This is a genomic window from Blastomonas aquatica, assembly GCF_014639875.1.
In the GTDB taxonomy this organism is placed as follows: domain Bacteria; phylum Pseudomonadota; class Alphaproteobacteria; order Sphingomonadales; family Sphingomonadaceae; genus Blastomonas; species Blastomonas aquatica.
On record NZ_BMGD01000002.1, the window covers coordinates 1 to 56038 of the forward strand.

At 59.7% G+C, this 56038-nt stretch carries 57 protein-coding genes (1 of these 57 cut by a window edge); 38 read left to right on the top strand and 19 right to left on the bottom strand.

From position 1 onward, the window contains the following. Positions 1–158: 158 nt before the first annotated feature. A complete protein-coding gene (locus IEW00_RS04000; protein WP_188513116.1) occupies positions 159–2333 on the bottom strand; it encodes a CHAT domain-containing protein in 2175 nt (724 codons plus the stop codon). 511 nt (positions 2334–2844) lie between these two features. Here IEW00_RS04000 and IEW00_RS04005 point away from each other — a divergent pair. After that, positions 2845–3905 (top strand): IS630 family transposase gene (locus tag IEW00_RS04005; RefSeq protein ID WP_229736805.1). Its coding sequence is split into 2 segments (ribosomal slippage): positions 2845–3375 and positions 3378–3905, totalling 1059 coding nucleotides; the frame shifts between segments, so codons are not numbered across the junction. 421 nt (positions 3906–4326) lie between these two features. Here the strand turns inward: IEW00_RS04005 and IEW00_RS04010 are convergent. Then, a complete protein-coding gene (locus tag IEW00_RS04010; RefSeq protein ID WP_188513117.1) occupies positions 4327–6252 on the bottom strand; it encodes a PIN-like domain-containing protein in 1926 nt (641 codons plus the stop codon). Between the two features lie 598 nt (positions 6253–6850). Beyond that, positions 6851–7528, bottom strand: coding sequence for a KpnI family restriction enzyme N-terminal domain-containing protein (locus tag IEW00_RS04015; RefSeq protein WP_188513118.1), 678 nt, complete (start codon positions 7526–7528; stop codon positions 6851–6853). A 162-nt stretch (positions 7529–7690) separates the two neighbouring features. Here IEW00_RS04015 and IEW00_RS04020 point away from each other — a divergent pair, with 162 nt between their 5' ends. From IEW00_RS04020 to IEW00_RS04035, 4 genes are all read left to right on the top strand, one after another. Beyond that, positions 7691–9202: an ATP-binding protein gene (locus tag IEW00_RS04020; RefSeq protein ID WP_188513119.1), complete on the top strand. Its 1512-nt coding sequence runs from the start codon at positions 7691–7693 to the stop codon at positions 9200–9202. Beyond that, positions 9192–10205 (top strand): PD-(D/E)XK motif protein, encoded by a 1014-nt coding sequence (locus tag IEW00_RS04025; protein WP_188513120.1) that lies wholly within the window; start codon positions 9192–9194, stop codon positions 10203–10205. The genes IEW00_RS04020 and IEW00_RS04025 overlap by 11 nt, the downstream gene beginning before the upstream one ends. Continuing rightward, entirely contained in the window at positions 10205–13075 is a 2871-nt protein-coding gene (locus IEW00_RS04030) for a Z1 domain-containing protein (protein ID WP_188513121.1), read from the top strand. Before IEW00_RS04025 ends, IEW00_RS04030 begins: the two co-directional genes overlap by 1 nt. 163 nt (positions 13076–13238) lie before the next feature. Further along, positions 13239–14303 carry a DNA cytosine methyltransferase gene (locus IEW00_RS04035; RefSeq protein WP_188513122.1) on the top strand — a complete coding sequence of 355 codons (1065 nt, stop codon included), beginning with the start codon at positions 13239–13241 and terminating at the stop codon, positions 14301–14303. Positions 14304–14728: 425 nt separating this feature from the next. Here IEW00_RS04035 and IEW00_RS04040 read toward each other — a convergent pair whose 3' ends face one another. Then, on the bottom strand, positions 14729–15817 hold the full coding sequence (locus tag IEW00_RS04040) for an HNH endonuclease (protein WP_188513123.1): 1089 nt from the start codon (positions 15815–15817) through the stop codon (positions 14729–14731). Beyond that, positions 15795–16181, bottom strand: coding sequence for a hypothetical protein (locus tag IEW00_RS04045; RefSeq protein ID WP_188513124.1), 387 nt, complete (start codon positions 16179–16181; stop codon positions 15795–15797). The genes IEW00_RS04040 and IEW00_RS04045 overlap by 23 nt, the downstream gene beginning before the upstream one ends. Between IEW00_RS04045 and IEW00_RS04050 the strand changes: the two genes are divergently transcribed. Then, positions 16168–16380 carry a hypothetical protein gene (locus tag IEW00_RS04050; RefSeq protein WP_188513125.1) on the top strand — a complete coding sequence of 71 codons (213 nt, stop codon included), beginning with the start codon at positions 16168–16170 and terminating at the stop codon, positions 16378–16380. The two genes, IEW00_RS04045 and IEW00_RS04050, sit on opposite strands and share 14 nt — an antisense overlap. 174 nt (positions 16381–16554) lie before the next feature. On the opposite strand, the gene IEW00_RS04055 is transcribed toward IEW00_RS04050, so the two are convergent. Then, on the bottom strand, positions 16555–17214 hold the full coding sequence (locus tag IEW00_RS04055) for an SOS response-associated peptidase (protein WP_188513126.1): 660 nt from the start codon (positions 17212–17214) through the stop codon (positions 16555–16557). Positions 17215–17722: 508 nt separating this feature from the next. Beyond that, on the bottom strand, positions 17723–17917 hold the full coding sequence (locus IEW00_RS04060) for a DUF6771 family protein (RefSeq protein WP_188513127.1): 195 nt from the start codon (positions 17915–17917) through the stop codon (positions 17723–17725). A 653-nt stretch (positions 17918–18570) separates the two neighbouring features. Between IEW00_RS04060 and IEW00_RS17720 the strand changes: the two genes are divergently transcribed. The 7 genes from IEW00_RS17720 to IEW00_RS04105 all read left to right on the top strand — a co-directional run bounded on the left by IEW00_RS17720 (position 18571) and on the right by IEW00_RS04105 (position 23939). Beyond that, positions 18571–19170, top strand: coding sequence for an excalibur calcium-binding domain-containing protein (locus IEW00_RS17720; protein WP_505625244.1), 600 nt, complete (start codon positions 18571–18573; stop codon positions 19168–19170). Positions 19171–19373: 203 nt separating this feature from the next. Continuing rightward, positions 19374–19694 (top strand): DUF736 domain-containing protein, encoded by a 321-nt coding sequence (locus IEW00_RS04080; protein ID WP_188513128.1) that lies wholly within the window; start codon positions 19374–19376, stop codon positions 19692–19694. Positions 19695–19960: 266 nt separating this feature from the next. After that, entirely contained in the window at positions 19961–21415 is a 1455-nt protein-coding gene (locus tag IEW00_RS04085) for a hypothetical protein (protein WP_188513129.1), read from the top strand. Continuing rightward, positions 21412–21993, top strand: a complete 582-nt coding sequence (locus IEW00_RS04090; protein WP_188513130.1) for a papain-like cysteine protease family protein — start codon at positions 21412–21414, stop codon at positions 21991–21993. Before IEW00_RS04085 ends, IEW00_RS04090 begins: the two co-directional genes overlap by 4 nt. Continuing rightward, positions 21957–22538 carry a hypothetical protein gene (locus IEW00_RS04095; RefSeq protein WP_188513131.1) on the top strand — a complete coding sequence of 194 codons (582 nt, stop codon included), beginning with the start codon at positions 21957–21959 and terminating at the stop codon, positions 22536–22538. The genes IEW00_RS04090 and IEW00_RS04095 overlap by 37 nt, the downstream gene beginning before the upstream one ends. Continuing rightward, entirely contained in the window at positions 22535–23653 is a 1119-nt protein-coding gene (locus IEW00_RS04100) for an alpha/beta hydrolase (RefSeq protein ID WP_188513132.1), read from the top strand. The genes IEW00_RS04095 and IEW00_RS04100 overlap by 4 nt, the downstream gene beginning before the upstream one ends. 91 nt (positions 23654–23744) lie before the next feature. After that, complete coding sequence (locus IEW00_RS04105; RefSeq protein WP_188513133.1) at positions 23745–23939, top strand: hypothetical protein; 195 nt, start codon at positions 23745–23747, stop codon at positions 23937–23939. Here the strand turns inward: IEW00_RS04105 and IEW00_RS04110 are convergent. Next, positions 23916–24563: a hypothetical protein gene (locus IEW00_RS04110; RefSeq protein WP_188513134.1), complete on the bottom strand. Its 648-nt coding sequence runs from the start codon at positions 24561–24563 to the stop codon at positions 23916–23918. The two genes, IEW00_RS04105 and IEW00_RS04110, sit on opposite strands and share 24 nt — an antisense overlap. A gap of 597 nt (positions 24564–25160) precedes the next feature. Continuing rightward, complete coding sequence (locus tag IEW00_RS04115) at positions 25161–26069, bottom strand: IS1595 family transposase (RefSeq protein WP_188513135.1); 909 nt, start codon at positions 26067–26069, stop codon at positions 25161–25163. 228 nt (positions 26070–26297) lie between these two features. On the opposite strand from IEW00_RS04115, the gene IEW00_RS04120 reads away from it, so the two are divergent. From IEW00_RS04120 to mobF, 14 genes are all read left to right on the top strand, one after another. Next, complete coding sequence (locus IEW00_RS04120) at positions 26298–27416, top strand: hypothetical protein (RefSeq protein WP_188513136.1); 1119 nt, start codon at positions 26298–26300, stop codon at positions 27414–27416. A 15-nt stretch (positions 27417–27431) separates the two neighbouring features. Next, positions 27432–28760 carry a hypothetical protein gene (locus IEW00_RS04125; RefSeq protein ID WP_188513137.1) on the top strand — a complete coding sequence of 443 codons (1329 nt, stop codon included), beginning with the start codon at positions 27432–27434 and terminating at the stop codon, positions 28758–28760. A gap of 32 nt (positions 28761–28792) precedes the next feature. Then, positions 28793–29674, top strand: coding sequence for a pentapeptide repeat-containing protein (locus IEW00_RS04130; RefSeq protein ID WP_188513138.1), 882 nt, complete (start codon positions 28793–28795; stop codon positions 29672–29674). 520 nt (positions 29675–30194) lie between these two features. Continuing rightward, the gene (locus IEW00_RS17660) at positions 30195–30362 is read left to right on the top strand and encodes a hypothetical protein (protein ID WP_373282604.1); all 168 of its coding nucleotides are present in this window, start codon (positions 30195–30197) and stop codon (positions 30360–30362) included. A 134-nt stretch (positions 30363–30496) separates the two neighbouring features. Then, entirely contained in the window at positions 30497–30796 is a 300-nt protein-coding gene (locus tag IEW00_RS17470; protein ID WP_229736806.1) for a transcriptional regulator domain-containing protein, read from the top strand. Between the two features lie 109 nt (positions 30797–30905). After that, positions 30906–31292 (top strand): DNA -binding domain-containing protein, encoded by a 387-nt coding sequence (locus tag IEW00_RS04140; protein ID WP_229736885.1) that lies wholly within the window; start codon positions 30906–30908, stop codon positions 31290–31292. Between the two features lie 94 nt (positions 31293–31386). Beyond that, positions 31387–31629 (top strand): helix-turn-helix transcriptional regulator, encoded by a 243-nt coding sequence (locus IEW00_RS04145; protein ID WP_188513139.1) that lies wholly within the window; start codon positions 31387–31389, stop codon positions 31627–31629. Next, on the top strand, positions 31629–32249 hold the full coding sequence (locus IEW00_RS04150; protein ID WP_188513140.1) for a DUF2840 domain-containing protein: 621 nt from the start codon (positions 31629–31631) through the stop codon (positions 32247–32249). Before IEW00_RS04145 ends, IEW00_RS04150 begins: the two co-directional genes overlap by 1 nt. Next, positions 32246–32836 (top strand): S26 family signal peptidase, encoded by a 591-nt coding sequence (locus tag IEW00_RS04155; RefSeq protein WP_188513141.1) that lies wholly within the window; start codon positions 32246–32248, stop codon positions 32834–32836. Before IEW00_RS04150 ends, IEW00_RS04155 begins: the two co-directional genes overlap by 4 nt. Further along, positions 32833–33165, top strand: a complete 333-nt coding sequence (locus IEW00_RS04160; RefSeq protein WP_188513142.1) for a DUF736 domain-containing protein — start codon at positions 32833–32835, stop codon at positions 33163–33165. The genes IEW00_RS04155 and IEW00_RS04160 overlap by 4 nt, the downstream gene beginning before the upstream one ends. 120 nt (positions 33166–33285) lie before the next feature. Next, on the top strand, positions 33286–33942 hold the full coding sequence (locus tag IEW00_RS04165) for a lytic transglycosylase domain-containing protein (protein ID WP_188513834.1): 657 nt from the start codon (positions 33286–33288) through the stop codon (positions 33940–33942). A 483-nt stretch (positions 33943–34425) separates the two neighbouring features. Further along, a complete protein-coding gene (locus tag IEW00_RS04170) occupies positions 34426–34794 on the top strand; it encodes a hypothetical protein (protein WP_188513143.1) in 369 nt (122 codons plus the stop codon). Next, positions 34791–36686: a type IV secretion system DNA-binding domain-containing protein gene (locus IEW00_RS04175; protein ID WP_188513144.1), complete on the top strand. Its 1896-nt coding sequence runs from the start codon at positions 34791–34793 to the stop codon at positions 36684–36686. Before IEW00_RS04170 ends, IEW00_RS04175 begins: the two co-directional genes overlap by 4 nt. Beyond that, positions 36686–39469 (top strand): MobF family relaxase, encoded by a 2784-nt coding sequence (mobF, locus tag IEW00_RS04180; RefSeq protein ID WP_188513145.1) that lies wholly within the window; start codon positions 36686–36688, stop codon positions 39467–39469. The genes IEW00_RS04175 and mobF overlap by 1 nt, the downstream gene beginning before the upstream one ends. A 201-nt stretch (positions 39470–39670) precedes the next feature. Here the strand turns inward: mobF and IEW00_RS04185 are convergent, their stop codons facing one another. The 4 genes from IEW00_RS04185 to IEW00_RS04200 all read right to left on the bottom strand — a co-directional run bounded on the left by IEW00_RS04185 (position 39671) and on the right by IEW00_RS04200 (position 41960). Then, positions 39671–40516 carry a JAB domain-containing protein gene (locus IEW00_RS04185; protein ID WP_188513146.1) on the bottom strand — a complete coding sequence of 282 codons (846 nt, stop codon included), beginning with the start codon at positions 40514–40516 and terminating at the stop codon, positions 39671–39673. 58 nt (positions 40517–40574) lie between these two features. After that, entirely contained in the window at positions 40575–41021 is a 447-nt protein-coding gene (locus IEW00_RS04190; RefSeq protein ID WP_188513147.1) for a hypothetical protein, read from the bottom strand. Between the two features lie 41 nt (positions 41022–41062). Then, positions 41063–41392, bottom strand: a complete 330-nt coding sequence (locus IEW00_RS04195; RefSeq protein WP_188513148.1) for a hypothetical protein — start codon at positions 41390–41392, stop codon at positions 41063–41065. Between the two features lie 64 nt (positions 41393–41456). Next, complete coding sequence (locus IEW00_RS04200; RefSeq protein WP_188513149.1) at positions 41457–41960, bottom strand: helix-turn-helix domain-containing protein; 504 nt, start codon at positions 41958–41960, stop codon at positions 41457–41459. A gap of 218 nt (positions 41961–42178) precedes the next feature. Here IEW00_RS04200 and trbB point away from each other — a divergent pair, with 218 nt between their 5' ends. The 11 genes from trbB to IEW00_RS04255 are packed head-to-tail and all read left to right on the top strand — an operon-like array spanning position 42179 to position 51604. After that, on the top strand, positions 42179–43165 hold the full coding sequence (gene trbB / locus IEW00_RS04205; protein ID WP_188513150.1) for a P-type conjugative transfer ATPase TrbB: 987 nt from the start codon (positions 42179–42181) through the stop codon (positions 43163–43165). After that, entirely contained in the window at positions 43162–43509 is a 348-nt protein-coding gene (locus IEW00_RS04210; protein ID WP_188513151.1) for a TrbC/VirB2 family type IV secretion system protein, read from the top strand. Before trbB ends, IEW00_RS04210 begins: the two co-directional genes overlap by 4 nt. Further along, a complete protein-coding gene (locus IEW00_RS04215; RefSeq protein ID WP_188513152.1) occupies positions 43509–43793 on the top strand; it encodes a VirB3 family type IV secretion system protein in 285 nt (94 codons plus the stop codon). The genes IEW00_RS04210 and IEW00_RS04215 overlap by 1 nt, the downstream gene beginning before the upstream one ends. Continuing rightward, the gene (gene trbE, locus IEW00_RS04220) at positions 43790–46225 is read left to right on the top strand and encodes a conjugal transfer protein TrbE (RefSeq protein WP_188513153.1); all 2436 of its coding nucleotides are present in this window, start codon (positions 43790–43792) and stop codon (positions 46223–46225) included. Before IEW00_RS04215 ends, trbE begins: the two co-directional genes overlap by 4 nt. A 15-nt stretch (positions 46226–46240) precedes the next feature. Beyond that, positions 46241–46960 (top strand): P-type conjugative transfer protein TrbJ, encoded by a 720-nt coding sequence (gene trbJ / locus IEW00_RS04225; protein WP_188513154.1) that lies wholly within the window; start codon positions 46241–46243, stop codon positions 46958–46960. Positions 46961–47012: 52 nt separating this feature from the next. Continuing rightward, positions 47013–47216, top strand: coding sequence for a putative entry exclusion protein TrbK-alt (gene trbK-alt / locus IEW00_RS04230; protein WP_229736807.1), 204 nt, complete (start codon positions 47013–47015; stop codon positions 47214–47216). Next, positions 47213–48493 carry a P-type conjugative transfer protein TrbL gene (gene trbL, locus IEW00_RS04235; RefSeq protein WP_188513156.1) on the top strand — a complete coding sequence of 427 codons (1281 nt, stop codon included), beginning with the start codon at positions 47213–47215 and terminating at the stop codon, positions 48491–48493. Before trbK-alt ends, trbL begins: the two co-directional genes overlap by 4 nt. 21 nt (positions 48494–48514) lie before the next feature. Next, positions 48515–49198, top strand: a complete 684-nt coding sequence (trbF, locus tag IEW00_RS04240) for a conjugal transfer protein TrbF (RefSeq protein WP_188513157.1) — start codon at positions 48515–48517, stop codon at positions 49196–49198. After that, positions 49195–50106 carry a P-type conjugative transfer protein TrbG gene (gene trbG, locus IEW00_RS04245; RefSeq protein WP_188513158.1) on the top strand — a complete coding sequence of 304 codons (912 nt, stop codon included), beginning with the start codon at positions 49195–49197 and terminating at the stop codon, positions 50104–50106. The genes trbF and trbG overlap by 4 nt, the downstream gene beginning before the upstream one ends. Continuing rightward, a complete protein-coding gene (locus IEW00_RS04250) occupies positions 50103–51380 on the top strand; it encodes a TraB/TrbI/VirB10 family type IV secretion system protein (RefSeq protein ID WP_188513159.1) in 1278 nt (425 codons plus the stop codon). The genes trbG and IEW00_RS04250 overlap by 4 nt, the downstream gene beginning before the upstream one ends. Then, entirely contained in the window at positions 51377–51604 is a 228-nt protein-coding gene (locus tag IEW00_RS04255; protein ID WP_188513160.1) for a DUF2274 domain-containing protein, read from the top strand. The genes IEW00_RS04250 and IEW00_RS04255 overlap by 4 nt, the downstream gene beginning before the upstream one ends. Before the next feature lie 70 nt (positions 51605–51674). Here IEW00_RS04255 and IEW00_RS04260 read toward each other — a convergent pair whose 3' ends face one another. The 6 genes from IEW00_RS04260 to IEW00_RS04285 form a co-directional block, all read right to left on the bottom strand. Further along, positions 51675–52163 (bottom strand): helix-turn-helix domain-containing protein, encoded by a 489-nt coding sequence (locus tag IEW00_RS04260; protein WP_188513161.1) that lies wholly within the window; start codon positions 52161–52163, stop codon positions 51675–51677. After that, positions 52160–52585 carry a hypothetical protein gene (locus IEW00_RS04265; RefSeq protein WP_188513162.1) on the bottom strand — a complete coding sequence of 142 codons (426 nt, stop codon included), beginning with the start codon at positions 52583–52585 and terminating at the stop codon, positions 52160–52162. Before IEW00_RS04265 ends, IEW00_RS04260 begins: the two co-directional genes overlap by 4 nt. 14 nt (positions 52586–52599) lie before the next feature. Continuing rightward, complete coding sequence (locus tag IEW00_RS04270) at positions 52600–52980, bottom strand: hypothetical protein (RefSeq protein WP_188513163.1); 381 nt, start codon at positions 52978–52980, stop codon at positions 52600–52602. Between the two features lie 47 nt (positions 52981–53027). Further along, positions 53028–53546 carry a helix-turn-helix domain-containing protein gene (locus IEW00_RS04275; protein ID WP_229736887.1) on the bottom strand — a complete coding sequence of 173 codons (519 nt, stop codon included), beginning with the start codon at positions 53544–53546 and terminating at the stop codon, positions 53028–53030. A gap of 469 nt (positions 53547–54015) precedes the next feature. After that, positions 54016–55215: a pyridoxal phosphate-dependent aminotransferase gene (locus IEW00_RS04280; RefSeq protein WP_188513165.1), complete on the bottom strand. Its 1200-nt coding sequence runs from the start codon at positions 55213–55215 to the stop codon at positions 54016–54018. Between the two features lie 164 nt (positions 55216–55379). Next, on the bottom strand, positions 55380–56038 hold the 3' portion of the coding sequence (locus IEW00_RS04285) for a CHAT domain-containing protein (protein WP_188513166.1). 499 nt of this gene lie beyond the right edge of the window; only the last 659 of its 1158 coding nucleotides appear in the window; its start codon lies off the right edge, out of view; its stop codon occupies positions 55380–55382.

Below are 56038 nucleotides of genomic sequence, written 5' to 3' on the forward strand. Positions count from 1 at the left end.
ACTGGCGACCCGCTCAAATCCAGCGTCAGGCTGCCTGAACCGCGGTACTCACCGCAGGCTTACGGTCGACGCTTGTTGAGTTTGCCTTCAGTATGCCCTGGCACCAGATGGGCGCCAAGGCATCCCTGACATTTCACTTCCACCGATTGGGACGACGTTCACGTTAACAATATCGGGGCACCCCATGCCATCGCGTTGCCGATCTGGGCGTCCTGATGCGCAAGTCGGTCGTGGATCGCCAGTCCGGGTCCCAGCCGGGTGACGAGGTCGGCCCGGAGCGCCGCGGGATCGCGCATCCCGGCGACCGTTCGCGCATAGGCTTCCGGAGTGGGCGCTACGGACAGCTCAAACGCGAACTTCGCGCCGAACGCCAAGGCGGCAAACATCCCCACCGGCCATAAATGTGCCGCCACTTGTTGCGCCGGGCATGTCAGCTCTTGGCCGATCCCAATGCGCGCCATGCCGCCCCGCATTTGTGCCGTCGCCCCACTACAGACGTTGAGCACCAGCAGTCGCCGGCCCTCACCCGCAGGCACCATCCCGCGCAGCCGATCCGCCGTCACGATTGCCTCGCCGATCACCAAGCCTGAACGTTCGATGCGGTGCGGGGAATGCTCACCGTGGCCAATGATCCACAGCAGGTCGGCAATCGGATCAGTATAGAAACGCTCGAATGCGGCAAGGTCGCCGCCTTGGACATCGATTGTCCAGCCAGCGAGAGCGGCGACGCGCTCCAGCGCCTCCACCTCGAAACCCTCGTGCATTGTCCCGCCCTGCCAGACTGCCAAGCGATTGATCGGCCGAACAGGAAGCGGCTGCCTCAGGCTGACTTCTTCGGCCGCGACGATGCCGCCTTCGGTTGCAAGCAACGCGAGAACCGGAGCGGGCAATGAAGGGACGGTCACCACCGAACGGATCAGCTGGCCCGGCGGAAGCGCGGCGGCCAAGCGAGACGGCTCGAAGTGCGCGCGCGCCGCGGCCTCGAATTCTGGACCGGCCGCCTCGTCAGGTTGCCCCATCCGGCGATAATCGATGTCGGGTCTGTCGTCGCCGCCAGCCGTGGCACGGTGGTATTCGCGCTGCGCGAGCGAGCCAGCCGCCAGCACCGCGTCGAAGGTGCTCGGACCCTCTCCGCGCGGCAACGCCAGCCGTCCACCGTGCCAAAGGTAGGCTACGCCATTCATGTGGCCGGATGCGACGAATAGTACATTGACGTCGCAGGTCCGCTCGCCCTCCTTTACATACCAAGCACCTAGGACGTCGAGGACGTCTTCAACTTCTCCATGCTCAGTGAGAAACCAGATCAGCGGGTGGATAATTGAGACCCGACTCTCCAGAGCCTGCAGCGCGACCGTCTCGTCATCGCCCGACTGCTCGCGGTATGAGCGCGCCAGTTGGACCGCCGAAGCCAGAATGCGATTACGCCTGTCTCGCCAATCCTCGATGGTTTTGAGAGACACCGCTAGGACCTGCAACTCCATGTGTTCGATAAGGATGTGCGACCAACGACTGAGCATTTCATCGGCCCAATCCTGGGGATCGCGGCCCGTGAAGCGATGGGCCGGGCTCATCATGACGATGCCGATCTGCGCGCGGTTTGCGTCAGGCAGGGCGCCTGACCACAGTCGGAGCAGATACTTTACCCACGCCTCCGCCTGCGGTTCGTCTGCGTTGCTCGCCCAATTAGCTAGGCAGGTCAGTGCCTCTAGGGACTGCCCCACGTTGACTCCCATACGGAACATCTTCTCCGTTAGATCCCAGCACATCGGTGTGACACTTCGCGCGACGTCATCGACCCCACCGAACTTTCGCGCGAGCATTACAAAGGCTGCGGTCCAGCGCGGCAGGTTGGCGAACGCTAGATCCCTGAACTCTGGCGCTGCCTGCGATTCCGGGGCGAAGAACGAGTAGTTCGTGTCGAAGACGCGATCGTCGCGGTCGATGTTCCGGGCCAGAGACCACAATGCCCACCCATGGCACTGTCCGTTCAGGCCCCAGACCAGGCATAGCTCCATCGGCTTCAGGGCAAAGAGCAGGCGGTACTCGTCGACGGTGTCGGCCTCGTATCCGACCGCCCCGTCCTCGACCATTGCGCCGATGTCGTCGCCGACGGCGTCGCAGTACTCGAGGAACTCCCGCTGCCCCGCAAGGGCGAACCGACTCTGAAGCTGGATGAGCATGATCGCCATCGCCTTCGAGGCAGGATCCGCCCAGTCGAACGGTCCGTCCCAGAGCATCAGGTCGGGATAAGCCGAGCTAGTGCGCGGGAAGCGATCCCTGATGATCACCATCACGCCCTCGACCAACTGACCATCATTTGATTCCCCATTCATTGCACAATGCACCCCCCGACTACACCTATACAGCGACCTTGTTGACGGGTGTCGTGACGCACCTCCCAAGACGCGGAGATTTGCCACGAGGTCCCGCCTCCTGTAATAGCCCATCGTGAATGCAGCCCCAGCCTCATTCGCGAGTGGCTTTACACTCAGCTTCGCGGGAGGGACCTAGGGCATCGACTTGTCGCATAACTGCTGCGATCAGCCGGATGTCCAGCTCGTCAGCCGCGGGCCTCAGATCGACGACTGCCGGCCCGCCCGGATCTGGTGTGGCGCCCCACCTCGCGACCAACTCGTCGAGGCCCCACTTTGGAACGCTCCTTCCCGATGAGATAACATATTCGCGTGAAGAGCGCGGACGCGCCTTGCCCCCTCTCCAGTGCGGAGCATGAACCCCTTGCAATAAATGCAGGCTAATACCAAGGCGCGCTGAGGCTGACTCACGCGAGGGATTTCCAACCGGCTGAAATTATGATTCGTTGCGGCAGGCATATGGAGGCTTGCAATGGCGGCAGCGATTGGGGTTCGGACCGATCACACATCATCGGATTTGCGGGGATTTGCCCGACGATGCAGTGACCCGGGTCAGGTTCGCCGGCTACTGGCGCTGGCGTTGATCGTTGACGGCGGAAGTCGGAGTGATGCGGCCAAGTTTGCCGGTGTCACCCTGCAGATTGTGCGCGACTGGGTGTTGCGGTTCAACGAGGGCGGTCCTGATGCCCTGGCAACACGCAAGGCACCGGGACGAGCTTCGATCCTGAATGATGAGCAACGCGCCCGGCTGGCGGAGCAGATCGAGGCTGGGCCGATCCCTGCTGCCCATGGCGTTGTGCGCTGGCGGCTTGCTGATCTGGCGCAGTGGGTCTGGGATGAGTTCGCGCTTTCCGTGACCCGCCATACCTTGGGACGCGAGCTTCGCGCGATGGGATATCGGAAACTCTCCGCGCGCCCACGGCATCACGGGCAAAAGCCCGATGACATTGTCGAATTTAAAAAAACTTCGCCTCCCGTCTGGCGCAGATCAGGCGAACGCTCCCGAGAGGAACGCCCATAGAGCTTTGGTGGCAGGACGAAGCGCGCATCGGCCAGCAAACCAAGCTCACCCGGCGTTGGGCCAGACGCGGCACCCGCCCGTCAGCGCCCAAGGATCAGCGACGCGCCTCCGCATGGCTGTTTGGTGCGATATGCCCCGCTGAAGGGAAGGCCGCCGGCATCGTCATGCCCAAATGCAACAGCGAGGCGATGAGCATGCATCTGGAGGAAATCGCCTTCCACATCGCGCCAGGTGCGCATGCGGTGCTGCTGCTCGATCAGGCCGGATGGCATGGCTCGGCCGAGCTGGTCATACCTTCCAATATCACCCTCATGCCTCTGCCGCCCAGATGTCCAGAACTCAATCCGGTGGAGAATGTGTGGCAGTTCATGCGCGACAACTGGTTGTCGAACCGCATCTACCAATCATACGACGACATCATCGACCACTGCTGCTTCGCATGGAACAAACTCGTCGATCAGCCATGGCGAATTATGTCTATCGGCCTACGCAGGTGGGCTCATGGGTCATGATCAATGCGCGTTGGTATAACAAGCCAGGTCAAACCTTTTCGATCCACGATTGCGGCGATCGTTGTCTAGGATGAGATGGTGCTTCGGTCGCCAAAGTCTAGGGTGCTGACTAGGCCATGACTGGCCGATAGTGGAATGTCCGGTTCAGAGCCTCGTCGTCGAGTTAGCCGACATTCACACGGCGCCGACCCCCGACCACAACCCGTCGTTCTGCTCAGCCTGCACGCTCGACAGCCGACGACAAAATTGTCGATCAGCCGCCCCAAACGGGACTGTCAGCAAAGAGCACAAATGCCGCCGATCTTGGCAGTCTAGCCTAACTGAACCCAATAGGTGACGGTTGTTCCCCCGCCGCCCGCGAGCCAGCTACCGCCATAGGTGGGAAGCGGTCATCCATTGCTTGTTGGCCTTCTGGTTGTATCTAAAGCTGTGGACCATCTACTGGATTCCAGGCAATAAACTCCAAATCATTTACTTTTCTTGTATCCTCAAATTCTGGCGCGAGATGGATTTGGGCGGCTGGGATGGCAAATTGCTGCGAGATCATGTTGCGAAGCGCCGAGTAGCGGATCTTGGGCGGGAGCAATCGCTGATCTTCATTGTTTGCGTTGAACGGAGCGGTCACATCCGTCTCGCCCAACCGGACGGCCACAATCGCTTCCTCTACGTCAAACTTGACCTCGAACGCCCGAACGACTGGTGCAGGCGCCGGTAGCACCAGTAGCCTGGCGTGGGCCTGTGCCAACTCTGTGCGGATGAAATTGACAGCTGGCGCTAGCCGCATCGACTGTTGGTGCCGGAACAGCGGGTCGATTTGTCCTGTTTTGGGAACCTCGCGTAGGTTCCCTTGGCGTCCAAAATAGAGCTCGAAGTAGGCACCCGCGTAGACTGCATTGGCGACGGCATCAGAGCACGCTTCGAGACGCGATTCCAAGCCCTCCAGGGCGCGCATCGCATCACTCGAGGTGCCGACCGCGGCTTGGTAGAGATTCCTGCCGAAGATGAAGGCCTGCAACAGGCTGACACCGGGCACGACGAGCAAGGCAAGCCCCTGTTTGACGGCCGGATTCTGTCGATACCAGCTGTGGCTTTTTAGGCCTTTGATCACCGCTTCGAACTCCTCGAGGCCAGCAGGATCGCTCGTATAGTCAAAGTCACAGCGCGCCGTGTTTGGTAGATTGACGAAGAAAGCCTGCAAATCGTTTGGCTGCACTTCTTCTTGGGGGTTCTGGTATGGGCCCTCATCCGTCTCGTCGCCTTGCTCATCGGCCGACTCGTCACACTCGACTTCTTCCTCCCTCAGCTTAGGCTCAGTTTTGCCCTCTTCGTTTGATTGCTCCTCGCTCACCTCGGCTTGGACCGCACGAGCCAGCTCGACGAACTTGAAGCCGGCGACTGGGTCGAGATTGGCAATCATTGCCAGTTGCCGGATGCTCAAGATATATAGGGCCGGAACCTGCGTTCGCGTCTTTAGTTCGTGGCAGAGTATAGGCTGGGCCACGCCGAGACACTCCGGGTCATCACTCCTGTTGGGTTTTGTGTGGCCATCGAGGTCAATGATCTTCGCTGGATAATAAATCCAGTCGGTCTTACCATCATGCGTTAGCAAGATAATCGCCCCGGGTTTCGGTTCAATGGCGTTTACGAACGTCAGGATCTCGTCCCAGATCGCCAAATCGCCAAAGCGGTTCGCCCCGTTTTTGGCGGGCAGCCCCGCGGCGACATTGTCCTCTTCGTTCTTCTTACCCTTGTTGATATCCTTAAACCCTGGAGCGATGCGTAATTCTGCCCGCGCCTCATAGCTGTCACGGAGCTGCGCCAGCCCGTCATGAATGTTGCCGGTCATTGCAAGAGCGTTGAACACCGGGATCAACTGAGCATGTAAGGTCTCGAGCTTATCGCCTTTGGTGATCGGTTCTATGAGCTTTGAAAGGGCATCGCGCGCGGTCGACACTTTGGCGAGATATGTAGCGCGGTCCGTAAATCCCTTCTGGCTCGCCCAGGCGTCATCGGCGACCAACGGCGCCTGTTGCTCGAACGTCTCCAGCGCCTTGGTCAGCGTTTTGAACTGTTGGCCGAAGGGATAAAGAGCTTTCTGGTCGTTGCGGTGCGCGGAAAACTCGTGGAGTACCCGCCGCGGGATATGAATACGGCCTTTCTGGGGGCCATCTTTCAGCCAGTCGCAAAGATCGGTGCGAGCTCCCAGATGCAGACCATATGTCCACATCAGAATGTTCGTATCTAGGAAGATGCGCGTTGTCGGCTCGTTAAGCGCGCTGGCTACTTCTTGATTGTATGCCCGACGATCGAGCGGCTCAATAATTAGGGGATCAAAAGCAACCGGCATCAAATCTTCCCATATTGTAATGCGACTTCTTCTAGTGTCGCTACTGCAAGGCTAGCTGCCCGGCAACTGTTTAACCTTTGGATGGCCGGTCCCGGCGTGAGCGGACCCTCCGCTGCTGCACGGGAACGGCTCAAGTTGGGTCGTCTTCTGCCGGACGGTCATGGGCCATCGCTCCGCACCCGGGGCTTGAAAGTCGAGTTTTGTCGGGAACGGGTAATTAGCGTTCGGCCTATCGCCTTGCTAAGCTGGCTACAATTGAGCAGTAGAGACTGGCCCATCCACATACAGCGGAGCATCAGGCCTGACGTCGGATATGGTCGCTGATCCGATAACTTTTGATCACTCCTCGTAGGCCCGCGGGCTTTTGGGTCTTTTACTCATTTCTCATTCTTTTCGACTTTTGGCCGAAGGGATGAAACATGGGGGGTGGCGTCAGCCAACAGCGCGGCTACACCAAGTGCGAGGTGGGTTCACGAGTTCCAAATCACAGACAGAGCAAGAAAGGCGCCGACGCCTAAAGTGATGGCCTTCCCCGGTGCCGTTAGCTCGCTAAATTGATGTGCTCTACGTAGTCAAGAAAACGACGATCATACGGGAGTCAGCCGCACTTTTCTGGTCCAAACACATAGAGACCCCACGGCAAATCATTTGAACCTGCATCTTTGGAAGCAATCGACCAACCTTCATGGCGAAGCTCGCGCACAGCTGCCGGCCAAGTGCTGCTGTTTCCAGCGACATAGCGCAGCTCTTCTGCCGTAATGCGCTTGCCCGGGGCCCGCTTGAGATAGGCAAGCACTGCCGACTTCACATCTGCCGACTGATCACGGATCGTAACCGCCTGCTCCCAACGACCGATAGCGTCGAAATCACAGGTGTCTTCAATCAGCAGATATTCCTCAGCCGCCATTTTGCTGACCTGTTCGATGCCGCGGTTTCGCTTTTCTGCGGCGGCTGCGTCGGCACGGATGTCGCGAACCGCTAAGCCTGAAATGATCGGCCATCCATGATCAGCGCGCAGCTCTCGAATGCGGCGAGGATAATCACCAATGCCAGCGACGATCAGCAATTCATCAGTATGCACAATCTGCCCAACCTGATGCCGCAAATAGGCCAGCAATCGTGCGCGGCCCGATCCTGCACTCTCGGGCGAAAGAGAAGCGCCGATTGATGCCCCTAATGCTCTCAGATGGAGATTAACTTCGACGAGGCTGGAGACCTGTTCTCCAATAGTGCCGCTACGTAGCCGTTCCGGGAGGTCGTGCAGAAGATCGACCAATTTCAGCCGCAATACTTCCGGGTTGCCTGTTTGCGATCGACGAGCCATAGATTCCCTATCTAGAAAATCGATCGATCTCAATGTGCTCGATCTGATTGTGCAAGATGCAGCAGAGCTATAGCGAATAGTTTGAAGCCGCAAGCCGGGGCAGAGGGGGAGAACATGCTGGAGCCGTTGGCAACAGTGGATCACATGCTGTTGCGGCCGGAAGGCAAGGGCACGATTCGGGCGCTTTCCCGTATCGGATATGAGTTGCCCGCAGCGATCGCCGACATCATTGACAACTCGATCGATGCTGAAGCGACGCGTGTCGAAGTCACGTTCCTGCGCAACGATCATGAAATCACCGCAGTCACGATTGCCGATGATGGGCGCGGCATGGATATGGCCGCCCTTAGGACCGGTATGCAATTTGCTGGCCGAACCGATCACGATGCAGGCGACCTCGGCACGTACGGTATGGGGCTTAAGTCAGCGTCATTCAGCCAATCCAAGACCATGACGGTGATCAGCCGGCAAAGCGGCAATGTGGTTGCAAGCCGGTGGTCTGTTGAGGCCATCGACAATGATTGGCGCTGCGAAGTGCTCGATCCCGTTAAGGCGGGTAACGTGTTCGATGAGCTGTGTCTGCGAGGCAAAGCGCCGTCGTGCGGCACGCTCGTCATTTGGGAGCGGCTTGATCGCCTGGTGGTTTCTCAGCAAGCTGATGCACTTGATGAGTATCTCAGCACCGCAATGCCACGATTGGAAGCGCATCTAGGTCTCACCTTCCATCGCTTCCTCGAAAGCGGCGCGCTTTCGATTGCGATCGTTGTGCGCCACGAACGACGCGCATTGGCTCTTCCGCGTCCTGTGCGGCCGCATAACCCATTCCATTACCCAAACCCTGGTGCGAGCGGATGGCCTAAGGCGCTCGATTGTGAGTTCCCAGGTCTCGGCACACTCTCCCTCGATGCGCATATCTGGCCTGCTGGTTCATCCGCGGATGGATTCCTGCTCGGTAGTCGCAAAGGTGTCGAGCATCAGGGGTTCTACTTCTACCGCAACAATCGCCTGATCCAGGCTGGCGGATGGAACGGAGTCGTTAAAGGCGATCAAGATCCCGAGCTGCTCCTCGCGCGTGTTGCTATCGAGCTTCCGCCTGCTGGCATCGACGTCAACGTCCAGAAATCGGCGCTCCAGGTAACCGCCTCGCAAGCGCAAGCTTTGCTCGCCGCCTCAGACGGTGAAGTCGATTTGGAAGATTTTCTTGAAGCAGCGCGTGCAGCAATTCGCGCATCGCGGAGGACCGCGAGGGGCCCTGGCACCGCGCCCGCGGTGCCAGGGCAAGGTGTCGCGATGCGGATTCGCCGAGCCGCGCACAAGCGAATCGCCGGAGCCAAACAGGCCGAAGAAATCGGCTTCGCATGGGGGGAACTGGACGATGGTCAGGTCTTCAATCTCGACCTGACAGATATGATGATCGTGCTGAACCGTGAGTATCGCCAAGCGATTCTGGACGGTTCCTCTGCCTCTGCCGCGGACGCGCCGCTGGTGAAATTACTGCTGTTTCAGCTCTACAAGGACGACTTCGGGCGACAACGTTCGTCCCGCAAACTGCGCGAACATGTCGACCTCACCAACGCGTTGCTTTTTGAAATTATCAAAATCCGCCTGAAAGACCATGATGACTGATACGCCAATCCTTCTGCCGGACTGGGCAGCATTTGAACGCGACTATATTGAAACCGGCATCCCGCACCTCTTCGTGGTACGGCAGGATCCAATCGTCTCGCTCTTCATTGATCAAAATGCGGAGCGTATCGGCGCCCGCTTTGAGCAATCTGGACCTCGCGCAGAAGGCCAGGTTTTTCCTTTTGCCGAGATCCATGTCGATGAGGTCGCGGGCAACGATCGTCGGCACACCGAAATCTGGACTGATGCCCGCCATCTGTTCTGCAATTTCTACCGCCTGGTTGCTGAAATTGTTGCTGCTGTCGTCGGGGAGGGAACAAACCCTGATGCGGCACTTGCTGATGCTGTGGAACGATGGGAAGCGTTGATCAGCCGACCTTCGATCATGCCAGAAGAAACCCAAGCAGGTCTTTTTGGGGAGTTGTGGCTGATCGAGCGACTAATTGCCTTTCAAGGCATAGATGCCGTCGACGCATGGGTTGGTCCGCTTAGCCAGCCACATGACTTTCGGGTCGGCAATGTCGAATTCGAAGTGAAGACAACCTCTAGCGCAAAGCGCATTCATACCATCAACGGTCTTGGGCAGCTGCAGCCGAGCGTCGATTGCTCCTTGTATCTGCTCTCGCTTAAGCTGGCTAACGCTGGCACTGGCGGCCGCACGCTTCCCGAAGTGGTGTCCGCAATAGAGTCAGGCCTCGCTTCGTCGCATGCTGCCCTGACCCGCTTCCGTGCAGGCATTGCCATGCTCGGCTATGATCCGGCCGACGCTCCGCTCTATAGCCGACGCCGTCGCTTGCGCGACGTCCCAGTTCTGATAGCGGTCGGAGACGGTGTGCCCCGCCTGACAGCTGATGCTTTAGCTCAAATTGATGGGCGCTTCTTCACGGCTAGGATCAGCCAGGTGTCCTATGCGATCGATGTGGACGGCTTTGGTTTCGCCGATGGGACTGAAGAGTTCCACGCTGTTCTGCCCGCTGTCCCCGCTAATACTGGAGCTGGTTAATGTTTGATATCCTGAACGCGGCGCTAGCCGGGATGACTGCGGGCCCGAAAAAACTCGAACGCGCCCTGCAATATGTGGCTGAGGATGAGGCGGGCTTTAGCCAGGACGCATTGCTCAAGGCGCTAAAAGATGCAGGGCCGGGCGATGATTTACTTGGGATCTTACGGCGGAAGCTCGCAAGGTGGGATAACGAGATCGCGGATTGGGCTGGTGTCACACCGGTTAATACTGCCGAACGCCGCACTGTGATCTATGATCGGCTCGGGCTTGATGATCTCTGGAAAGGGTTTTGCAACGATCGGTTACCTTTCCAACCGCTCGCTCGACCCACCGTAATCGCGACGGACCACGAGCAGTGGTACACGCCCGAAATCCAGTCAAGCCGCGACTATTATTGGAAGCAATATTCAGGACAGCTACTTCGGCAAGGCTGGGCAGAAGATAGCATACTGCAGTTGGATGACAGCACCAGCAGCGTCGTCGAACGCCTCGCCGATCCTACGGCGGAGACTGCGTATCAGTCCAAGGGTCTGGTAATCGGCTACGTTCAAAGCGGCAAGACGGCGAACTTCACCGGCGTGATCGCAAAAGCCGCCGACGCCGGGTACCGCCTGATTATCGTGCTGGGTGGTATGCTGGACGTATTGCGCTCGCAGACCCAACGCCGCATCGACAAGGAGCTCGTGGGCCGCGAACTCCTGGATCGCGCTTATGTCAACGATCCCGACTGGGGTGAGTTTTTGACTCACGGAGCAAAGCCGAGCGAGCTTGGAGCCTTTGATTTGGTCAGACTTACAGGACCTGAAGGAGACTATCAGCGCTTGGCCCTGGGAGTTGAAGCGCTGAAATTTGCTCCCAAGAATCCGGCACTGCCCTTCAATCACCCCGACAATCTTTATAGCGCGCCAACGCGAATTGCGGTGCTCAAGAAAAACAGCAAGGTTGTGCAGCGTCTGCTTACCGATCTGACATCGCTGGGGCGTCAGAAGATCGGTGCGGCGCTCGATCAGGTTCCAGTTCTCATCATTGACGACGAGTCCGATCAGGCTAGCATCAACACGAAGAAGCAGACGCCAGGCGCACTTGAGGAGGAGCGCAACGCAACAAATCAGGCGATCGTCGATCTGCTCCGACTGCTGCCGAGATCGCAGTATATCGGTTACACTGCGACACCGTTCGCCAACGTGTTTGTCGATCCGGCAAGCGAAGGTGATATTTTCCCCAAAGACTTCCTGATCGCTCTGCCCAGACCGATCGGCTATATGGGCGTGTCAGATTTCTACGACTTCGAAGAAGGCAACGAGGACGTGAAGCCGAACAAGCGTGATTTCGTCCGCGAAGTCATAGGCGAGGACAGCGATCCTAAGAATTTGCAGTCAGCCATTGACAGTTACGTGCTCGCGGGTGCGATCAAGTTGTGGCGCTCTGAGCGTAATCCAAAGCTCAAATTCCGCCATCACACGATGCTGGTTCACGTGTCCCAGCTTGTTGTCGACCAAAAGGCCCTCGCGGGCGATGTCCGTAAAGTGTTTGCGGCCGCGGGCTATGACGGAGGCAAAGGACTCGAGCGATTGGCCGCGTTGTTTGAGGACGATTTCAAACCGGTTTTTGATCGGCGCGGTGAGGGTGAGGTATTCCCAGCCTCGTTGGAAGAGCTGTTGCCTAACCTTGGCGATTGTCTCCAGCGGATCGGCGAGGCGGGAGATGCAGTGCTCGTGGTCAACAACGAAACCAAGGAGCAGACCCCCGACTTCGATAAACAATCAGTTTGGAAGATTTTGGTCGGCGGCACAAAACTGTCGCGCGGCTACACGGTTGAAGGACTAACGGTCAGCTATTACCGCCGTCGCGCTGGCGCTGGCGACACGCTGATGCAGATGGGGCGCTGGTTTGGCTTTCGTCGGGGTTACAAGGATCTGGTTCGGCTCTTCATCGGGACGAAAGAGAAAAAGTCTGCAAAGGGCTACGCGACAATCGATCTTTACGAAGCGTTCGGCGGCGTGTGCCGCGATGAAGAACTGTTCCGCAAGGACCTAGAGCGGTACGCCTCGATGGAACAGCCGAGGATGACTCCGGCTAAGATCCCGCCCCTTGTACCTCAACACATGCTGCGCCCAACTGCTGCGAATAAGATGCGCAACGCCGTTATCCAATTCCGCAATTTTGGCGGGCAATTGGCTGAATCGACCTTCGCGCCTCACGACGAGGATTTGATCAAGCGCAACAATGAGCTACTGGGCACGCTCCTCAAGGGTGCGGCCATCAATCTTCATACACTTCAGGCGGAAGCCCGCGGATCACTCAGAACGCTGAAAGCTCATATTGCAACCTTCGAGACCAAGAAGTTGCTGGATTTCCTTCAGGCCTATCGATGGTTCGACCCCCGCAGCAGAGAGGCTAGCAACGGAAACCCGCTCCAGCTGCAGCTTGAATTCCTTCAGGGCAAAGCGGGCGATCATGAGATCCAGGACTGGTTGCTTCTTAGCCCGCAGATTAAAAATCCGCGCGGTTTGAACTCCATCAATGGCACTGATTTCGATGTCGTCTATCGTTCCCGCCATGAACTTCCGCATCGGTTTCACACCTACAACGACCCGGTCCACCGCCAGTTTGCCGAGCATATCTGCTGCCAGAAGGTGCTTCCCCGCGCGAGTGATGAACTGAACGCGCTGCGCTCCCCGCATCGCGGCGTCATGCTCTACTATCCCATCACGGACCAAAAGGCGGCCACGAAGAACCCAAAGCCAGCGAAGCCGCCCTTTACCGTCGGCTTTACCCTGCTGTTTCCCGAGAACCACATCCAATCACCGCTTGGCTTCACCGTTCGCATGCCGGATAAGCCTGAGGATGCCGTTATCAACGTTGATTAAGGCTGCCCCGAGTCAACTCGGCCATCATCCCGCTCGCCCGATCGATTTTGGCCATTGCCTAAGCGAGTCCACCCGGGCAGAGTCGGCAGGGATAAGGCGGCCGTGACATTTGACATCGGTTTTCGAGTTTCGGATCCGTTTCAAACCATTGATAGGGTTGCCCATGGGCTTTAAACTGATCGATCTGTTCTGTGGCGCTGGCGGCATGTCCCTCGGCTTTTCGGACAAACGATTCTGCGGTGATTTCGAACCTGTGCTGGCCGTTGATAATGACGCCGCAGCAATTGCGACGCATAAGGCAAATTTTTCGGGCGAGGCGGTTTGCGGCAATGTCGAGGAATGGCTGAAGAGCGCCGATATCCCTGCGGCGGATGTGGTCATCGGTGGACCGCCTTGCCAAGGGTTCAGCCTTTTAAATAAGAAGCGCGACGGCGATGCTCGGCGTGCACTGTGGGAGCCATATCTCGACGTGGTAGTGCGATCGGGCGCACGTATCTTCGTTATGGAAAATGTGACGGAGTTGATGCGTTCGCCGGAGCTAGTCGCGATTCGTGAGCGCGCAGAAAAGGAAGGCTTCCGCACGAGTGCGGAAATTCTAAACACCGCAAATTACGGGGCACCGCAAACGCGGAAGCGGACGATTTTGATCGGCTGGAAGCCGGGTGCTTGGACACCTGAATTCCCCCCGCTGAAGACGCATGCAGAACCCGGAACCGACAGCAATCTTCCTCGGTGGCGCACTGTTCGAGATGTCATTGCCGATCTGCCTGTTCCAGTAATGACCGAGATTCAGGGGCCAGCACCGCTGGATCTACACATCAAGCGCAATCCGACAGCGATGAGTCTGAAGCGCTACAAAGCTGTTCCGCTGGGCGGTAATCGCTTCGACTTGCAGCGCAACGCGCCCGACATCACCCCGGACTGCTGGATCAGGAAGACCTCAGGCGGCACCGATCTATTCGGTCGACTTTGGTGGGACCGGCCCTCGGTTACAATCCGAACCGAGTTCTACAAGCCCGAAAAGGGCCGCTATCTACACCCTGATCAACATCGCCCGATTACACATCGTGAGGCGGCTCGACTGATGGGCTTCCCGGACGATTTCCGATTTTGCGGCAGTAAGGTTGAAGTCGCTCGTCAGATCGGCAATGCGGTGCCGCCGCCGTTCGCCGGTGTGCTCGGCCGACTTGTTTCGAATATGCTTGCACCAATGGCCAAAAGCGCTTGATCTGAATGCGGGCTGCCCACGACGACTAAGATGGGTCGCGCTCTGAGCGTCTTAAACCACTGGTCGCTAACTTTGCTGTTCACTCGGAAAGCGTCATTCTTCGTAAACGTGTTCGGACCCAGTCCTAGCCTTGCCCCATCAGCCAAATCGCCATTTGGCGGCGTTGCGCAATGTGGATGGCGGCTTTCAGGATTGCACTGTGATTGGTCGAATGGCCAAAAATGGGCTGCATTATTCAACGTCTGCTTCGTAGCACCCATAAGTGAGCTTCTATCGGTAGCGGAGGTCAATGGCCGCTACAGTGGACGGCCGGGTGTGGTCGTAAGTTGTCTTTCGCGATCAGTTCTGGCGAATGGCTGCGTTATTGGATCGCACACTTAGAAGCCGACATTATGCGGATAGCCCAAATATCGTGGTTCCGCTGATCAGCCCGCTTTGGCTAGGGCTATCTTCCGGTGTTCGATGCGGTGGCAGGTAGCGCAGAGCAGTGCAAGGTCCACAAGTGCTGTCTTTGTGCCGGGGGGAAGATCTGCAAGCGGAACCTTGTGATGCACATCCAGCCCGGCATCGAAAAATGCCGGGCCGTGCTTTGCCGCGGGTTCAAATCCGCACTCCTCGCAGGCGAGTTTGCCGGTGGCAGCCAGGACAGCGGCCTTTTTGTCGCGGGCGAGGCCGGGGGCCCTCTCGCGCCGGAGGTGTTCGACCCGCCTGGGATGGCCCTCGACCCAGCGGCGATCGTCATTTTCGTTCGGTAACGGCGGGCTATCGGTTCCGGCCGGCTTGTCGCCAGCGATGGGCTCCCCTTTGGGAACAATGAGGTAACCCGCTGCCTGAAGCAGTTCGAACGACGGTTGCGACCATCCGGCGCTGAAATGAGCCGGAAATGCCTCGATGCCGAGTACTCGTTCAAGCGCCAGGCCGAAGACCTTTTTGGGCGGGAACCGCAGGCCTCCCGGCGTGACGAGATCATAATCGCGCGAGTCTGCGAAATTTGGGGCGTCCCCTCCCTGAGCAAGTGCAAACACAGCGGCGTGGATATCGGCAGGCGTGACCTTGCGTTGTTCGCTGGTGGTAAGCCGCTGAGGGCCGTCTGCGACGCGATTTAGCTTCAGTTGCTCAACAAGTTCGCCGCCAGCGAACTCAAATCTCAGCCGCTTGGTAGAGTTGCCGACATTGTTGCCGGCCGGCTTGCCAAAGTCCCGCATTCGTGTGCGCAGGGCAGTAGCTGCTGCCGTCGCGCCAAGCGCAACAAGCTCCGGCCCTTCTGCAAGCACCCGGCTCGCGGCGTCGGGAAACGCCTGTACAGCGTCGCGGCTTGCCAGAAGGACACGCTCAAGGTTTGAGGACTGGCCAAGGGATCGGGCGAGAATAGTCTCGAGTGCTGCGCTGTACTGTGCATTGCGTGCATGCGGGCCAGTTCCGCCCCGGCTTTCAAGAACGATCGCCCCAGGTTCGACGCCGATGGTCGCATCGAGCTGCTGACCATTTAACTCAATTCGATAGGTTTCTGGCATTGGTGTGTCTCGACCTCAGTAGCGCAGCATCCAAAGAATTCTCTGGCAGAAGCTTCCTATATTTTTTCCTGCAGTTTGTCCGGCGGGTTTCTGTGTCGTTGAGCGTGCCAGCAACAGGCTGGACCCTTGGTTCAGTCACCGGAGCTGCAACACTGCGGCGTAGCGGCATTTTTACATTCGCTCTTGGTTGTCTCAGATGACCGTGATGACCGTAAGATAGCGACAGATCAAGCAGCCACGGTCCTGGATGATCGTCCATGCCGATGAGTGCCAGGGCGTTGGCGAGGGAAGTCAGCTGATTGCCTGTTGCACGTCGTTCCTGACCGAACGCTTCTTCGGAGAGCGTGCTGATGGCAGGGGTCAAAGATGATCCTCCGGTCAGCAAGATCCCTGGCGATGTTGATGGATGTGACGCCTGCCCCGGCAAGGGCGGTGTCCATCATTGCTTCAATGCGCTGGGGGTGGCGGGCCATTATGCGGACTGGCTGCGCTCGACATCAGCTGCAATCACGATGCAGGCGGTGAATGCGAGCGTTGCTTTGTCGTTGCCTGACAGGGCCTGATCGGGCTGTCCGACAGGATCAAAGAGCCCGATCTGTTCAGCTGAACAGCCAGAGCAGCAGCCCGGCAGGGCCCGCCAGCGTCAGCACTGTGACGATCCAGAATTCGAAGCGCGACACGGGCCTGTCATCGGGATCTGGCCAGTCGCGGGGCATGTCGGCAGGCTCTCATTCAGATCACAGAAGCAGCGGCGTGTCGGCGGCGCGGCGGCTTGACCAGGGCTCGCCTGTCTGCTCGACACTCAGCCGGTCTGCCGGATACTGGCGCAACAGCGTCAGTGCCTCTGCTGCCGGAGCATGCAGCCAGCGATCATGGTCTTCTGCATTCAGGATCACCGGCATCCTGTCATGGATGTGCCAGAGCTCCTTTGTCGCATCGACCATCACGCCGGTATAGCTGTGGCCCCATTCGTTGCTGGGACGCCACAGGCCTGCCCAGGCGGCGAGCGGCTGGTCGGCAACGTTGATCCAGGTCTTTGTCATTCGTCCTGGCTCGCCCTCGGCCTCGGCAAAGGCTGTGAACGGGATCAGGCAGCGATACGTTGTGTCGGTGAACCACCTCTTCCACATGCCATGCGCCGACATCAGTTTGTCTTCGCGTGCATTGTTGACCGGGTTCGGCTTATTGGGCCTGCCGGTCTTTTTGTTCAGCGACTGTCGCGGAAAGCCCCAGGTCATGGCCTGCAGCTTTCGCTGGCCATCGTCTTCGCGGACCACGAACCCCTGATATCCTGGATACACGTCACCGGGGGCGGCATTGGTGTTTCTGTCGGCCAGCGCGAAAAATGCCTGCGCAACTTCCTCGATCGACGTTTTCAGGGTTACAAGATTGCACATCTTACCCGCTCCCGTCGCACGGCTTTCCACCCGACACCTTCAGCGGGTCTTCTTATACCTTAGCGATATTCAGGTACATGTTCCTGAATGTCCAGCCAGTCTGATGGCAGTTGTTCTGTGTTGCTGTCGCATGACCGCTGATGGAGCGTTCGTCCGCAATTGCTTCGTGTGCAGGATTCAGCTCCGGAACCGGCTTATCGCGCGCTTCCACTCGCGCTCCGGCGGAAAGGCGAGCTCGATATCTCTCGTGCTCTGGCTGACGAGCTCGAGGCGAACCGGTCGCACCCGTCTGCGATTTTGCAGGCTGCACCGGCGGCACCAGAAATGCTCCCGAGCCGGCTCCAGCCGGTCATCCCACCTCCTTTTCTGGAAATGCCACCACAGACCATGCGGATTGAAGGTTGCGTTGTGCCCGCAGAGACAGACCGGCTGAACTGCATAATGCCATGCAGCTGCTTCGAACAGACAGGTCGCACGGCGCATCCCGTCGCGGGTCCAGCCGCCCATGTCACAGGCCGAGCTCAGGCTGCTCGTCTGTTTCGCCCGGCCGTTGCGATTGCGTCAGCGTCTCGGCTATCGCCCGTGCCAGTTCCTGCGCTGCATCATCGCGGATATGGCGGGCAGGCGCGGTTATACCAACACGCGCCCAGCCGGGGGCTGCGAGTATCGCGGTGGCCATGTCTTTAATATCGATTCGGGTCATGCCCTTATGAGAACAAAAACAGAACAAATATGCAATATGTTTGCTGCAGACCGATTGTTGGACTTCTGCCAAGGCTATCCCTGTCGCTACATGGCTGGTGACGCAGGCTTTGACCGCGGCGCAATTTGAGTGGGCTGTGCCTTGCGCCAAGCGGCATCCGTGCATTACCTCCAAAGGATGCCGCTTGTTCTTTTCCTCATGTCAGTCATTCCTTCCGGGCAGAGCTTTGTCTGCACCCCGACCGTCGTATGGGACGGCGACGGGCCGATCTGGTGCGCCGAAGGTCCGCGCATCCGTCTGTCCGGCATTGCCGCCCGCGAAATGGACGGCAGCTGCAGCCCGGCCATCCCTGCCCGTAAGCAGACCCGGTCGCCTCGCGCGATCATCTTGCATCGCTGACAGGGGAGCCGACCGGTACTAGCGCAACCGGTCATGTGCTTATCAGGGGACCAGCTATGCGCTGCACGTCAACGGGCGGGGCAGGGGGGAGCCGGACGGCCGCCTTCTGCATGTCGCCGCGTTCGGGCGACCTGTCCTGCGCCTATCCGCGATGGCTATGCCGCCCGCTGGGACAGATACTGGGGCAATCATCGCTGCAATTGAGCTGGCCGGCAGCCTGCGCCCGTGGCATCCTGACTGCCGGGAACCAGCTGATGTATCATGTCCTTCGATCTGCCATTGTCCTGCTAGCCATCGTTCCGGCAATCACCCTTGCCCATCCGGGGGGCCTTGCTGCGGACGGCTGCCATAATGATCGCAGGAACGGCGGCAGGCACTGCCATGGCGGTACGGCCCGAAGTGATGCCCCAGCCTCGCGGCCCCAGCGTCTTTCCGGCGATGTATATTTCCCGAATTGCGCTGCCGCCCGGGCTGCCGGAGCAGCCCCGGTGCGGATCGGTTCCCCCGGTTATGGCCGCCATCTTGACCGCGATGGAGACGGATTGGCTGCGAATGACCCGCGACCTGGCCCTTGTCGGCTCATTGTTTTTGCGGGTTGTCCGGCGATTGTTATGGTCGCCCCTGGTTGCGGGCTCATGACTGACGAGCAGCATCTGTGGGCCTGCGCGCTTGCAGTCGAAAAGCGCTATGGTAACCGCGCACCTCTCCATATTGCCGAACGGATCGGCAGCCTTGCGCAAGCAGGCGATGCGGATGGTGTCGCAATGTGGCAGGCCATCGCGATGCGACTAGACCGGCTGCGGCGCGGTGACCAATGGGACGAGGGCAGGGCGGAGCGGCCTGCGCTCAGCTGAACCTGAAGGCCGGGCGGCTGGCGGCATTTACCTCCCTGATGCTCCGGACCACACCACTCATTCCGCCTTTTGAGGGTCCTGCTTGCCTGAGCCGTCAACCCCATACGGGGTTCGCCCTTGCGTTCCGCTCGGTGACGGCGGCGCGCGGACCCTCCTTTTAGCGTCATCGGGGATGGCCCCCGAGCAACCGAAGGAGACTTATCATGGCTACAATCGCAAACCTCACCATCAAGGCAGACGGCAGCTTCGAAGGCACGCTTGCCACCCTCAACGTTACCGCGCCGATCGCGATCATTCCCAATGGCCGCAAGGCAAAGGACAGCGAACCCGATTACCGCATCGTCTCGCGCAGGAACGGCTTCGAGCTTGGCGCCGGATGGAAGCGCTTGTCCCAGAACACCGGCGCAGAATACGTGTCAGTGTCGCTCTCGGCCCCCGAGTTCGGCACCATCTACGGCAACATCGCCACCGCGCCCGGCGATGATCCGATGAAGAAAGTCATCATCTGGAACCCGCCCAGCTGAACTGCTTTCAGACCCCGCCAGCTGGCGGGGTCTTTTACTCTTTAATATGCCTGGCACGCATCCGCCCCGCGGGTTTTGCCACATTGGCGTTTTGGCGTGGCTCGACCTGTTTTCGTTCACCCGCCGCTGGCACAAAAAGGAATAAAGCAAAATTGGTTGCAGTTCCGATTTCCAGATTAGCCAGATCTGTCCAAAACCGATCAAATTTCTCTAGTATATCTGGTGAAAATTAGCATCTTGGTACCAGGAGTTCTTAGGGGGGTAAGATGCGCCGATTCGTTTTGTTCATGGTGACTCCTACCCTGTTGCTGCCCGTCTCCCTCCGCGCTGCGGATCCTCCGGCCGAACCGAGCAATACGCTAGAGAACATCGCTGAGACCAGAGCGAGCGAGGAGGTTCGTGGCCTTCGGCTCGACAATGACGCCAAGGAACTTGCGGCCAAAGCCGCCAGAAACAAGGCGATCGCCGATGCTTTTCCGGCCAGCGACACGTCGGGGAAAACTGACGTGAAAGCCAACGCGGGCCAGGTTGAAGCTCAGGGCCTGGCGGCTGCCGCCATCAACGCGCTCGCTGGCCCAATTGCGAGGCGCGCGTCGGACGCGGCGACGTGGTCATCTGCGCACTCCGATTCAGGCGCAGCTGCGATCGACTGCTCGCTATTGACGTCGCTGGCGGCGCCGGTACCGCCGCCAGCGCCAGCGCCAGCGCAGCGCGATGCCAATGGGCGCATCATTTCACCTCCACCACCACCATCACCTGCGGTCCCAATGCTGCTTTTAGGTGGTGCTCAGACACTGAGCTTCGGCCATTTTGATCAGTTCCGTTTTCGTGCCTGCACAATTGCTAAGTCGATCAGCGAAACCAGTTCCAGCGCGAACCAGGCACTCCTCGAGGAGGGAGGCGAGGGCCTGGATGACAGGGCTGGAAGCTTTCCAGGCATTGGTGCCGGTCTTTCAGCAGCGGTCGATCTGATGAAGCTTATCACGCCCGACTGGGAGGTTGGCGCGGTAGAAGCGAAGTTAAGTGACAGAAGCCTTATGCTAGCGGTCGCACGCGCTTATCTCGGGCTCCATATCTCTCGAAGCGACGATACGAGACCTCTTCACTGGCAGGGGGCGACCTCGAAGCTAGGTGGCAGCAACGACGTTTTTGCAGCGCTTCGCGATCTCGACACGCTGAGCGTGACAGCCCAGAGTACGCTCAACGCTCTGAAGCCAAAGGTCGCAGCGGCACAAAAGGCGTTCGACAAAATCGCAAAGACGCCGGGCGCCGCGAACTCAGCCGAAAAGGCAGCGCTCGATAAATGGTCAGGCCACGTCACCGCGATTACCGCAGCGCGGGCTTCCTATGCACAGCTGGTGGCGCAGCTCAATGGTAAGGACGGCGAAGCTGTGCTTCCGATCAATCAGGTGGTCAATGAGGCTGCGACCGTCAAATTGCTGGGTAATCGAGGGCTTGCTCTTACACTCAGCGTCGAGAGTGCGGCCGGCGGTTATTATTCACGCAAGGCCCTCTGGAACGTCTTCAATATCGGCGGCCCCCCGTTTTTTGTCTCCGGTGGTGTTGTTGTGAGCTTTGCCGTTGTTCGCCCTTCCGACCAGCGCGTCGTCGCCTCGGGTCTGTTCAGTTGTCACAGCGGCTATGTCCAAGTGAACAAAGTGGCCGCCCGCGTGAACGGAGCCGAGGCAGGCAATGCAGTCGGCTGCAAACCAATCCAATGACCCGCCGGATACTTCCCGCGTGCCTTGGCCCCTTGGTGGAGTTGCCGGAGCCAATCAAGATAACGGGCCAGTTCTCGAAAACCACTACCCAGTCGCAAGGTTCGGTGGCCGGCTTCGCTGTGCCTGCTAGCGAACGAACCCAATGGTGCTGGTGTGCGGTCTCGCTCGGCCTGTTGAAGCATTACAACAATACGCAAATTGAACAATGCATGCTTGCCGAGGATGTATTTGGCGGTAGTATCTGCGATGACACTACGAACAACAGCCCGGCCAACATGGATGAGGTCCTTACAAAACTGGATCTTCTTGCCGAAGCGCGCCGCAATGGCCCGCTATCCGAACAGGTCATTCGCGGCGAGATTCACGCGCAGCGACCAGTCGTGGTCCAGCTTTACTGGTCCGACAGGCGGCATGTTGTCGCAATATCCGCGTACGTCGCCGGAGCTAATCAGAATTTCTACCTATATCTGAACGATCCTGCACGAAATGATGGCTCCGCCATTGCTGTCGCGCTTCGTCCATTTTCATATTTCGGCGCCACATGGCAGTATTCCTTTCTTACAAAGGCACCCAGGTAGTGCCGATCAAATTAAGCAAAGGCCCGCCTTCAGCACAGGCCATTATTGCGCAGACCTTGAGTGATTTGCGTCTATCAGATGCTCGGACAGAAACATCAACACCTCCAGTCGATCAGGCTGCGCTTTACCCTGTGCCAATCTGTGTCCTTGCGGTCGACCAGCTGGATAATGCCAACGTGCTATCCACAGCGCCACAGTCCGGATGGCGATACGTTGCCCTTGAGGATGGGGCGCCAGTTCTCGTCGATATCGTTTCGACCGAGGCGGACCCGGCTTTTTCGCGCATTTTGACAGGGTCACCTGCAGAAGATTTTCTTGTGGCTTTGACTGCAGGTGAATCGGCGGCGGGTGATCAGCCTGCCCAAGCCGCTGTGATTTTCGTTCCGGCCATTTATGGCGAGGCCTTGTGGGTTGGGTGGGCTGATACGAACTTCCTCTGGGATCTGGCAAGTCCCCATAGTTCGCCGATGACGGCTGATGGATACTTCAGACAAATACGCGAAGATCGAATTGAATTGATCGTCCATGGGGATGAAGAGGAATGACCTGGTATCCTTGCAACCGGTCATCATGCTTTTCTCTTACCGTATTACTCGGCATCATGGTCTTGTTAACCGGCTGCTATCGGCATAGTTTTCCACAAGCGACCTTGTTTCCATACCCCGATGAGCCATCTGTACCCGTTACAGCTGAGTTGTTCGCGGATCCGAACGGAACATTTTATCCGCCAGACTGGGAAAGCCGGTTCAAGCAAGGGTGGCGGATCCGCTGGCCTGCTGGAAGTCTTCTGAATCAGGGCGTTCGCGACCCTGGCTTCGGTGTCTGGCTGGCGGCCGCACAGCATCGAGTGCTTGATTCCATCCATGTTTTTGGAAAAGACAAGCAACGCATTTTCATTCTTGTCCACGGATACAACAATACTGTGGCTGAAGCTGAACCGGCGTTCGAGGCGATCGAAGCGAAGCTCGATCTGCGACCAGGTGACGGCGTCTTACGCTTTTATTGGGATAGCTTATCTGGCGAGCTGATTGGAGGCGGCCGTATCTGGTTCTGGGCAGTCGGAAACAGCCAGCTGGTGGGGGTTAACGCACTCCGGTCCGTGCTCAATCAGTTTTCGGATAAGGAAATTTATCTGATCTCGCATAGTCGTGGCGCTTCGGTCATTCTCTCTGCACTCGGCAATCCGGTCTATGATCCGAGCTTTGTCCGGCAGACCTTGGCTGTGGCTCAAAGGTGGGGAGCGGACAGGCGGCTGCTGTGGCCTAGCGTGCCAATAGCCGAAAATCGCAACAGGCTCCATGTCCTGATGCTGGCACCTGCGGTCGACTGGATAGACTTCTGCGATGAGAGCCAGCAGCCAGTTGAGGATGTGCCCTTTGAGTGTCAACAGTTCAGGGCATTCAGTCAGCAACTCGTCAGCCTCCGATATACGCTCAATACCAAAGACCCCGTACTGAACAAATTCGTTGGACTTTCGACCTATTTCAATCCAACCAGGCTTGGTCTAAAATCTGAAGCTGGCGATCGACTGGAGAAAATCTATCCAATTATGCGCCGGTATACGCCCACTCCATTTAATGATCATCGCTTTAAGTCATATGTCGCGAGCGAAGTATTCGACGATATGCTGGCTGACGAGTGGGTGGCGGTCCAGAAATAGTAAAACTACGAGAGGATTTACTGTTGATTTATCAATGAGATGCCCGAGAAACTGTAAAAAAGTTTGGCAATTATATACTTGAGAAAGCACGATGGCAGCACCACATGATTCTGGACAGGCCGACGTTCTAGAGATCGAAATTACCCCCGCCATGGTGGATGCGGCCAGTGACGCATTGATGGCTTGGAGCGGCGAGTTTGACTTCGACCGGCTGCCCGCTTCCGAAATAGCTGTTTTAGCAAAGAGTGTAGTGCTTGCAGCACTAAAGATCGACAGGACAACCTAATCGGTCGAGTTCATCGCTCATATCAATCATAAGAAAAACAATATCGGCCATCGATAGGTCAAATCCTATGATCTCCTTTTTGTTGTCAGCGCTGGAATACCTTAAACCACGCCACGAAACTGGGGATATTTTATCATTGTCCCAAGATATCATCATTTGATGGCTAATCGCATTCCGGATTACTCGACCAAATCTGAATATTTCAGGCCACGTTTTCTCATCCCGATTATATTTATCTTTCCACCAACCAGAATATTGCTCATAGAACATTAGAAATATAGGAGATATGAGCCGCGATGACAGCCTGATCATGGCCTCCGATGAGTTCTCTATTGGAAGATTTTCAGGGTGTAGGTCAGTTAATTTCAGATCCAAGAACCCTATCTCGATGCCTATGGGCTTTATGCCCCCTATGACATTCCGGAATTGCATATTGAACGGCACCAGCATCGTTTGGTGGCAGTGTATCGGTGGGGCGGCAAAGCTGCTGGTGGGACCGGGGGTCTCCCCATACATTTCCGCCATAAAGTGCCTCATAAACATTGCATAGTTGAGGCAGAAATCCAAAATTGGCGAATAAAGGCGGTCGCCAACGCAAGCGAAGGTGCGTATTGTGCGCTGCATGACTGACTCCGATCAACAAAAAGAGGATGAGGTGCTGCGCCGGATGCTGAAAACGCCGCCGACACCGCACAAGCAAAAAGAGGGCGGGCCGAAGCCCGCCCCCAAAGGTTCAGAATAGCGAGGGCTGATCAGGATCAGCGCCGCGCTTCCCGGTTTTCACTTCGGACACGCGTCCTTGGTTCCAACCCAGATCAGCGGCAATGTCATGCTGGAACTCGCCAGCGGCGAGCCTGGCTTTGACAAGGTCGAAGACTTCCGGTGAGTAAGGTGCCCTCGTAGGGCGCTTCGGTCGATGGTACTTCATGGTGTTACCTTCCATGCAAACGACCGGCTTGACGGACCCCCCCTCAGTGTGAAATTACACACTCAGAAATCGGGGCGTTACCCGCTCCTACCTTCGGCCAAATGCAGGTAGGAGTTGCCCCGACCAGAGGCCCCGGTGCTACCAACACCGGGGCCCTCGCCTTTATGGGACAATCAACGCACATTGATTCCCGGACTCAGAGCAAGAGTCGAGTCCCTTTTTGTTCTGCTGTGGATAACTAACGGGTCCAGCGTTTGCGCCTCTCCCCAATTTGGCGGGGCGGCTTGAACGTGTCAGGCGGCGAGCTTGTCAATCCGCCGATAGGTAAGGCGCTTGCCGTAGATGCCCTTAAGAGCAGCATCAGCGCGTTCGCTGTCGCTGATCTTGCGGGTGTTGTAGCGGAAATCGAACTCGGCGGTGTAACGGCCAAGGTGTGCTTCGCTCATGTGGTGGTAGGTGCCGATCACGCCGCGCTTGAAGATTGAGAAGAAGTTTTCAGCCGTGTTGGAGTGCTTGAAGCCACCAGTGGTCACATACTGCTTGGCGCTGTGGTTCACGACGCTGTGGCCGTTAAACTCGCGGCCTACGCGGGTGTAAACGAGGCTTTCGTCAGTCATCAGGTGCGAGGCGCGGTCAACGTTGGTTACAATCAGGCCGCGCAGGTCTTTCGCAGTCACGTTGGCAACATGGAACGAACGAACATTGCCGTCACGCTCGACTAGGGCAACAACGGCCTTCTTGGCAGCAGGCTTGCGGGTGGCACGGTTCTTAGCCTTGCCGCCGACATAGGTTTCGTCGGCTTCAACAACCTTGTCAGGACCGCCAAGGGGTCCGGTAGGGCCACCCTTCATGGCTTCGCGGATGCGATGGCACATGAACCAAGCAGTCTTGTAGCTAACGCCGATCATGCGGCCAATCTGATGAGCGCTCATGCCCTTCTTGGACGAGCACAGCAGATGGTTGACCAGCAGCCACTTGTTGAGGGCAACCTTAGAACGCTCGAACACGGTTCCAACCGTCACGGTGAACTGCTGGCGGCAATCATTGCACTGGATCAAACCAGCGCGGTGATGAGTGCCTTCAAGGCGGGTTGCTTTGAACGAGCCACAATGCGGACAGAACGGACCATCGGGCCACTGGATAGCTTCCAGATGCTCGCGGGCTGCGTTTTCGTCGGTGAAGCGAGGTGCGGTGATGTCCATGCAGAAACCATGCGATTTCAACGCTGCTTTGTCAAGTATATAATTGCCAAAAGTTTATGCCAGCGTTTGACGTTGGTGCGGATGCGCAAATTTTGGCTTATGGGCATTTATGTGGAAGAAACTGTGGAAAAATATGAAAATTCTAATGATTCAAAGAGGTTGGTCTATCTGTAGATAGATTTGTGCTGAGACTTTCTTTTGTTATTGTGAGTGTCGTTGGCTGCACTGGTGAACGAGTATTCATATGCCTATTTCGGGGGCGAGTTGGTGCGAAGATATTATGTAACGGTACATGGCGGTGGTGATGGCGCGCTTTTTCCAGCAAACGCCGGTAACGTCCTACGCGAGCAAGCACTTTTCAACTTGCGCAGGTTAAGAATCGCTTCTGGATTTGACTACACTGGGCTTGAGGTTCGGGGGACGCCTGTCAACGGGGTGCCTCATCTCGACTTGGCTTGGGTAGGGCAGCGTGCTCCTGCCGGGACGGTTCCTGGAACTCGGATCATCGTCTCGGCCGAACCGATCGCCGATGTTGCTGACGATCCCGGATATGAACTGGTGGTGACGATCAGGCGTGGCGACGATTTTTCCTGGAGAGGCGGGATGACGACGCTCGCGGCTGATATATGCGTGAGCGGCGCCGATGCGAGCCTGCAGCTGAGTGCTGTTATTCTGGATGTCTTCACCGAGCTGATGCTCGCCAACTGCGCATCGATCCAGGCTGTTCTCAGTAACTATCTGGCCGACGGCGGAAGTCAGGACACCTTCTACCGGGCCAAGGCTGACTTTGCCTCTGAGCTGATCGCGCGCGGCGATGCGGCGACATTGTTCGAACAGTATCTGCCAGATCGTTATGCCTGCTTCGCTACGCTGGCGCGAGAGGACTTTCTCGCGACGATGGATGAAGATGAGATGGCAAGTCTCGCGAGCTTATGGAGCCAGTTTCTGCGCGAGCGCTTCTCTGCATATTTTCTGAGCGTAGATCAGGCCGTGGCACTGGTTCGAAATGAGCCATTCCATCGGGCACGCCCCGAACTGACTGTGGGAAGCGGGGTCCGTCCGGGCGGGCGTATGCGATACGGCTTTGTCGATGAGGCTGAGCTGCGTAGCGTGCTGAGTGACAAGCAGGTCGTTCTGGGTACCGGTGCCTATGTGCTATGCCTGCTCACGGGCAAGCCATCAGATGCTGAAATAGGCAAAATAGGCAATAGTTTCGGTTGGCGTCGTCAAGCCGACAGCGTGCCGAAGCGGTTGAGGCTTTGCACCGAAGATAACTATCATGAAATGATACCATTCGTTCGCAAGGGTTTTGTTACACCCGTGCGCCTGTTCCTCAAAGCCAGCTAGAGGGAGTTGTCGGGCATGTCCGATTTCATCGGCGTTGTGGATCTTACGGTGCGCCTCTCGAGTATGAACCCGCTCGGGCATATCGAGGACCAGAGCGCCAACCGTTGTCTCGAAAGCGCTATGATACAAGCCTGTCAGACTGTCCATGCTGTAGTAGCAAGGGAGGATCCCGAACTCGCGGCGCGATACCTCGATCGTGGTATGGTTCCTTACGGTGCATCCGACAAATATTTTCATTTCGAGCGCTATCAGGATATCATGCTTTACGCGCGGACACTTCGTTCAGACCTGATAGCGAGGAAGCTGCCGTTCAAATTGTGCGTATCAACCGGCGATCTCGCCAAGGGAAGCCTGATTGATGAGCTGCGCACCTTGCGCGCTTCGCTGTCTTCAGATGCGAGCAAAATCCCTGAGGAAGTTGGCAAACAAATCACCGACGTCTTCAATACACACGACCTGGCAGAGATTGACCTCCTCCTGAAATTGTATCGTGCTTCGAGTACAAGCCGAAGCTCTGTAATGCTTTCGACAAGGCTTGAGACTTTCAAGGGATTTGGAATCTGGATTGACGCATCGCTTGTTGGCCATGCCGACGGCGTCTTCAGGAATTACTTCCCGACGCGGGGGCCAGGTCAGCGTCTCATCGTCCAGGGTTTTCTTGATTGTCCGTTCAAGCGTGATCACAACGACGTCGTGATACGCCTTACCACAAGCAGTGCGCCAGCCTCGGGAGCTGCGACGGGCAATGGCCGGAATAAGGCCGGGTCCGAGTTTGACGAGCCTGCTACAGTGCTGTCGGGCGGGCAGACCGCGATGATCGATGACATCCTCGACTTGTTGCGACGATCGAGCAAGGCGGGCGACGACAATGCGATTTACTATATTTCTCTTTTGACAACGATTGTCCGTTCCTCCCAGTTTGGCAAAATCGAATGGCTTGCGGCGCAACGCGCGCTCAGCAAAAAAAAGAAACTTGCTGCTGGCTGGCAGTATTATCCGCCCATCTTCCATACCCTGGCGCTGGACCGACAACACCGCGCGATGATCCGCAAGATACCGGGCATTGAACTCACTCTTGCAGCGATGATTGACGAAGTCCATGCTGCCCTGACGGCTGAGCCCTCGAGCGCCACCGTGCCTGCGCATCAGCCGACAGAGCGTAATGCGGCGACACTGACGCAACTGGCGTTGGTGCGCAGCAAGGATCACATTTTTGGCAAAGTCGTCCGGCATATTGAGGCTACATTCGGCGTAGCGATGATGCGCCGAATCTGGAGCGCTCCGAGCGACATGCTGAACGATGAGCGTAAAGTCGCCATGCTCGAAGTCATGGCCAGCAAGTGATTGGTTGGTTACTGCGCCCGCTGGGCGCATTCATGTTCGCGCTACTGCTGCTTTACATTGGGCAATGGGTTGACAGATTCAGTCCTCTGCCACCGGTTACATGGCTACCAGTCTGGGCTCGGCTGGATATAGGCTATGTCCAAAGCCTGAGCAGCGAGATCGGCGGCAGCGGCATTGATGCGTTATTGGTCGGATGTATCGCCGGCTATGTCGTGGCGCAGCTGGACCGGAGTCGTGACGCCGAACTGCAGCGCCAATCACTGCGTCGCCGGCTCCGGTTGCGGGGCAGCGTTGACCTCGAGAACGAATTGAAGACCGGAGTTTCGCGCCTTCCGCTCGCCGGGTTCACTTTTGCTGAAGCGATGGTGCGCGATTGCCACCTTGCTTTAACCCGCTTTTATGAGCACCGCCGCTCGACGCGTTTTTTTGGTCTGTTTGGTGTTCCGCGGGAACCTTTGCGGGCTAACCTCAAGGAGGTGCGTTTCCTTGGCTGCTCCATTCACCGCGCCAGCTTCGGAGGCAGCGCTGGCGGCACGACATTGAGCGAGTGCCAGTTTGAACATTGCGAGATCACCTGGTCCGATTTTCGCGGTGCAAACATAAGCGGCAAATTTGGTGTCGAGCTGTTCCTCAACACTTCGATGACCGGTTGCCGGTTTGATGACGCAACGTTTGTCGGCGCCAATCTATCTTTCATGTCGCAGCGCTGGTGCACTTTCTGGGGGGCTAGTTTCAATGATTCGCGATTACCTGATGGATTGTTCCAAGCGCTTAATGATGCCGATTGCATCGCGGTGGATCCGAAGCAACAGGGCCTTTACCGTGTAAGGCGTCTCAGAGAGATCATTACGAGGCCGACCCTGCAGCGGGTGCGCTTTCTTTTTAGCTTCTGTGTTGGTTCACGCTTCACCTAAAACGGTTAAAAGCTGTGATCGTCACTCGGCCACAGCCGATTTCGTCACGAAACAAGTAGTGAAAATTCAGGTAATAGCCACATCGGGATGTCTGTCACGTACACTCTGATTTTACTCAAGATCGCTCTGCGACATTGGCAGTAGTCCGTCGTTACCTGAATGTATGCTCAAAGCCAATTGCCTTGGCCTTAATCTGTCCATGATCCCCGCGACATCTGCAACGCCTCTTGGTACATGTGTAATCTGCGAGCAAGAGTCTTGCGCGGGCTGAGCTTTCCGCATCAGCGTACTTTGCGACTTTCTTCACCCGGCGTGCTGTGGTTCCTCGCGGACCGAGAATGACACGGGGGCCCCCGTCCTCTGCATTCGCTGCTTGCCTTACAGCTGCGGCGCTCCGTCCTTGCTGGCGGGCGATGCGCATCGAGACCCCCCTGGTGCGGCTCGGGCATCCAGAGGAAAGTAACTCGCCATTGCCCAAATTGCTCTGTTTAAGAAAGTTCGCGGCGAATATCGCGGTAAGATAGCCCCCCTTTCTGTTCACGCCGTGTCGGCCCGCATCGCCCCGAATGACAGTCCCCCCAACAACACTCCCAGCCTCCGCGCCTTTATCGGCGACGTTGAAGTTGGTGCAGCCTTGGGAAACGACTTCGCAGGACAAGCGCCCCTTTCTGCTGTGCAAGCTCGATGACCCGAGCTTTGCAGCGTCAGTCTTAGTGCAGCAAGCCGGTCAGGTTACCAGATTGCAGGGACAGCTATCCCGCAACCTCGGAATAGTTTCCGCCAGTCAGACTGCGATGCTGGCCGACTCTTGGGGAGGCGGCGATGGCAGACAAAGTCAGAACAGCGCAGATCGAGCTGGACTTCCCCGGGTTCGCTCAGGAATTCCTGCGCCGCAATCCCCAGTATCGTGCTGAATACCACAGAGTGATGGCTGGGAGAGGCCGAAGCAATCCCCGGAACCAGGAGGAGATGGCCCGGCGCTGGGGCCTGAGCTTTCCCATGCTCGCCTTATCAATCGGCAGCCGAAGCGCCAGCATTTTGGGCCGCAGATGTATGTGGTTTTGTCGTCATTCTCGACGCAACCACAGCGTGCTATTCCGGCCGCTCCGGTTACGGATTTGATTCATCGTTTCATATCATCGCCGAGCAGAAGCTAGCGTCTGGTCACCACATGGTGCTGGGCGATGGTCGGACATTGCACCGGGTCTGCCTGTTTGCGGACGACCTCGAAATGCCTCTTGCCTTCATAGTTCCACGCGATGAACTGGCCCCAGTGCGACACAGGGCCTGTGCGCGACTTGATGGCAGAGCCAGCACCGAAACCGAAACTCACCTCTTCGGCCTCCTGCACCCCACAGAATTTCAGCGACAGCGGCTGCAACTGCTCTGCGATGTTCTCGACCTGGTGGTTGTCCCGGCCAGCAGGCCATTGACCAGCCATCAGCTTGCGCTGCAGCGGATTTATCCCGGCATGACAGTTGCCCGCGGCGCAGAATGGAAATCGTCCTCCCACAGACGGCGAACACAGCGCCTGATATCCGAAGCGAGGGCGATGATGAACGGCGGCTATCGGGCACTTCTGGCAGGCGGGGAGGGGCGACAAAAAAGGATCTCGTAATCAGCCGCTCCTGCCAGCTGCAAATGGCACTCCATAACGCTCCAGCCGTCGCGAAATCCACATCACCCGCCCCGGCGACTGGAAGGAGGCCCACGTGAACGCATATTCCGGCCCTTGCTATCTCAAGACCCCCGACGCTGCCCTGCGCCTCGGGCTTTCTGCCCGGACCCTCGAAAAGCATCGCTGCTATGGCACCGGCCCGGAATACCGCAAGCTCGGCGGAAGGATCGTTTATGCGATCGAAGATCTCGACACCTGGGCCGAAATCGGACGGCGATCTTCGACCTCAGATCCGGGCAGGGGCACGGTCCATCCCGCGCGTCCGGTACGCCGGTGATGCGCGGCGCTCTCCTGCCTCGTGGCCAGATCCTGCGCCTGGCAGGACAGTCTGCCTATCGGTCCGGCGAGCCGTGGCCATATGCTCGGCGGGGCCCAGCCAGTCCGAGCCAAACCGGGATAGCGCCATCGTCCGGTAAGCTTCAGGCGCCGGTCTGCTCAGCGCTCACCGAAGTCAAACTCACATGGATCGAAGGGCGCTGTGAACAATGGCTGCGCTTCGGGCGGGTAGCTGCTGAGCGGTCTGTCAGCGGGTATACCCATATAGCCGCATTCCGTCCTGGCGCCGTGTTTGCGCTCGTTCGCTGCATTTTCAGCGACTTTGGAATGACCTTTGCCTGCATCGATATTGTTGCCGCTGTTGCGCCAGGCGCGCCATGCACACCTTGGCCATTCGTGCGACCCGGCGGTGATGTGCTGCTCCATGCGGAAACCTGGCCCAGGGTTGCACAGGTGCTTGGCGCAATCGATGCAGTGGAGGCAGCAGGCATCGACCCGTGCGATGCCTCGCCCTACCACTGGCGGGAAATTGCAGGCCTGCTGAACGAGGGGCGGCGGTTCCGGCCGTATACCAGAGCGCGCCATGCAGCATGGCTGCGGCGCCGGAGGCTCGAACCATGAGCCGCAGCCGGATCCGCTCGACCATTGTCTGGGCAGGGCTGTTCAGCACGGCCTTTGCAGCCATCGCAGTCCTCGAACCGCATCCTCGCGTACTCTGGAATGCGAGCGCGAGCGCACCGATCGGGCTGTATTCAGTAGATGGCAGTGTCGCGCCTGAGTTTGGCGAATATGTCGTGATCCAAGCGCCGCAGCACATTGCCCGGTTTGTTGCGGAACGCCGATATCTGCCCGAAGGGGTCCCGCTGCTGAAACAGGTCGCGGCATTACCCGGCCAGATTGTGTGCCGCACAGGCGCAATCGTGACGGTCGATGCAGCACCCTCCGCAACAGCCAGATCACGCGACAGAGTCGGTCGTGCCATGCCTGTCTGGCAGGGCTGCCGCCGCATTTCTGCAGACGAACTGTTTCTCCTCAATCCTGCTGCTGACAGTCTCGACGGGAGGTATTTCGGACCCGTGCCTGCCTCCAGTGTCATCGGTATCGCCCGGCCGGTCCTCGTCCGCCGTGCTCCAGGCGCTCCACTTCGGTGGAATCGCGACCCCAAGCTTTTGCTTTCTACAACCACCGGAGAGGAGCATCAGCCATGATCATCGGCAGCTTTGAATTCACACAGGATGGTTATTCGGGGAGCCTTCATACTCTCTGCCTTGATGCACAGATCACACTTGTACCCACCCAGCTGAACGAGAGCGAACATACTCCCGACTGGAAAGTGTTCCGCGGCAGTGTGGATGAAGGCGTCGAGATCGGTGCCGGATGGAACCGCACCGGAAAGCGTGCTGGCAGCTATGTTGCCCTGCAGATCGACGACCCGGGCTTCGTGCAGCCCCTGCGTGCCATTCTCGTGCCCGCAGGTGCAGACGATAGTGCATGGCATCTGCTCTGGTCGCGGTCAAAAACCCGCGATCCGAGATAGATAATGCTACCCCTGACGCGCACGATCTGCAGGCCCATTGCATGGCTGACTGTAGTCAGTCTGCAGGCCAGCGTGCTTTTCAACGGCCCCGCCGCAGCGGCCGGACTGCCATTTCAGGGCATGCCTTTTGCAGCTTGCGGAACGACTGCGGCGTCGCCAGTCGTGCACCCTTACGCGGCCCATGTTGCCGAAGCATCGCACCGATTTGGTATCCCGGAATACTGGATCTGGTCGGTCATGCGCGCCGAAAGCGGCGGCAGGTCGCGCGCCGTTTCGCATGCTGGGGCAATGGGCCTTATGCAGATCATGCCGCGTACCTGGACGATGCTGAGTGCACGCTTTGGTCTCGGGTCTGACCCTTTCGACATTCGCGCCAATATTCTGGCTGGCGCTGCCTATCTGCGCCTGATGTGGGATCGCTATGGCGACATCACGCTGATGCTTGCCGCCTATAATGCGGGCCCGGGCCGCGTGGATGACTATCGAAGGGGTCGGCGGCGATTGCCCTCTGAAACTGCAGATTATGTCGCGAGAATTGCACCTTCGCTGGGCGCGGCGGCAGCATTTCCAGTTACCAGTTCCTCTGTCACCGTAGCACAACTCTCGCGCCAAAGGTCGCTGTTCGCTCTGACACGTAGTGCTGCCAGCGCGACGCCGGAAGTTGCCGGGGAGCAGCAGACAGGCCCGGTCCCGCCAGCCTTCCCGGATGCAATCTCATCACGGGTGAGGGCAGGTGCCGACCAGCTGTTTGTGCCCCTTTCACCACAAAAGCCATGACAGGGGGCCAGTCAGCCAGGCCTCTCGTTTGGACCTTCGGACGCAATTTCTATTGTGAGGTTATCCCATGAAATTGCCGCGAAACGCTGCTGCGAACCGTGCCTGTTCAGGACGGACATCCATTGTGCAGGCTGGAGCCGGTCTTTGTTTTGCGAGCCGGAGTTCCTGGACCGTCATACGGCTCCTGTTTGACAAAAATGTCGTCAGTAGATTGTGCACATCGACCAGGAACAAGAGGTCAGCAGGTCATTGCCGGAAGGCCCGGATCACATCTGAACCAGACCAGTTTCGGGCAAGGTTGCTGGGCCGCGATGCTTCGCATCTGACCCGTAATCAGGATACACACCTCACGCACGGGTGCATCCAGCATTTCCGCCACTTTCCTAGCGGCGGATCCGACGTCGCCTCCTACAATCACGATCGAACAGACGGTTTTCCGCCATTTTTCGAGCCGCTGATCCGCCGCTCTCCCGGAGGTGCGCGATGACACTGAGGAGGCATACGGTTCGCCTGCCAGCCGACGTCGACAATGCTCTGGCCCGGCTTGCCAGAGAGCGCAGGATGACGGCCTATGCGATGCTTCCCCATTGCGTCGAAGCCGGAATTGCAGCGCTGGCGCAGCAAGGCGAACTGCACAATGGCGACCGCGAGCTTCTGGGTGAAATTGCATCGCTTGGTGCAAATGTCGTCGAGATCGAGCGCATTCTTGACCGGGCTCTTTTCACGGCATGCGCCGCATACTGCTACGCGCGCAGCGCCGCACTGGGCACCAGCAAGACTGACGAAATCATCGCAGCGGAAATCAACCGCGCCTACGACCGGCAAAAGGCAAAGGCACAGGGCCGGTCATGAGCGAGGCTCAGGACAGCCGCCTGCATGCACAGACATTGCGTCGACACCACCGCTACAGCCAGTCGCAGCGGTTCAGGCGGCACAGCCTCATCATGCTGTCCTCGATCGCGCTGGGCGGCTTTGCTGTGCCTTACCTGATGCTCGACCCGCTCATCCTCGAAGCGAGCGGCAGCTACTGCCATGCGAGGGTCCTGACATGGTTCGCGGGAACCTCGGGCAGCGACCCGCAAATGGCGATCCGCTACGAAAATGGAAATGAGCTGGTCTCTGCCCGTGCAGTCACCGGGCATTCCTATTTTCGCGACGCAGCAGGCGCCACCGTCTCGCTCGGTCTGCGCGGAGCGGTGCTGGGGTTTGCAGGATGGCTCTCGAGCCTTGTGCTGCTGCGCCGGGTTGCTGCGCGGCGCCGCGAGGCTGTTCTTCGCGACCGCGTGGTCAGCGGCACCAGCGTAACGAGCGAGGCGGCGCTGGCCAGGCTCATGCCAGCGGATGCTGAACAGTCTTTGCTGGCGATCGGATCAGTCCCGTTCCCTGCGCGCCTCGAGACCCGCCACATGGCGATGATCGGAACGACCGGCAGCGGCAAGACCACCGCACTGCGCCAGATCCTCGATGGGATCGAGGCCCGGGGCGAGGCCGCTCTGGTCTATGACACCAGCGGCGAGTTCATCGCCCATTATTACGACCCGAAGCGCGGTGATATCATCCTCAATCCATTCGATGCCCGCTGCGCCTTCTGGTCACCGTTTGCCGAAATTTCGCATCCGGCAGATGCCGACCGGATCGCGCAACAGCTGATCACCGAGACCGGACAGCAGGATCGCGATGTCTGGCTCGAAACAAGCCGCATCCTGGTGGCGAACATGCTGCGCGCGCTCTGGCGCGAGAACAGGTGCACGTTGCCCGATCTGCTCCACGCACTTCAGGTCCGTACCAAAGATGACCTCAAGGCATGGCTGGGTGACAGCTCATCGGCGCGCACATTCGCCGATGATGCCGATCGAGCCACGGGCAGCGTCCTGTTCATGCTCGCCAAGGCTGCTAACCTGATCCAGTTTCTGCGGGTGCAGAATGGCGACGAAACATCATTTTCGTTCCGCGAGTTCATCGCTGGTCTCGATGCACGTCAGGGGAAGAAGCCCTGGATATTCGTACCCCGCAAGGAGGACTACTTCGAAGCCTCGAAGCCCTTGCTCGCCTGCTGGCTTGAATGCGCCGCGAGCGCGATGCTCGGGCTCACGCCATCTGCGAAGCGCCGCGTCTGGTTCCTGCTGGATGAACTCGCCGACCTTCCTGCCGTGGACAACCTTGCTCGCCTGCTGCCCGAGGGGCGCAAATTCGGGGCCGCTGTCATCCTGACGTTTCAGGGCATCGGGCAGATGCGCAGTCGCTATGGCAGAGACATTTCAGAATCCGTGCTCGGCTGTTGCAATACCAAGCTCTTTCTCCAGCTGACCGACGCTGAATCCCGGCGCTGGGCCAGTGACACAATCGGCACCTGCGAGGTCGAGGTGCACACCATGACCGGGGCGCTGGGCGACGACAATGACAGGCCAAGGATAACGCTGGGCAAGCAGCGAAAACTCAGGGCTGCCGTGTACGAAAGCGAACTGCGTCTGCCGCGGCACAAGGCCTATCTGCTGTTCCCTGACGGGCTTCCTGTCGCCCTCTTGTCGCTTACTGCCGACCATCTTGCGCGGCGCGGCGAACCCCGCCAGCGAGCATTCGTCGCGGCAGATCCGGACACCAGCCTCTGGCATCGCCTGGCCCACATCACCCCGGCAGCGCAGACAGACCATGAGCTGGACGTTGCTCCCCCGGAAACCGAGCCTGAGACGGGGCCAGACGGTCCGGCAAGGCAGCCGTCCGAACCCGGTGAGGGGCCGGTCTGATGGTAGCTTCAGTCTCCGCGCTGACCAGTTCAGCCCAGGCCAGCAGCTATTACGAGGCGGACGACTATTATGCCGAAGATGGTCTGTCGCCCTCTGCCTGGCACGGGAAGGGGGCTGAACAGCTGGGTCTTTCAGGCGACGTCGACCGCGATGCCTTTCGTGAGCTGCTCGACGGGCAGATCGGTGGTCAGCAGCTCGGAACAGTCCGGGAGGGGCAACTTGAGCATCGCCCGGGATGGGATGTCACATTAAGTGCGCCCAAGTCGGTATCCATCTTGGCCGAAGTCGCAGGCGACCGGCGGCTGATCGAGGCACATGACGCGGCGGTGACGACTGCGCTTGCGCATATCGAAACGCATATGGCTGCAACCCGGACACGGCATGGCGGCGTCGTCGCGCGGGAAGCAACTGGCAATCTCGTCGTCGCGAGCTTCCAGCACGGGACCAGCCGCGCTCAGGATCCGCAGCTGCACACGCACAATGTCATCATGAACGCGACGCAGGCTGCTGACGGGTCTTGGCGCAGTCTCGAGCCGCGTGCGATCTATCAGCTTCAGAAGCAGATCGGTGCGATCTACCGTCAGGAGCTGGCACTGAATGTCCGCGAACTCGGATATGAGATCGAGGCTGCCAGGGACTCGATGTTTGAGATCAGGGGCGTGTCGGCGGATGTGATCGCCGCATTCAGCACCAGAAGTGCACAGATCGAAGCAGCACTGGGTGAGCGCGGAACATCGCGCGAACAGGCCAGTGCGGCAGAGAAACAGGTGACAGCTCTCGATACCCGTCAGGCAAAGCGCACGACCGATCAGGCGTCGCTTGTTGCCGACTGGCGGGAGACTGCCGACGGGGCGGGCTTTGATGCTGCGGCGAGGCTTTCGCTGGTACGCGAGGCCCAATCCAACTCCGCCGCAGGAGCAGGTGCCTTTGAGCAAGCCAGCGTTGCCGCGCGCGCGGTTGCTCATGCCGCCGACAAGCTTGGGGAGCGGCAATCCGTCTTTCAGGTCGCAGCGCTCTTCGAGGAGGCGGGCCGTGTCGGCCTTGGCAAGGTCGGTTATGCGCAGATCGGAGCTGCCATCGACGCAGCGTTGCGCAGGGGCGATCTGGCAGACCGCACCTTCATCGACAGACGCGGTGCAGAATTTGGCGGGTTCACAACGCGCCAGAACATCGATGCTGAAACCAGACTTCTGCGCGTTGAGGCCGCTGGCCGCGGTGCAGTAGCCCCAATTGCTTCACCACTTGCTGCAGCGAAAGCCGTTGCAATAGCCTCGCGGGAGGCCGAACGCGCAGGCTTTGCCTGGAATGCGGATCAACGCACGGCGACCCGCCGGCTCCTGACCAGCCGCAATCGCATCACTGCGGTCCAGGGCTATGCCGGCACCGCCAAGACGACGACAGTCCTTGCGACCTTCGCGCGCGAGGCTCAGCACCGGGGTGAATCCGTCGTTGCGCTTGCTCCTACTGCCTCTGCGGCGATGGTGCTTGGCGAGGCGCTGGGCACGCGGGCGGATACCGTCGCGCGGCATCTGCTTTTGAGGGACCGGCCTGCAGGCGTCCAGCCAGTGGTCTGGATCGTCGACGAGGCCTCGCTGCTCTCGGCGCGCGACACGGCGAGGTTGTTCGAAATGGCCGAAAAGCATCAGGCCCGTGTGGTCATGGTGGGCGACGTAAAGCAGCTGGGGTCGGTCGAGGCGGGCGCGGCGTTTGCGCAGCTGCAGACTGCAGGCATGGAAACCGCAACACTGGGAGAGATCGTCCGGCAGACCAATCAGGCCACCAGAGCTGCAGTTATGGCATCGATTGAGGGGGATGCGAGGAAGGCACTGGCGGCACTCGACGGCGGTGGCGGGGCAATTGTGGAAAATGCTGACCGCACCGCGCGCTTCGCAGCAATCGCCGCACGTTACGCGGGACTGGACGGGGTCAGCCGTGTCCGGACCCTGATCATTGAACCCTCTCGCGAGGGGCGGGATGCCCTGACCGCTGATATCCGGTCAGCCCTTGCCCGGGCAGGCGCGCTCACCGGGCCTGCGGTCACGGTTGAAAGTCTCGTCAACAAAGGCCTCACCCGGGCCGAGGCCCGCGACCCACTGAGCTATGACACAGGCGATGTCGTCCGCTTCAGCCGCGACTATGCAGACAAAGGCGTTGCGCGCGGCGAAGCATTCCGGGTCGAGAGGGTCGATGCCACGAAGGCAGCGATTGCGCTCAGATCCGAAGACGGGCGCGACATCGAATGGCGACTGCGGCAATGGGGAGCTGGCAAGTCGCAGGTGTTCGAGGCTCAGCGGATCGAGCTCCGGGTCGGCGACAGCATCCGGTTCACGCGCAATGATCGCGACGCCGGGCAGGTGAACGGCGCCCGCGCTCAGGTGACGGCGATAAACGTGGAAACCAGGGTCGCCACCGTTCGGGGCGCGCGAGGGCAGATCCGGTCGTTGCAGCTCGATACTGCCCGCGACCAGCATATTGCCTACGGCTATGTGGATACTGCTTTCGCTGCCCAGGGAAGGACAGCTGACCATGTCATCGTTCATGCCGACAGCCGGGCGACCAACCTTGTCGATCAGAAGAGCTTCTACGTCGGAATATCGCGCGCGAAACACTCGGCAACAGTTTTCACCAATGACCGGGCGAAGCTGGTATCGGCCATCAGTGAACGGGCCGGGACGGTCCAGACGGCAATATCACAGCCTGCCGCCCAGCAGACCGCTGCTGTGAAGGCCAGTGCTTCCGGATCGGGAAAACTCCGGTCTTCGGGATTCGCCGCCGGGTTATAGGTCCGCAGATGGTCTCTGCCGCCCGACTGTGATGTCAGCTTGCCTGCAGTCGCAGCTGTCTTCAAGCGGGCGGGAGTGCGCCCTCGGGTTCTGCCTGACCTGATGGTTTAGCAGACCCAGAGCTGCGCCCATCGCGACGTGCCGCGAAACTCTGGTACGACAGACGGCGGGAGTGCTGATCAGACCGGCCCGAAAGGGCCTTCAGTCCGTAAGTTCACAAAAATAGCTGTTCAGCCCTTCCAGCGTCTGCGGCGGGAGCGTGATGAAATTGCGCCGACCATCACATGGGTCCGGCTCGCGCATCACAATGCCGCTGTCGCACAGCTTGCGGACGAGGCGCAGGGCATTGCTCATCGGCAATCCCGAGCCGATGCACAGCGCACTGGTGGAAACGCGTTTGCCGGCATGGCCATGAACGAACAGATCGATCAGCATGTCCCAGGCCGGATTCGTCAACAGAGACGGGTGCCCAAGCAGCTCGACGCGCCGCACACGGAGCCTTGCTGCAGTGCGCGCATTGACCGCTGCTGTCGCACATATGCAGCCCTGCTGGTGGAGACAGCCAGATGCGCTGTCACTGAGATCGAAAAATGCAGCCAGCCCCTTCGCTGTGCTGCGGCCAATGCCTTGCAGGATCGCATAGCAACTGTGCCGGGCCACAATGAGATGTTCGACAACGTCTATATCCAGCATCTGCCCCAGCCTGACCATGGAAAGAGTAGCGCGGATATCCTCCCTGCTCGGCCTCGGATCGCAGCTGGGATGATTGTGTGCAAGGATCACGGCGCTGGCATCAAGCGCTATGGCGCGGCGGAAAACTGACTTCGGGTCCATCGACAGGTGGTGAGCTGAACCCGTCTGCACCTGCTCGTGCGTAATGAGGGTTTTCCTGCCATCCAGAAACAATACATGCAGAGTTTCACGCGCCAGAGCGCCTATGCAGTTCTGCAGATGCCCGTGCAGTACCGCGCTTGCCGGATCGATCTCAGATCCGATCATGCCCGCCAGGCTGGTCGCCGTGGGTAAGCCTGTTCTTTCGTCCGTCATATCCCAGGCTGCCTGCAGGATACGGGCAAAGGGTGTAGCGCGGTGGTCTGGCGATGCGTCAGGCCCTTGCCCGAGACCACGAAGGGTCGCTGCCGGATTCCTCCAGACGCCGATGGTGATGCCAGGTGGCGCCGATCAGCACCGGCGCGACCAGCCAAGAAGGCGCAACCTGCATAACCAGATAGGCAGCCGGGTGCATTGCCAGATCGAGCGCGCGGCTCGAATGCGCCAGCAGCGGCAGGATATGCAGAACCGCCATTCCCATCGGCCAGAAGCGGTGAGCCTTCAGCGCAAGCGCCGTGGTGGTTACTGCGCCGAACAGGTCGATGATGAGATGGCCGGTATCGAGCGAAGCGTATGCGGGTGGGACAACGTGATGGACAGCCACATCCATCATAACCATCAGGCTGGCGATGACCGCCATCACGCGTTCCGGACCGCCGCCGCGCCAGACGGCATAGCCAGCAGCAATCAGAAGCAAGGCCAGGAAAACTGCTATGCGCATAAGGCCAGCTTTTCACTGAGACTGCTCCTGGTCAATCGGCGTCAGGCGACAGCCCGCAGAGAAGTGATCCGGCCTGCGGCCTTCGGGCATTCGTGCAGGTCATAGCCTGCAACCTCGCGGGCCAGGGTCCGCAGGTCCCCGTGAACACGCAGCACTTCGCCGCTGGCATCGATGAGCGCCGTCTGAGCTTTTGCAAGCCTTCGGATGGTTGCCTGGCCCCTGGCCGAAGGAACATCGGGAGTCTCGCGTCTCGCGGTGACGATGCTCGTCATCAGGACTGAGACGGCGATCAGCGCATCATCGATCGAGAGCTCGGCGAGCGGGACGTCGCGGCTCAGCCGGGCGGCGGTATCTGTTACGGAAACGGGCATGACTTTTCCTTTCGCCGCAGGCGCAGAGCGCTGCGGAACACTGGTTTTCGGACAGGGCGAAGGATCAGCCGGAAACGAGCCGCGTCAGCGCCTCGGCTATGCCAAGACCTGCAAGGATCAGGATGACGGCCACAATCAGCAGGACCGCCATGATCAGCATCCTTGTCTTCAGATCATGGTCATGTCTCCAGATCATCCTGGACGGGGCTTCTGCCGATGCTGCAGCACTATCCTTGAGAACCATCGCATCGGCCGACGTGGCGTCCGACATCCCGGATCGCATGTCGCCGGCCATCGATGGAACCTGCACCGGATCATATATGACCCGGTCATATGTCTGCTTGAGCCGCAGATAAATCATCGCGGCCTCGTCCCTGTTTGCCGCCCCCAGGATGCCGCGCGCGGCTGTGAGGCGCTGATCCACCGTTGGTTTGGAAATGTCGAGCTGACGTGCGATCTGCTTTGACGTCTGCCGCTCGAGCAGCAGATCGAGACAGGCACGCTGCCTGTCTGTCAGCCGGGCCCAGCGGGCCTCGTCCGGTAAGGGTTGCGACACCGAATCACCCATAGTCACAGTCTTGTCATAATCCGGTCCGGGGCAAGATTATTTACAATCGTGCTGGTGCCGATGAACGGATTGCCGATCTGGCTGCCTACGCCAGAGCCTGTCTTTCTTCGCCATGGTTTCCATCGCTCAAAAGCCTGTTGAATCAGCCCAGTGCATGCGTCTCTTAATCACCCCGGTGATCCGGGCACCTCTGTCCGGCGCAGCAACGGGCAAGAGTGATGAGCGCAGAACCGATCAGGGCAGAAGCACACAGGCGCAGCGCAAACATGCTGCGCACCGCTTTCGGGAGCACGATCGGTCAGTGGCTTGAAGATCCGGAAGTCATCGAGATCATGCTCAACCCGGACGGACGGCTCTGGGTCGAACGGCTCGGAAAAGGTATCGGTGCAAGCCTCCATCGTCTCAACGCTGCCGATGGCGAGCGGATCATCCGGCTCGTTGCCCATCATGTCGGCGCAGAGGTGCACGGCAGGATGCCGCGCGTGTCTGCCGAGCTGCCGGGCGGCGGTGAGAGGTTCGAAGGGCTGCTGCCACCAGTCGTTGTAGCGCCGAGCTTTGCGATCCGCAAGCCTGCGAGCGCAGTCTTTGTGCTTGCCGACTATGTCGCAGCCTCGATCATGTCGGCGGCGCAGGCTGCCCGCCTACGCCAGGCTGTCGCAGACCGGTGCAATATCCTGATCGCAGGCGGCACAGGGACCGGCAAGACCACGCTTGCCAATGCGCTTCTCGCCGAAATGACCCTGACCGGCGATCGCATCATCCTGATCGAAGATACCCGCGAGCTTCAGTGCACGGCTCCCAATTGTGTCGCCATGCGCACCTGCGATGGTGTCGTGTCTCTGGCCGACCTTGTGCGCTCGTCGCTTCGCCTCAGGCCCGACCGGATACCGATCGGCGAGGTGCGTGGCCGCGAGGCACTCGACCTGCTCAAGGCCTGGGGCACCGGTCATCCAGGCGGCATCGGTACCATCCATGCGAGCAGCGCCAGAGGCGCGCTTCTGCGGATGGAGCAGCTCATTCAGGAAGCCGTCGTGACGGTTCCGCGCGCTCTGCTCGCTCAGACCATCAATGTCGTCGCGGTTCTCGTGCGGGACGGGGCAGGGCGGCGCCTTGCCGAGATTGCCGGGGTCGACGGCCTCGATCCTGCCAGCGGCGAATACCGCCTGCTGCCCGAACCTTCCCAACAGACCGGAGATGAATCATGATCAGCCAGCCCCGGGTAAACCGCCCCCGTCGCAACCTTCTCAGGGCGCTCGCATGCAGCTCTGCACTGGCAGCGGCACTTCTGTACGCCGCGCCGGTGGAGGCAGGCGGATCCTCCATGCCATGGGAAGCGCCGCTCCAGTCGATCCTCGAAAGCATCGAGGGACCGGTCGCCAAGGTCATTGCGGTGATCGTCATCATCGTGACCGGCCTCAGCCTGGCATTTGGCGACACCTCCGGAGGCTTCCGCCGGCTCATCCAGATCGTGTTCGGATTGTCGATCGCCTTTGCTGCGTCGAGCTTCTTCCTCAGCTTCTTCAGCTTTGGCGGCGGAGCGCTGATCTGATGGGGCACGGCATTTTCTCCGGGCCGGACGATACCCCGGGCTTTTATGCCCCGGTCCACCGCGCGCTGGCCGAACCCATTCTGCTCGGCGGCGCGCCGCGGGCTCTCGCTATCGTCAACGGGACCCTTGCAGGTGCTATCGGGCTCGGCCTGCGGCTGTGGCTTGCAGGCCTTGCGATATGGGCCATCGGCCATGCTCTTTCAGTCTGGGCCGCACGGCGTGATCCGCAGTTCGTTGATGTGGCGCGCCGCCACCTCAGATACCCGGTCTGGATGCGGCCATGATGTCTCTCAGGGAATATCGCAGCAGATCCGAGAGGCTCACAGACTTCCTCCCCTGGGTCGCACTGGTGGGGCCGGGCGTGGTGCTCAACAAGGACGGATCGTTCCAGCGCACGGCGCGGTTTCGTGGTCCCGATCTCGACAGCGCCACGCCCGCTGAACTGGTGGCAGTCACCGCACGCCTCAACAATGCATTGCGCCGTCTTGGGTCGGGATGGGCCGTTTTTGTCGAAGCACAGCGCGTTCCTGCGCAGAGCTATCCCGAGAGCAGCTTTCCCGATCCCGTGTCTGCCCTGGTCGACATGGAACGACGCGAGCAGTTCCGGGAGGAGGGCGCGCATTTCGAGAGCGGCTACTATCTGACCCTGTTGTGGATGCCGCCGCCGGAAGACGCAGCGCGTGCCGAAGGCTGGCTCTATGAAGGCAAAGCCGCCACTGGCATCGATCCCGAAGAGCTCGTCAGATCGTTCGCCGACCGGGCCGACCGGGTGCTGCATCTGGTCGAAGGTTTCATGCCCGAGGCCAGCTGGCTCGATGATGGCGAGACGCTGACCTATCTCCACAGCACCGTTTCCACGAAGAGCCACCGCGTCCGAGTACCCGAGACGCCGGTCTATCTCGATGCCCTGCTGACCGATGAACCGCTGACCGGCGGCCTGGAGCCGATACTGGGGCAGGCACATCTCCGCACGCTCACCATCACCGGCTTTCCCACTGCAACCTTTCCCGGCCTGCTCGATGAGCTCAATGCCCAGGCTTTTGCCTACCGCTGGTCAACCCGCGCGATCATGCTCGACAAGACGGATGCAATCCGGCTGCTGACAAGGATCCGGCGTCAGTGGTTTGCCAAGCGCAAATCGGTTGCAGCCATCCTCAAGGAAGTGATGACCAACGAACAGTCGGTGCTTCTGGATTCGGATGCGTCCAACAAGGCCGCCGATGCCGATATGGCTCTGCAGGAACTGGGCGCCGATCATGCAGGCATTGCCTATGTCACTGCGACGGTAACCGTCTGGGACCGCGATCCGGCACTTGCTGCGGCAAAGCTGCGCCTCGTCGAGAAGGTCGTTCAGGGCCGCGATTTCACCTGCACGATCGAGGGAATGAACGCGATCGAGGCCTGGCTCGGGTCGCTCCCCGGTCATGTCTACGCGAATGTCCGCCAGCCTCCCGTTTCCACACTCAATCTCGCCCACCTGATCCCCCTGTCAGCAGTCTGGGCGGGAGCGGAACGGGACGAGCATTTCGGTGACGCTCCTCTGCTTTACGGCAGGACCGAAGGCTCGACCCCGTTCCGCCTTTCCCTTCATGTCGGCGATGTCGGCCACACGCTCATCGTCGGACCGACCGGGGCAGGCAAATCGGTGCTGCTGGCGCTCATGGCGCTGCAGTTCCGGCGTTACGACGGGGCACAGATCTTCGCCTTCGACTTTGGCGGATCGATCCGGGCTGCGGCGCTTGGCATGGGCGGCGACTGGCAGGATCTGGGCGGTGCGCTGAGCACCGACGACGCGGACAGCAAGGCTGTCGCCCTGCAGCCGCTCGCCCGCATCGATGATGCAGGCGAGCGTGCATGGGCCGCCGAATGGCTGGCCGCGCTGCTCGCGAACGAAGGCGCGAGTGTCGATCCGGCGGGCAGGGAGCATCTCTGGTCGGCGCTGACCTCGCTTTCGTCCGCTCCGCCATGCGAACGCACCCTGACGGGCCTTGCCGTATTGCTGCAGTCGCAGGAACTCAAACAGGCGCTGTCGCCATATCTCGTAGGTGGACCCTGGGGCCGGTTGCTCGATGCCGAGTACGAACGGCCAGGCGAAGCGCCTGTTCAGGTATTCGAGACCGAAGGGCTGATCGGGGCTTCATCGGCCGGTGCCGTCCTAGCCTGTCTGTTTCACAGGATCGAAGGGCGGCTGGACGGTGCACCCACCCTGATCATCATCGATGAAGGCTGGCTGGTGCTCGACAGCCCGGCTTTTGCCGCGCAGCTGCGCGAATGGCTCAAGACACTGCGCAAGAAGAACGCCAGCGTGGTCTTTGCCACGCAAAGTCTCGCCGACATTGAAACCTCTTCAATCGCGCCTGCCATCATCGAGAGCTGCCCGACGCGAATATTTCTCCCCAACGAGCGCGCAGCCGAGCCTCAGATTGCGCGTGTCTATGAGCGGTTCGGCCTCAATGACCGGCAGATTGAAATCCTGAGCAGGGCAACACCAAAGCGCGATTACTACTGCCAGTCACGGCGCGGCAACCGACTGTTCGAACTCGGTCTTGGCGAAATCGCCCTCGCGTTCACCGCCGCATCCTCAAAATCCGACCAGACCAGAATCGCCGAACTTGCCGCTGCTCATAGCCGCGACGGCTTTGCTGCAGCCTGGCTCCGGCACCGCGGCCTCGAATGGGCCGCAGCACTTCTTCCACCCCAGACACCTGCAACCTGAAAAGGAGCCCGATCCATGAAAATGTCCCTGTTGAGCCGAACATCGCTTGCCGCAGGTCTGGCCGCCGCGCTTGCCGCCGGCACAATCTGCTCTCCCCCCGCGCATGCCCAGTTCGGCGGGATCGTCTACGACCCGTCCAACTATGCCCAGAATGTGATGACGGCTGCCCGATCACTCGAACAGATCAACAACCAGATCCAGCAGCTCCAGAACCAGGCAACCAGCCTGATCAACGAAGCGCGCAACCTGGCCAGTCTGCCCGTCTCGACGATCGAGATGCTGCAGAGCCAGGTCGACCAGACCAGGCAACTGCTGAGCGAGGCACAGCGAATTGCCTATGATGTGACGGACGTCCGGCAGGTGTTCAGCGAACGCTACAAGGGCGCTGCCCTTTCTGCTGGACAGGCGCAGATGGTCGCAAATGCCAACGCCCGCTGGCAGGACAGTGTCGGCGCGTTCGAGGATGCAATGAAGGTGCAGGCCGGGATCGTCGGCAACCTTGGTGCGACCCGCAGCTCGATCACGACCCTTGTGGGAGCCAGCCAGTCAGCAACCGGCGCACTGCAGGCAGCCCAAGCCGGCAATCAGCTGCTGGCGCTCCAGACTCGGCAGCTCGCCGATCTGACGGCGGCTCTTGCCGCGCAGGGCCGCGCCGAGGCGCTGGAATCTGCGCGCAATGCCGCGAGCGAAGCGGAAGGCCGTGAGCGCTTCCGGCGCTTCCGGACCCGCAACTGAGATGAGCCGGACGGTCAGACTGGCGGCGGCAGCTGCGTTCGGAGGTCTGCTGATGGCCATCACGGCCGTTTCGGCAAACCGCGCACCCGCGACGCCTGCCACCGGCGTTTCGCACTCTGATGCGGTACCTGACAGCGGCCCTCACTCTGAGCAACTCAGCCGCTGCCGGATGATTACCGTGGCAGAACCGCGCTGCGAAGCTGTCTGGGACGAGAAGCGCCGGCGATTTTTCCGCAGAGAGGAGCATCGCCCATGAACGACACCGGCGTGATCGACCAGTTCCTTGCCGTCTTCTCCCGGTACATCGACAGTGGCTTCGGCCTGCTCGGGGGCGAAGTGGCGTTCCTGTCCTCGACCCTGATCGTGATCGACGTGACCATTGCAGCTCTGTTCTGGGCCTGGGGCACGGACGAAGACGTGCTGCAGCGACTGGTCAGGAAGACACTCTATATCGGCACTTTCGCATTCATCATCGGTAACTTCCCGAGCCTCGCCGGGATCCTCCTCCAGAGCTTTGCTGGGCTTGGCCTCAAGGCCAGCGGCAGCGGCATGGCCATGGGCGATTTCATGGCGCCGGGTACGGTCGCCGCAACCGGCCTCGACGCGGGACAGCCTCTGCTGGATGCGACAGCGGATCTGGTGGGGCCGGTCGGCTTTTTCACAAACTTCGTCCAGATCCTGATCCTGCTGGTTGCCTGGCTCATCGTCGTCATCGCGTTCTTCATTCTGGCGATCCAGGTCTTCGTCACGATCATCGAGTTCAAGCTGGTCACGCTGGCAGGCTTTGTCCTCCTGCCTTTCGCCTTCTTTGGTCGCACCGCCTTCATGGCCGAACGCGTTCTGGGACACATCATTTCCTCTGGTATCAAGGTGCTGGTGCTGGCCGTGATCACCGGTATCGGTACAACGCTGTTCGGACAGTTCATCGATGCAGGACTGGGAGCTGAGCCGGACATCAGCCAGGTCATGGCGATTGCGCTTGCGGCGCTGACACTGCTCGGCCTTGGCATTTTCGGGCCCGGCATTGCCAACGGCATCGTAGCCGGTGGCCCGCAACTTGGCGCAGGGGCAGCTGCCGGAACGGCAATCGCCGCTGGTGCAACCCTCGGCGGTGGTCTCGCAGGCGCAAAACTTGCTGCAGGTGCCACCGGAACCGCGATGGCCACAGCTGCCAGCGGCAGCGCCCGTGCCGCTGGCAGTGCGTCGGCTGCCTACTCTGCCGGTGCCTCCGGCAAAACCGGCAGAGCGGCGGTGGCTTCAGGTCTCGGCAATGTCGCAAAATCTGCGGCCGGGGCTGCAGCTTCACCGCTCCGCCGCGCCGCCGGCAGTCTCAAGGCCAGCTATGCCGCAGGCAAGGAAGGTGCGCCAAAAGACCAAGAGGCGCCTTCGTCCCCTGATAGTGCGCCGGCTTGGGCGACTGCCCTGCGCCGCCGCCAGACCATTGGACAGGCTGCCTCGATAACCGCGCATACGCTGAAAGGCGGCGACAGCCACTCTGGCGGTCAGGGTCCCGATATCACCGACAAAAGCTGAAACAGCTGAAAGGCCTTTCTCATGTTTCGACGCCCATCCATCCGCTACGGTACCAGTCCCGAACCCGTCACGCCCTACCAGCGGGCAGCCCAGGTCTGGGATGACCGCATCGGCTCGGCCCGCGTCCAGGCGAAGAACTGGCGCCTGGCATTCTTTGGCAGCCTTGCCCTTTCGGGCGGTCTTGCAGGCGGACTGGTCTGGCAGTCTGCCCGGGGCACGATAACCCCCTGGGTGGTCGAGGTGGACAGGCTGGGGCAGGCCCAGGCTGTCGCTCCGGCAGATGCCGATTACTCTCCCACCGATCCGCAGATGGCATTCCACCTTGCCCGCTTCATCGAGCAGGTCCGGTCCATTCCGGCCGACCCTGTCGTGCTGCGGCAGGACTGGCTCAGGGCCTATGATTTCACCACCGACCGCGGCGCACAGGCCCTCAATGACCATGCCCGCAGCAACGATCCGTTCGCGCAGGTCGGCAAGGTCCAGATTGCGGTCGATGTCTCAAGTGTCATCCGCGCGTCGGACGACAGCTTTCGCGTCGCCTGGACCGAGCGGCGCTATCAGGACGGTGGCCTGATCGAGACCTCCCGCTGGTCTGCCATCCTGACCACCGCGGTGAAGCCGCCGCGCACAGCCGATGCCCTGCGCAGGAACCCGCTCGGCCTGTTCGTCAACGCCATCAACTGGTCAAAGGAGCTAAGCCAATGATCCCCCATATGCCTCCGAAGCGTCTTTCCATTCTGCTGCTGGCCACCACGCTCGCCGGCGTTCCGGCTCCAGGCGCTGCCCGGAACAGTCGCGCGCATTCCCTCGAGCAGCCCCTGGCCGCTGCGACCGAACCGGCTGACCCCCGGACGCGCATCGGCCGCGCGAATGCAGCAGCGCGCGTTCAGCCGGAACGGACCAGCTATTTCAACGCGATCCAGCAATATGCCTATGCCGACGGTGCATTGTTCCAGATCTACACCTCGCCGGGGCATGTCACCAATATCATGCTTCAGGAAGGCGAGGAGCTTGTCGGACCGGGGCCGGTCGCATCCGGCGATACTGTGCGCTGGATCATCGGCGATACCGTGAGCGGCAGCGGCCCCACGCGCCGGGTGCATATTCTGGTCAAGCCGACCAGGGCCGACATCAGCACCAATCTCGTCATCAACACCAGCCGACGCACCTATCATCTGGAGCTGAACGCCACGAACTCCACCTATATGGCGGCGGTCTCATGGACCTATCCGCACGACGCTCTGATCGCCCTGCGCAGCGCCGAAGCCGAAGCGAAGCGCACTGCACCGGTAGCGACAGCGATCGATTTTTCGGCGCTTAGCTTCGACTACCGTCTGTCCGGTGACCGGCCATCATGGCGTCCGGTCCGCGTGTTCGATGACGGACGCCAGGTCTTCATCGAGTTTCCCCCCGGCATCGTGACCGGCGACATGCCGCCTCTTTTTGTCATCGGCCCGGACCGGACAGCAGAACTCGTCAACTACCGGGTGCAGAACCGATACATGGTGGTCGACCGGCTGTTCGATAAGGCCGAACTGCGGCTCGGCGCCGGTCGCAGCGCCCGCCATGTCCGCATCGAGCGCGAAGCTCCGCGCAGCAGGGGACGGTCATGAACCCCGAGGCTCCGATTGATCCGCCGCCGCATGACAGCAAGCCTGACGCCGATCCCGAAGAGATGGTCGAAAGACAGCCTGAGGCACCATCCGGTCAGGATGAAATTCGCATCGTTGGAGAGCCGCCACGCGTCATGCGCCTGTCGCGCAAGGCGCTCGCATTGCTCGGACTGGTGGCGAGTATCGGTATCGGCGGCTCTCTGATCTTCGCGCTTCAGCCAAAGGATGACGCGCCGCCGGAAAATCTCATTGACACCAACAGCCGCAATCGCGCGGAACAGGTGACGGGCGCTCCTTCGAGTTACAGCGACGTCCCGAGACCCGGGCCACCGCTGCCTGAGGATCTGAGGCCACCGATGGATCCGGCGCAGATCGGCGGTGAAGATGTTCCTGTTCCACCGATCGGACCGCCGGCTGGCACGCTGCCGCCCGATCCCCGGCTCGCAGCGGCGCAGCAGGCGCGCGAGCGAGCTGCGCAGGAACGCGACGGCGCAAGAACCAGCCAGCTTTTCCTGGCGGGCAGCACGGGCGCAGGCAACAACGTCAACGCGCCTGTGACTGGCCCGGTACCACCGGCAACAAACGCTGCCACTGGCACTGCCGAAGCTCTTCCGGCCACGCCGGCGTCCACCCGCCGGGCCTTTCTCGTTCCGCGCGGCAACGCTGGTACAGAAAGTCCTGAGCGGATCGTGCGTGTCGGCTCGCCGGGCGTGCTTCAGGCAGGAAGCGTCATCCCCGCCGCGCTGATCACCGGCATCCGCTCCGATCTGCCAGGCCAGATAACGGCGCAGGTGACCCAGAATGTCTATGACAGCCCGACGGGACGCATACTGCTGATACCGCAGGGATCGCGACTGATCGGTGAGTATGACAGTGATGTCGCAGCAGGCCAGAACAGGGTGCTGCTGGCATGGGACCGGCTTATCCTGCCGGGCGGCCATTCGATCCTGCTTGGCCGTCTGCCGGGTGCCGATGCCGCCGGCATGGCAGGTCTTGAGGACCGCACCGATTATCACTGGGGCAACATGCTGAAGGCCGCCCTGATCTCGACGCTGCTGGGGGTGGGAACCGAGTTAGTGACAGGCAATGACAGCGACCTTGTCCGTGCGCTGCGCTTCGGAACGCAGGATACGGTGAACCAGACCGGACGGCAGGTCGTGCAACGGCAGCTCAATGTTCCGCCGACCCTGACCGTGCGGCCCGGGTTTGCATTCAGGATCATCGTGACGCGCGATCTGATCCTTGAACCCGTTGATGCCGGAGGAGCGCGATGACCCGTCTCAAACTGTCAGATCTGGCCAGTGAGAAGCCGGTGCGGCTGACACTGGAAATTCCGGCACGACTGCATCGGGAGCTGGCGGAATATGCGCGGGCGGTGAATGGCGGCAATCCCGACGGCGCGCCAGCAATCGAGCTGATCATCCCTGCGATGCTCGACCGGTTCATTGCGACCGACCGGGAATTTGCAAGGACGAGAAAGTCGCAAGGCAGCAGCTGACGGTGGCAAGGCGCTTTCGCCAGTTCCGTGTGGTAGCTACGCTTTGCTGGTCAGTGTCGGCGATGACCGGTCATTCGGGCATCAAAGGAAGGGCCGAAAACCATTGCTTCAGCAGAGCGGTCGCCCTCGGCGTGATGACGAGCCAGATACGCCTGCGATCCTTCGGGTCCGGCGCACGGGTGATCAGCTTTTGCTCGATCAGCAGATCTAGATATCGCAGTGACGTAGTTCCCGGGATATTGGCGAGACCTGCGATCGCGCTGACCTGCATCGGGATGCCTGCGCTGTGATAGACGTAAAGCACAAGCAGCATGTCCCAGGCGGGGTCGCCGAAGAGTTTCGGAAAGAGCTTCTCTCTGTCTCTGCGCATCCTGAGATAACGCTTCAGGGCGCGCCTCATGTCGGTGACGTCCGGCCACTGTATCGCACAAGGTTCAGGAGGACCGGTGCGCTCGAGATCGGACGCCAGCATGAGCAGCTCATTCGAGATCTGCGAAAGGCGCGCAGCAGGCGTGGCTTGCTTGTCCCGGAACATCAGGCCGCGACCCGCGTCCGTCATTTTCGTCCCTGCGATAAAGTGTCCCATCGGTTGTCCGCGTATACCCCAAGCGTGATGACCAGAAGTACAGGTACCGCCCATACGGTGGATGCCGCATACAGGGTCTTGGTCAGATAACTTGGTGAAATGATGAAGGATATATGGCTGCACACAACGTTGAAGTGCAGACCGGCGACTATGATGGGCCATCGTCGGTCACTCAGATGGACCATTCCGATTTTATAAAGCAATGAAAGCGTCTCGACCGAAGCAATCACCATCATGAAGTCATCATCGCTTCTGATCGAAAGCGATGCCCACTCCGCGCTGCAGAATCCGACCCAGATCCCTGCAATGCTGAGCTTCGCGACGCGATCCCCCTTCTGCACAACGAAGATGGTCGTGCACAGAAGGGCAATCGTGTAGGCGATGAAGACGCCCATGCAGGCGGTCCTGATCAGCCGACCAGGCGGATGCCGGCGTCATGACCTTCGGCAAAGGGCCTCGGCGTATAGCAGCCATCGGCCCGCTCGGCCTGGTTGGTGCGCATGCGGATCTTTGTCGCTTCGAGATGTGCCCCCACGAGGTCTTCGCGGCTGACCACAAGGTCGCTGACACAGGTATGAAGCCTGCGAAAGAGCCGCTGCCCTTTCTCCGGTTCTAGACCGGCGGTTCTTGCCGTGTCGATCATGTCTGCATTCATGCGCAGCATGTGCGAGAGCAGTTCGTCGAGTTTCTCGTAGGACGTCTGAACCTGTCCGGTGAGATTCTGGAACTGCTGTTCCGAAAGGTGCAGGGTGCTCTGGCTGGCCCGTTCGGCCCGGCGTGAGTTAGTCATGGTCGTAATCTCCGCTTGATGTTTGAACAAGGGAAGGATCACCAGAGCTAGCTCATCAGGTGATTGAGCCAGTATCCGACTGCAACGAGTGCTGACAGCGTTCCTCCGGTCGCCAGCGCCACCCATGAAGTTGCTACCAGTTTTTGCCTGAAGTTCAGCTCGTGTGGTTCGCCCCCTATCACGGCCATTGCCCGGCGTAGCACAGAGCTGAATCGTCCAGGGTTCAACTCGCGATGCGATAGCCCCGGGTGATGCACCATGCTGTCATGGGCGGAGTGGTCCGGCAAGTTTCTGCCTTGCACCCCCATAAGAGCATGTTCCGGCTCGCCGGCAAGATTGCCTGGTTTTAATTGAGACCGCTTTAATGGCGCGGTTTGCTCTGCCGCCAGCAGCAGGCGCGCAGCCTCCCGACGATCCGCAGCACCCAGAACCGCATTCGCCCTGAAGATATACTGGTCCACTGTACCAGCAGACAGATGTGTCCGCTGTGCGATCTGTTTGGAAGTGTATCCTTCAGCGACAAGCCGAAGGCACAGTTTCTGATTCTCATCGAGTTCCGAAAGCACGTTCGACAATGAAGCAACTCCCCAGCCGGACGCCCCCGAATTTGGGCTGAAAGAACCAAGAGTGGTTAACAGGAATCCATTCCGGATTAAATCCTGTCTGATCGCGGTCCAGTGCTGAATTGGCACTGGCGGCTGCCCTGGTAAAATGTGCCCAATCCCGCTTGACCTCGGGGTGGTTGCGCAGCGCGATAGCGGCACGTCATACGGCTCTCTTGGGATCTGAAGACACGCCATTCTTCTTCGATATTCGGATAGCGGCCGCTCGCGATATGAGCGCAAGGTCGGCTGGCGACCAGATTCGGTCGTTGATTTCAGCGACCGTGGTGGTCTGATCCTGACAAAAGCTGCCGATAGTACACCGCGAAGCGGTCCGTAAGCATAGCGTCCTGTTTTCGGTCCACTAGACTCGTTACCGTATCGCCTGATAGCAGGCAAAGTGGCCTGAATCCTGACGTTCCTCCAGATCTAATTAGGTCCTGTGGCCCGCCCGATCCCAATCCTTGGGCTCGACGACAACCCCTTTGGGAGTTGAACCAACAACGGGCTTCGAAGCAAACCATGGTTTAATACGCCGGACCGCTTCTTCGGTCAGATCGGTGGAAACCGCGAAGCTGAAGCGGATGAAACCATTCCCATCGACCGGATCGAAGTCCAGCCCGGGAGCAACGGCGACCCCTGTGTCGTGCAGCAGAGCCTCGCAAAACGATAGGCTATCGTCTGTCAGGTGGCCGACATCGGCATAGATGTAGAAAGCTCCATCGGGCGGTGCGATCCGCCGGAGCCCCATTTGCGGGAGCGCTTGAAGCAGGTGATCGCGATTGCGTGCGTAAGTTTCAATATGGCCTTCCAGTTCGTCGCGGCATTCAAACGCGATCAGCCCGGCATGCTGAGCAAGCGAGGGGGGCGTCAGAAACAGATTGCCCATCCGCGCGCGGGCTGCATCAATGAGATGATCGGGCACGACCAGCCATCCCAGGCGCCATCCGGCCATGCTGAAATATTTGGAGAAACTGTTGACGATCAGGGCGTCGGGCGCGTGTTGCAGCATCGACCCTGCCGGAATGGTGTAGCTGAGACCATGGTAGATCTCGTCAGAGACAAGCGCGATCCCGCGCCGGCGGCATATCGCCGCTATGGCTGCAAGTTCATCTGGTGGAATGATCGTGCCTGTGGGATTGGCAGGGCTCGCAATGATCAACCCGCCGGGCACCGGCTCCAGCCGCTCGATCGCGGCGGCCGTGATCTGGTACCGTTCCGCTTCGCCGCAGGGTAGTTCGACGGGTATCAGATGCAGCGCCTTGAGCGTATTGCGATAGGCAACATAGCCGGGGCGCGCGAGCGCCACCCTAGCGCCAGGCGAGAACAGACAAGACAGTGCGAGGACGAAAGCCGGTGACGCACCGCAGGTGAGGATGATCCGTTCCGGATCGACGGCGACCCCATAGGTTTCGGCATAATGCGCTGCGATGCGGGCTTTCAGCTGCGGGCTTTCCCAATAGCCCATGCCATCGGCATCGAGAATGCGATGCGCTGCCTGAATCGCCGCTGCCGGAGCTCCTGTCGAAGGCTGACCGAACTCCATGTGTATCACTGAACGCCCTTCGGCCCCCATGCGATGCGCCGCACGGCTGATCGTGATGGCGTGAAAAGGGTCGATCTCAACGGGCATGATCAATTTGCTCCACAGGTCATTCTCGATGCAATGCGCCTGCCTGATGCCGACGCCCCGGTCCAGTGCACGTTAGTCAGGCAATGGCCCCAATACGGGCAGCGGCGCGATGCCCGGTCGGCACATTCTGGGCAAGCGGCTGTGCCTCCAATGATCGCAGGTCCCTAGCGGGCCGATCCGAACATCAGGAAAGAGGCCCAGAGGGCCGGGTCCGGATAGTCCTTCCTTGTATCGACCATCGCAAGGCGCAGCGCCTCTGCGGGAGGATGCTCTGCGGCGTATGTGATCAGCCGCGTCATCAGCAACCGTGTCGCCTCGTCATCCACATTCCAAAGGCTCATGATGACTCGCTGCGTTCCGGCCAGCTGGAAAGCCCGGGTCAGGCCGATCATGCCACCATCGTGGACCTGACCAAGCCCCGTCTGGCACGCGCTCAACACCGCAAGTTCGGCTGGCAGCCTGCTGGTCTGAATTTCCCGCGCAGTCCACCATCCAGACTCCAGGGTCGGCCCGGAAAGCATGAGGAAGCCGCCGTCCAGCGGGCGTGCCGGGTCGGAAGAACCATGGGCAGCGACGTAGATCACGCTGGCCTCCAGTGCCCGCTCGACCACCGCCGAGCGCAACGCCTTGTCGCCCGAAAGGCCTTTGCTTTTCAAGAGTTTTGCCACGTCCTTTGCCTCGGCCCGAGCACCCGGCAACGGCGGAATCACCCATTCGTCGCTCACTGGCAGACTGGGGTCGCCAACCACCAGCGGCCGGGCAAAGGCTGCGGCGGCTACCCATTTGCTGCCGCTGTTTTCAAACTCTGCCAGACTTGGCGCGA

What these genes read in the sequence shown, in the direction of transcription:
- trbF (WP_188513157.1), top strand. Translation starts at nt 48,515, where the DNA reads ATGTTTCGACGCCCATCCATCCGCTACGGTACCAGTCCCGAACCCGTC.
- IEW00_RS04260 (WP_188513161.1), bottom strand. Translation starts at nt 52,163, where the DNA reads ATGACGGACGCGGGTCGCGGCCTGATGTTCCGGGACAAGCAAGCCACG.
- IEW00_RS04090 (WP_188513130.1), top strand. Translation starts at nt 21,412, where the DNA reads ATGACCCGCCGGATACTTCCCGCGTGCCTTGGCCCCTTGGTGGAGTTG.
- trbE (WP_188513153.1), top strand. Translation starts at nt 43,790, where the DNA reads ATGATGTCTCTCAGGGAATATCGCAGCAGATCCGAGAGGCTCACAGAC.
- IEW00_RS04255 (WP_188513160.1), top strand. Translation starts at nt 51,377, where the DNA reads ATGACCCGTCTCAAACTGTCAGATCTGGCCAGTGAGAAGCCGGTGCGG.
- IEW00_RS04155 (WP_188513141.1), top strand. Translation starts at nt 32,246, where the DNA reads ATGAGCCGCAGCCGGATCCGCTCGACCATTGTCTGGGCAGGGCTGTTC.
- IEW00_RS04150 (WP_188513140.1), top strand. Translation starts at nt 31,629, where the DNA reads ATGCGCGGCGCTCTCCTGCCTCGTGGCCAGATCCTGCGCCTGGCAGGA.
- IEW00_RS17470 (WP_229736806.1), top strand. Translation starts at nt 30,497, where the DNA reads ATGGCAGACAAAGTCAGAACAGCGCAGATCGAGCTGGACTTCCCCGGG.
- IEW00_RS04265 (WP_188513162.1), bottom strand. Translation starts at nt 52,585, where the DNA reads ATGGGCGTCTTCATCGCCTACACGATTGCCCTTCTGTGCACGACCATC.
- trbG (WP_188513158.1), top strand. Translation starts at nt 49,195, where the DNA reads ATGATCCCCCATATGCCTCCGAAGCGTCTTTCCATTCTGCTGCTGGCC.
- IEW00_RS04160 (WP_188513142.1), top strand. Translation starts at nt 32,833, where the DNA reads ATGATCATCGGCAGCTTTGAATTCACACAGGATGGTTATTCGGGGAGC.
- IEW00_RS04060 (WP_188513127.1), bottom strand. Translation starts at nt 17,917, where the DNA reads ATGACCCGAATCGATATTAAAGACATGGCCACCGCGATACTCGCAGCC.
- trbK-alt (WP_229736807.1), top strand. Translation starts at nt 47,013, where the DNA reads ATGGCCATCACGGCCGTTTCGGCAAACCGCGCACCCGCGACGCCTGCC.
- IEW00_RS04025 (WP_188513120.1), top strand. Translation starts at nt 9,192, where the DNA reads ATGATGACTGATACGCCAATCCTTCTGCCGGACTGGGCAGCATTTGAA.
- IEW00_RS04010 (WP_188513117.1), bottom strand. Translation starts at nt 6,252, where the DNA reads ATGCCGGTTGCTTTTGATCCCCTAATTATTGAGCCGCTCGATCGTCGG.
- IEW00_RS04125 (WP_188513137.1), top strand. Translation starts at nt 27,432, where the DNA reads ATGTCCGATTTCATCGGCGTTGTGGATCTTACGGTGCGCCTCTCGAGT.
- IEW00_RS04035 (WP_188513122.1), top strand. Translation starts at nt 13,239, where the DNA reads ATGGGCTTTAAACTGATCGATCTGTTCTGTGGCGCTGGCGGCATGTCC.
- IEW00_RS04110 (WP_188513134.1), bottom strand. Translation starts at nt 24,563, where the DNA reads ATGCAGCGCACAATACGCACCTTCGCTTGCGTTGGCGACCGCCTTTAT.
- IEW00_RS04185 (WP_188513146.1), bottom strand. Translation starts at nt 40,516, where the DNA reads ATGACGGACGAAAGAACAGGCTTACCCACGGCGACCAGCCTGGCGGGC.
- trbJ (WP_188513154.1), top strand. Translation starts at nt 46,241, where the DNA reads ATGAAAATGTCCCTGTTGAGCCGAACATCGCTTGCCGCAGGTCTGGCC.
- mobF (WP_188513145.1), top strand. Translation starts at nt 36,686, where the DNA reads ATGGTAGCTTCAGTCTCCGCGCTGACCAGTTCAGCCCAGGCCAGCAGC.
- IEW00_RS04040 (WP_188513123.1), bottom strand. Translation starts at nt 15,817, where the DNA reads ATGCCAGAAACCTATCGAATTGAGTTAAATGGTCAGCAGCTCGATGCG.
- trbL (WP_188513156.1), top strand. Translation starts at nt 47,213, where the DNA reads ATGAACGACACCGGCGTGATCGACCAGTTCCTTGCCGTCTTCTCCCGG.
- IEW00_RS04030 (WP_188513121.1), top strand. Translation starts at nt 10,205, where the DNA reads ATGTTTGATATCCTGAACGCGGCGCTAGCCGGGATGACTGCGGGCCCG.
- IEW00_RS04250 (WP_188513159.1), top strand. Translation starts at nt 50,103, where the DNA reads ATGAACCCCGAGGCTCCGATTGATCCGCCGCCGCATGACAGCAAGCCT.
- IEW00_RS04190 (WP_188513147.1), bottom strand. Translation starts at nt 41,021, where the DNA reads ATGCGCATAGCAGTTTTCCTGGCCTTGCTTCTGATTGCTGCTGGCTAT.
- IEW00_RS04195 (WP_188513148.1), bottom strand. Translation starts at nt 41,392, where the DNA reads ATGCCCGTTTCCGTAACAGATACCGCCGCCCGGCTGAGCCGCGACGTC.
- IEW00_RS04215 (WP_188513152.1), top strand. Translation starts at nt 43,509, where the DNA reads ATGGGGCACGGCATTTTCTCCGGGCCGGACGATACCCCGGGCTTTTAT.
- IEW00_RS04170 (WP_188513143.1), top strand. Translation starts at nt 34,426, where the DNA reads ATGACACTGAGGAGGCATACGGTTCGCCTGCCAGCCGACGTCGACAAT.
- IEW00_RS04100 (WP_188513132.1), top strand. Translation starts at nt 22,535, where the DNA reads ATGACCTGGTATCCTTGCAACCGGTCATCATGCTTTTCTCTTACCGTA.
- IEW00_RS04000 (WP_188513116.1), bottom strand. Translation starts at nt 2,333, where the DNA reads ATGAATGGGGAATCAAATGATGGTCAGTTGGTCGAGGGCGTGATGGTG.
- IEW00_RS04085 (WP_188513129.1), top strand. Translation starts at nt 19,961, where the DNA reads ATGCGCCGATTCGTTTTGTTCATGGTGACTCCTACCCTGTTGCTGCCC.
- IEW00_RS04095 (WP_188513131.1), top strand. Translation starts at nt 21,957, where the DNA reads ATGGCAGTATTCCTTTCTTACAAAGGCACCCAGGTAGTGCCGATCAAA.
- IEW00_RS04020 (WP_188513119.1), top strand. Translation starts at nt 7,691, where the DNA reads ATGCTGGAGCCGTTGGCAACAGTGGATCACATGCTGTTGCGGCCGGAA.
- IEW00_RS04175 (WP_188513144.1), top strand. Translation starts at nt 34,791, where the DNA reads ATGAGCGAGGCTCAGGACAGCCGCCTGCATGCACAGACATTGCGTCGA.
- IEW00_RS04210 (WP_188513151.1), top strand. Translation starts at nt 43,162, where the DNA reads ATGATCAGCCAGCCCCGGGTAAACCGCCCCCGTCGCAACCTTCTCAGG.
- IEW00_RS17720 (WP_505625244.1), top strand. Translation starts at nt 18,571, where the DNA reads ATGTATCATGTCCTTCGATCTGCCATTGTCCTGCTAGCCATCGTTCCG.
- IEW00_RS04080 (WP_188513128.1), top strand. Translation starts at nt 19,374, where the DNA reads ATGGCTACAATCGCAAACCTCACCATCAAGGCAGACGGCAGCTTCGAA.
- IEW00_RS04140 (WP_229736885.1), top strand. Translation starts at nt 30,906, where the DNA reads ATGCCTCTTGCCTTCATAGTTCCACGCGATGAACTGGCCCCAGTGCGA.
- IEW00_RS04050 (WP_188513125.1), top strand. Translation starts at nt 16,168, where the DNA reads ATGGCAGGGGTCAAAGATGATCCTCCGGTCAGCAAGATCCCTGGCGAT.
- IEW00_RS04270 (WP_188513163.1), bottom strand. Translation starts at nt 52,980, where the DNA reads ATGACTAACTCACGCCGGGCCGAACGGGCCAGCCAGAGCACCCTGCAC.
- IEW00_RS04165 (WP_188513834.1), top strand. Translation starts at nt 33,286, where the DNA reads ATGCCTTTTGCAGCTTGCGGAACGACTGCGGCGTCGCCAGTCGTGCAC.
- IEW00_RS04115 (WP_188513135.1), bottom strand. Translation starts at nt 26,069, where the DNA reads ATGGACATCACCGCACCTCGCTTCACCGACGAAAACGCAGCCCGCGAG.
- IEW00_RS04055 (WP_188513126.1), bottom strand. Translation starts at nt 17,214, where the DNA reads ATGTGCAATCTTGTAACCCTGAAAACGTCGATCGAGGAAGTTGCGCAG.
- IEW00_RS04200 (WP_188513149.1), bottom strand. Translation starts at nt 41,960, where the DNA reads ATGGGTGATTCGGTGTCGCAACCCTTACCGGACGAGGCCCGCTGGGCC.
- trbB (WP_188513150.1), top strand. Translation starts at nt 42,179, where the DNA reads ATGAGCGCAGAACCGATCAGGGCAGAAGCACACAGGCGCAGCGCAAAC.
- IEW00_RS04130 (WP_188513138.1), top strand. Translation starts at nt 28,793, where the DNA reads ATGTTCGCGCTACTGCTGCTTTACATTGGGCAATGGGTTGACAGATTC.
- IEW00_RS04280 (WP_188513165.1), bottom strand. Translation starts at nt 55,215, where the DNA reads ATGCCCGTTGAGATCGACCCTTTTCACGCCATCACGATCAGCCGTGCG.
- IEW00_RS04105 (WP_188513133.1), top strand. Translation starts at nt 23,745, where the DNA reads ATGGCAGCACCACATGATTCTGGACAGGCCGACGTTCTAGAGATCGAA.